Annotated in this window: 61 protein-coding genes (1 of these 61 only partly in view); 23 read left to right on the forward strand and 38 right to left on the reverse strand. The window is 64.2% G+C overall.

Annotated elements, in window-relative coordinates; translation table 11 throughout:
* The first annotated feature begins 40 nt into the window (after positions 1-40).
* Together flgL and ACTJK4_RS12910 are read left to right on the forward strand one after the other, a co-directional pair.
* Positions 41-1,000: a flagellar hook-associated protein FlgL gene (gene flgL / locus ACTJK4_RS12905; protein WP_343620893.1), complete on the forward strand. Its 960-nt coding sequence runs from the start codon at positions 41-43 to the stop codon at positions 998-1,000.
* A 67-nt stretch (positions 1,001-1,067) separates the two neighbouring features.
* Complete coding sequence (locus ACTJK4_RS12910) at positions 1,068-1,811, forward strand: YoaK family protein (protein ID WP_232039033.1); 744 nt, start codon at positions 1,068-1,070, stop codon at positions 1,809-1,811.
* A 39-nt stretch (positions 1,812-1,850) separates the two neighbouring features.
* Here ACTJK4_RS12910 and ACTJK4_RS12915 read toward each other — a convergent pair whose 3' ends face one another.
* The 9 genes from ACTJK4_RS12915 to fliL form a co-directional block, all read right to left on the reverse strand.
* A complete protein-coding gene (locus ACTJK4_RS12915; RefSeq protein ID WP_440818081.1) occupies positions 1,851-3,092 on the reverse strand; it encodes an NAD(P)/FAD-dependent oxidoreductase in 1,242 nt (413 codons plus the stop codon).
* The gene (locus ACTJK4_RS12920) at positions 3,092-3,820 is read right to left on the reverse strand and encodes a 3-ketoacyl-ACP reductase FabG2 (protein ID WP_440818082.1); all 729 of its coding nucleotides are present in this window, start codon (positions 3,818-3,820) and stop codon (positions 3,092-3,094) included. Before ACTJK4_RS12920 ends, ACTJK4_RS12915 begins: the two co-directional genes overlap by 1 nt.
* Before the next feature lie 83 nt (positions 3,821-3,903).
* Positions 3,904-4,698, reverse strand: a complete 795-nt coding sequence (gene fliR / locus ACTJK4_RS12925; protein WP_232039036.1) for a flagellar biosynthetic protein FliR — start codon at positions 4,696-4,698, stop codon at positions 3,904-3,906.
* Positions 4,699-4,728: 30 nt separating this feature from the next.
* A complete protein-coding gene (gene fliQ, locus ACTJK4_RS12930; protein WP_004631435.1) occupies positions 4,729-4,998 on the reverse strand; it encodes a flagellar biosynthesis protein FliQ in 270 nt (89 codons plus the stop codon).
* Positions 4,999-5,017: 19 nt separating this feature from the next.
* Positions 5,018-5,767, reverse strand: coding sequence for a flagellar type III secretion system pore protein FliP (gene fliP, locus ACTJK4_RS12935; protein WP_232039037.1), 750 nt, complete (start codon positions 5,765-5,767; stop codon positions 5,018-5,020).
* Positions 5,764-6,165: a flagellar biosynthetic protein FliO gene (gene fliO, locus ACTJK4_RS12940; protein ID WP_232039038.1), complete on the reverse strand. Its 402-nt coding sequence runs from the start codon at positions 6,163-6,165 to the stop codon at positions 5,764-5,766. Before fliO ends, fliP begins: the two co-directional genes overlap by 4 nt.
* 68 nt (positions 6,166-6,233) lie before the next feature.
* Positions 6,234-6,689, reverse strand: coding sequence for a flagellar motor switch protein FliN (fliN, locus tag ACTJK4_RS12945; RefSeq protein WP_004631438.1), 456 nt, complete (start codon positions 6,687-6,689; stop codon positions 6,234-6,236).
* Complete coding sequence (fliM, locus tag ACTJK4_RS12950) at positions 6,679-7,689, reverse strand: flagellar motor switch protein FliM (RefSeq protein WP_232039039.1); 1,011 nt, start codon at positions 7,687-7,689, stop codon at positions 6,679-6,681. Before fliM ends, fliN begins: the two co-directional genes overlap by 11 nt.
* A 1-nt stretch (position 7,690) precedes the next feature.
* A complete protein-coding gene (fliL, locus tag ACTJK4_RS12955) occupies positions 7,691-8,188 on the reverse strand; it encodes a flagellar basal body-associated protein FliL (RefSeq protein WP_024542098.1) in 498 nt (165 codons plus the stop codon).
* Between the two features lie 516 nt (positions 8,189-8,704).
* On the opposite strand from fliL, the gene ACTJK4_RS12960 reads away from it, so the two are divergent.
* Complete coding sequence (locus ACTJK4_RS12960; protein ID WP_232040234.1) at positions 8,705-10,441, forward strand: sensor domain-containing protein; 1,737 nt, start codon at positions 8,705-8,707, stop codon at positions 10,439-10,441.
* 123 nt (positions 10,442-10,564) lie between these two features.
* Here ACTJK4_RS12960 and ACTJK4_RS12965 read toward each other — a convergent pair whose 3' ends face one another.
* Positions 10,565-11,200 (reverse strand): LuxR C-terminal-related transcriptional regulator, encoded by a 636-nt coding sequence (locus ACTJK4_RS12965; RefSeq protein ID WP_024977602.1) that lies wholly within the window; start codon positions 11,198-11,200, stop codon positions 10,565-10,567.
* Between the two features lie 410 nt (positions 11,201-11,610).
* Between ACTJK4_RS12965 and ACTJK4_RS12970 the strand changes: the two genes are divergently transcribed.
* The 4 genes from ACTJK4_RS12970 (at position 11,611) to ACTJK4_RS12985 (ending at position 15,591) form a co-directional block, all read left to right on the forward strand.
* On the forward strand, positions 11,611-12,432 hold the full coding sequence (locus ACTJK4_RS12970) for a flagellin N-terminal helical domain-containing protein (RefSeq protein WP_027679880.1): 822 nt from the start codon (positions 11,611-11,613) through the stop codon (positions 12,430-12,432).
* A gap of 197 nt (positions 12,433-12,629) precedes the next feature.
* Entirely contained in the window at positions 12,630-14,678 is a 2,049-nt protein-coding gene (fliD, locus tag ACTJK4_RS12975; protein WP_440818083.1) for a flagellar filament capping protein FliD, read from the forward strand.
* Between the two features lie 60 nt (positions 14,679-14,738).
* Complete coding sequence (gene fliS, locus ACTJK4_RS12980) at positions 14,739-15,176, forward strand: flagellar export chaperone FliS (protein WP_232039042.1); 438 nt, start codon at positions 14,739-14,741, stop codon at positions 15,174-15,176.
* 58 nt (positions 15,177-15,234) lie between these two features.
* On the forward strand, positions 15,235-15,591 hold the full coding sequence (locus ACTJK4_RS12985; protein ID WP_027679883.1) for a flagellar protein FliT: 357 nt from the start codon (positions 15,235-15,237) through the stop codon (positions 15,589-15,591).
* Here ACTJK4_RS12985 and ACTJK4_RS12990 read toward each other — a convergent pair.
* The 15 genes from ACTJK4_RS12990 to fliE (ACTJK4_RS13060) all read right to left on the reverse strand — a co-directional run bounded on the left by ACTJK4_RS12990 (position 15,585) and on the right by fliE (ACTJK4_RS13060) (position 27,701).
* Positions 15,585-16,667, reverse strand: coding sequence for a glycosyltransferase (locus tag ACTJK4_RS12990; protein WP_440818084.1), 1,083 nt, complete (start codon positions 16,665-16,667; stop codon positions 15,585-15,587). The genes ACTJK4_RS12985 and ACTJK4_RS12990 overlap by 7 nt on opposite strands.
* The gene (locus ACTJK4_RS12995; protein ID WP_433868278.1) at positions 16,664-17,107 is read right to left on the reverse strand and encodes a MarR family winged helix-turn-helix transcriptional regulator; all 444 of its coding nucleotides are present in this window, start codon (positions 17,105-17,107) and stop codon (positions 16,664-16,666) included. The genes ACTJK4_RS12990 and ACTJK4_RS12995 overlap by 4 nt, the downstream gene beginning before the upstream one ends.
* Positions 17,108-17,181: 74 nt before the next feature.
* Complete coding sequence (locus ACTJK4_RS13000) at positions 17,182-17,604, reverse strand: organic hydroperoxide resistance protein (protein WP_232039045.1); 423 nt, start codon at positions 17,602-17,604, stop codon at positions 17,182-17,184.
* 158 nt (positions 17,605-17,762) lie between these two features.
* Positions 17,763-18,089: a flagellar hook-basal body complex protein FliE gene (gene fliE / locus ACTJK4_RS13005; protein WP_232039046.1), complete on the reverse strand. Its 327-nt coding sequence runs from the start codon at positions 18,087-18,089 to the stop codon at positions 17,763-17,765.
* 18 nt (positions 18,090-18,107) lie between these two features.
* Positions 18,108-19,382, reverse strand: coding sequence for a glycosyltransferase family 2 protein (locus ACTJK4_RS13010; RefSeq protein WP_440818085.1), 1,275 nt, complete (start codon positions 19,380-19,382; stop codon positions 18,108-18,110).
* Positions 19,375-20,091: a WbqC family protein gene (locus tag ACTJK4_RS13015; protein ID WP_440818086.1), complete on the reverse strand. Its 717-nt coding sequence runs from the start codon at positions 20,089-20,091 to the stop codon at positions 19,375-19,377. The genes ACTJK4_RS13010 and ACTJK4_RS13015 overlap by 8 nt, the downstream gene beginning before the upstream one ends.
* A complete protein-coding gene (locus tag ACTJK4_RS13020) occupies positions 20,088-20,603 on the reverse strand; it encodes a GNAT family N-acetyltransferase (RefSeq protein WP_433868276.1) in 516 nt (171 codons plus the stop codon). The genes ACTJK4_RS13015 and ACTJK4_RS13020 overlap by 4 nt, the downstream gene beginning before the upstream one ends.
* Positions 20,600-21,775, reverse strand: a complete 1,176-nt coding sequence (locus ACTJK4_RS13025; protein WP_440818087.1) for a class I SAM-dependent methyltransferase — start codon at positions 21,773-21,775, stop codon at positions 20,600-20,602. The genes ACTJK4_RS13020 and ACTJK4_RS13025 overlap by 4 nt, the downstream gene beginning before the upstream one ends.
* A 2-nt stretch (positions 21,776-21,777) precedes the next feature.
* Positions 21,778-22,620, reverse strand: coding sequence for a phytanoyl-CoA dioxygenase family protein (locus ACTJK4_RS13030; RefSeq protein ID WP_440077874.1), 843 nt, complete (start codon positions 22,618-22,620; stop codon positions 21,778-21,780).
* Complete coding sequence (locus tag ACTJK4_RS13035; RefSeq protein ID WP_440077875.1) at positions 22,605-23,756, reverse strand: DegT/DnrJ/EryC1/StrS family aminotransferase; 1,152 nt, start codon at positions 23,754-23,756, stop codon at positions 22,605-22,607. Before ACTJK4_RS13035 ends, ACTJK4_RS13030 begins: the two co-directional genes overlap by 16 nt.
* A complete protein-coding gene (gene rfbC / locus ACTJK4_RS13040; RefSeq protein WP_440077877.1) occupies positions 23,753-24,346 on the reverse strand; it encodes a dTDP-4-dehydrorhamnose 3,5-epimerase in 594 nt (197 codons plus the stop codon). The genes ACTJK4_RS13035 and rfbC overlap by 4 nt, the downstream gene beginning before the upstream one ends.
* Positions 24,343-25,449, reverse strand: coding sequence for a CDP-glucose 4,6-dehydratase (gene rfbG / locus ACTJK4_RS13045; RefSeq protein ID WP_440818088.1), 1,107 nt, complete (start codon positions 25,447-25,449; stop codon positions 24,343-24,345). The genes rfbC and rfbG overlap by 4 nt, the downstream gene beginning before the upstream one ends.
* Positions 25,434-26,207, reverse strand: coding sequence for a glucose-1-phosphate cytidylyltransferase (gene rfbF / locus ACTJK4_RS13050; RefSeq protein ID WP_440818089.1), 774 nt, complete (start codon positions 26,205-26,207; stop codon positions 25,434-25,436). Before rfbF ends, rfbG begins: the two co-directional genes overlap by 16 nt.
* A gap of 10 nt (positions 26,208-26,217) precedes the next feature.
* The gene (locus tag ACTJK4_RS13055; protein WP_316871875.1) at positions 26,218-27,327 is read right to left on the reverse strand and encodes a glycosyltransferase; all 1,110 of its coding nucleotides are present in this window, start codon (positions 27,325-27,327) and stop codon (positions 26,218-26,220) included.
* A 35-nt stretch (positions 27,328-27,362) separates the two neighbouring features.
* Positions 27,363-27,701, reverse strand: a complete 339-nt coding sequence (gene fliE, locus ACTJK4_RS13060) for a flagellar hook-basal body complex protein FliE (protein WP_260803294.1) — start codon at positions 27,699-27,701, stop codon at positions 27,363-27,365.
* Between the two features lie 281 nt (positions 27,702-27,982).
* On the opposite strand from fliE (ACTJK4_RS13060), the gene fliF reads away from it, so the two are divergent.
* The 6 genes from fliF to ACTJK4_RS13090 all read left to right on the forward strand — a co-directional run bounded on the left by fliF (position 27,983) and on the right by ACTJK4_RS13090 (position 35,192).
* The gene (fliF, locus tag ACTJK4_RS13065) at positions 27,983-29,818 is read left to right on the forward strand and encodes a flagellar basal-body MS-ring/collar protein FliF (protein ID WP_260803293.1); all 1,836 of its coding nucleotides are present in this window, start codon (positions 27,983-27,985) and stop codon (positions 29,816-29,818) included.
* A complete protein-coding gene (gene fliG / locus ACTJK4_RS13070; protein ID WP_027679900.1) occupies positions 29,815-30,807 on the forward strand; it encodes a flagellar motor switch protein FliG in 993 nt (330 codons plus the stop codon). Before fliF ends, fliG begins: the two co-directional genes overlap by 4 nt.
* A 35-nt stretch (positions 30,808-30,842) precedes the next feature.
* Positions 30,843-31,580 carry a flagellar assembly protein FliH gene (fliH, locus tag ACTJK4_RS13075; RefSeq protein ID WP_260803292.1) on the forward strand — a complete coding sequence of 246 codons (738 nt, stop codon included), beginning with the start codon at positions 30,843-30,845 and terminating at the stop codon, positions 31,578-31,580.
* A complete protein-coding gene (gene fliI / locus ACTJK4_RS13080; protein ID WP_440818090.1) occupies positions 31,570-33,006 on the forward strand; it encodes a flagellar protein export ATPase FliI in 1,437 nt (478 codons plus the stop codon). Before fliH ends, fliI begins: the two co-directional genes overlap by 11 nt.
* 108 nt (positions 33,007-33,114) lie before the next feature.
* On the forward strand, positions 33,115-33,579 hold the full coding sequence (gene fliJ, locus ACTJK4_RS13085; RefSeq protein ID WP_065855816.1) for a flagellar export protein FliJ: 465 nt from the start codon (positions 33,115-33,117) through the stop codon (positions 33,577-33,579).
* 38 nt (positions 33,580-33,617) lie between these two features.
* Positions 33,618-35,192 (forward strand): flagellar hook-length control protein FliK, encoded by a 1,575-nt coding sequence (locus ACTJK4_RS13090; RefSeq protein WP_440818159.1) that lies wholly within the window; start codon positions 33,618-33,620, stop codon positions 35,190-35,192.
* 352 nt (positions 35,193-35,544) lie between these two features.
* On the opposite strand, the gene ACTJK4_RS13095 is transcribed toward ACTJK4_RS13090, so the two are convergent.
* The gene (locus ACTJK4_RS13095) at positions 35,545-36,522 is read right to left on the reverse strand and encodes a DedA family protein/thiosulfate sulfurtransferase GlpE (RefSeq protein WP_440818160.1); all 978 of its coding nucleotides are present in this window, start codon (positions 36,520-36,522) and stop codon (positions 35,545-35,547) included.
* Between the two features lie 172 nt (positions 36,523-36,694).
* Between ACTJK4_RS13095 and ACTJK4_RS13100 the strand changes: the two genes are divergently transcribed.
* On the forward strand, positions 36,695-37,231 hold the full coding sequence (locus ACTJK4_RS13100) for an N-acetyltransferase family protein (RefSeq protein WP_440818161.1): 537 nt from the start codon (positions 36,695-36,697) through the stop codon (positions 37,229-37,231).
* 129 nt (positions 37,232-37,360) lie between these two features.
* On the opposite strand, the gene ACTJK4_RS13105 is transcribed toward ACTJK4_RS13100, so the two are convergent.
* A complete protein-coding gene (locus ACTJK4_RS13105; RefSeq protein WP_232039061.1) occupies positions 37,361-37,528 on the reverse strand; it encodes a DUF6726 family protein in 168 nt (55 codons plus the stop codon).
* A 420-nt stretch (positions 37,529-37,948) separates the two neighbouring features.
* Between ACTJK4_RS13105 and ACTJK4_RS13110 the strand changes: the two genes are divergently transcribed.
* The 5 genes from ACTJK4_RS13110 to ACTJK4_RS13130 all read left to right on the forward strand — a co-directional run bounded on the left by ACTJK4_RS13110 (position 37,949) and on the right by ACTJK4_RS13130 (position 42,629).
* A complete protein-coding gene (locus ACTJK4_RS13110) occupies positions 37,949-38,419 on the forward strand; it encodes a hypothetical protein (RefSeq protein WP_440818091.1) in 471 nt (156 codons plus the stop codon).
* A gap of 127 nt (positions 38,420-38,546) precedes the next feature.
* Positions 38,547-38,849 carry a hypothetical protein gene (locus ACTJK4_RS13115; protein ID WP_316871906.1) on the forward strand — a complete coding sequence of 101 codons (303 nt, stop codon included), beginning with the start codon at positions 38,547-38,549 and terminating at the stop codon, positions 38,847-38,849.
* 87 nt (positions 38,850-38,936) lie between these two features.
* Positions 38,937-39,608, forward strand: coding sequence for a DUF1345 domain-containing protein (locus tag ACTJK4_RS13120; RefSeq protein ID WP_440077893.1), 672 nt, complete (start codon positions 38,937-38,939; stop codon positions 39,606-39,608).
* Positions 39,605-40,642, forward strand: coding sequence for an AI-2E family transporter (locus ACTJK4_RS13125; RefSeq protein ID WP_440818092.1), 1,038 nt, complete (start codon positions 39,605-39,607; stop codon positions 40,640-40,642). The genes ACTJK4_RS13120 and ACTJK4_RS13125 overlap by 4 nt, the downstream gene beginning before the upstream one ends.
* Positions 40,643-41,387: 745 nt before the next feature.
* Positions 41,388-42,629 carry an MFS transporter gene (locus ACTJK4_RS13130; protein WP_232039066.1) on the forward strand — a complete coding sequence of 414 codons (1,242 nt, stop codon included), beginning with the start codon at positions 41,388-41,390 and terminating at the stop codon, positions 42,627-42,629.
* A gap of 82 nt (positions 42,630-42,711) precedes the next feature.
* Here ACTJK4_RS13130 and ACTJK4_RS13135 read toward each other — a convergent pair whose 3' ends face one another.
* The gene (locus ACTJK4_RS13135; RefSeq protein WP_414562708.1) at positions 42,712-43,767 is read right to left on the reverse strand and encodes a hypothetical protein; all 1,056 of its coding nucleotides are present in this window, start codon (positions 43,765-43,767) and stop codon (positions 42,712-42,714) included.
* A 180-nt stretch (positions 43,768-43,947) separates the two neighbouring features.
* Positions 43,948-44,574, reverse strand: coding sequence for a LysE family translocator (locus ACTJK4_RS13140; RefSeq protein ID WP_440818093.1), 627 nt, complete (start codon positions 44,572-44,574; stop codon positions 43,948-43,950).
* A 101-nt stretch (positions 44,575-44,675) separates the two neighbouring features.
* On the opposite strand from ACTJK4_RS13140, the gene ACTJK4_RS13145 reads away from it, so the two are divergent.
* The gene (locus tag ACTJK4_RS13145; protein ID WP_440818094.1) at positions 44,676-45,542 is read left to right on the forward strand and encodes a LysR family transcriptional regulator; all 867 of its coding nucleotides are present in this window, start codon (positions 44,676-44,678) and stop codon (positions 45,540-45,542) included.
* Between the two features lie 12 nt (positions 45,543-45,554).
* Here ACTJK4_RS13145 and ACTJK4_RS13150 read toward each other — a convergent pair whose 3' ends face one another.
* The 5 genes from ACTJK4_RS13150 to copC form a co-directional block, all read right to left on the reverse strand.
* Positions 45,555-45,827 carry a hypothetical protein gene (locus tag ACTJK4_RS13150; RefSeq protein ID WP_009239962.1) on the reverse strand — a complete coding sequence of 91 codons (273 nt, stop codon included), beginning with the start codon at positions 45,825-45,827 and terminating at the stop codon, positions 45,555-45,557.
* Between the two features lie 128 nt (positions 45,828-45,955).
* A complete protein-coding gene (locus ACTJK4_RS13155) occupies positions 45,956-46,720 on the reverse strand; it encodes an SDR family oxidoreductase (protein ID WP_232039071.1) in 765 nt (254 codons plus the stop codon).
* A gap of 47 nt (positions 46,721-46,767) precedes the next feature.
* Positions 46,768-47,442 (reverse strand): histidine phosphatase family protein, encoded by a 675-nt coding sequence (locus ACTJK4_RS13160; protein ID WP_316871780.1) that lies wholly within the window; start codon positions 47,440-47,442, stop codon positions 46,768-46,770.
* Between the two features lie 206 nt (positions 47,443-47,648).
* The gene (gene copD, locus ACTJK4_RS13165) at positions 47,649-48,578 is read right to left on the reverse strand and encodes a copper homeostasis membrane protein CopD (RefSeq protein ID WP_440818095.1); all 930 of its coding nucleotides are present in this window, start codon (positions 48,576-48,578) and stop codon (positions 47,649-47,651) included.
* 4 nt (positions 48,579-48,582) lie between these two features.
* A complete protein-coding gene (gene copC, locus ACTJK4_RS13170; RefSeq protein ID WP_440818096.1) occupies positions 48,583-48,960 on the reverse strand; it encodes a copper homeostasis periplasmic binding protein CopC in 378 nt (125 codons plus the stop codon).
* Positions 48,961-49,149: 189 nt separating this feature from the next.
* Between copC and ACTJK4_RS13175 the strand changes: the two genes are divergently transcribed.
* Entirely contained in the window at positions 49,150-50,271 is a 1,122-nt protein-coding gene (locus ACTJK4_RS13175; RefSeq protein ID WP_440818097.1) for a beta-ketoacyl-ACP synthase III, read from the forward strand.
* Positions 50,272-50,299: 28 nt separating this feature from the next.
* Here the strand turns inward: ACTJK4_RS13175 and ACTJK4_RS13180 are convergent, their stop codons facing one another.
* From ACTJK4_RS13180 to ACTJK4_RS13190, 3 genes are all read right to left on the reverse strand, one after another.
* Complete coding sequence (locus ACTJK4_RS13180; RefSeq protein ID WP_440818098.1) at positions 50,300-51,412, reverse strand: alpha/beta hydrolase family protein; 1,113 nt, start codon at positions 51,410-51,412, stop codon at positions 50,300-50,302.
* Positions 51,413-51,414: 2 nt separating this feature from the next.
* Positions 51,415-52,254: an AraC family transcriptional regulator gene (locus tag ACTJK4_RS13185; protein WP_440818099.1), complete on the reverse strand. Its 840-nt coding sequence runs from the start codon at positions 52,252-52,254 to the stop codon at positions 51,415-51,417.
* Between the two features lie 78 nt (positions 52,255-52,332).
* Entirely contained in the window at positions 52,333-53,187 is an 855-nt protein-coding gene (locus tag ACTJK4_RS13190; RefSeq protein ID WP_102065359.1) for a LysR family transcriptional regulator, read from the reverse strand.
* Positions 53,188-53,289: 102 nt separating this feature from the next.
* On the opposite strand from ACTJK4_RS13190, the gene ACTJK4_RS13195 reads away from it, so the two are divergent.
* Together ACTJK4_RS13195 and ACTJK4_RS13200 are read left to right on the forward strand one after the other, a co-directional pair.
* A complete protein-coding gene (locus ACTJK4_RS13195; protein WP_102066096.1) occupies positions 53,290-53,673 on the forward strand; it encodes a tautomerase family protein in 384 nt (127 codons plus the stop codon).
* Positions 53,670-53,795 carry a hypothetical protein gene (locus ACTJK4_RS13200; protein WP_440818100.1) on the forward strand — a complete coding sequence of 42 codons (126 nt, stop codon included), beginning with the start codon at positions 53,670-53,672 and terminating at the stop codon, positions 53,793-53,795. The genes ACTJK4_RS13195 and ACTJK4_RS13200 overlap by 4 nt, the downstream gene beginning before the upstream one ends.
* Here the strand turns inward: ACTJK4_RS13200 and ACTJK4_RS13205 are convergent.
* Positions 53,785-53,845 carry the end of an SRPBCC family protein gene (locus ACTJK4_RS13205; RefSeq protein WP_440818101.1) on the reverse strand. 899 nt of this gene lie beyond the right edge of the window, so 61 of the gene's 960 nt are visible here — the last part of the coding sequence; its start codon lies off the right edge, out of view; the stop codon is at positions 53,785-53,787. The genes ACTJK4_RS13200 and ACTJK4_RS13205 overlap by 11 nt on opposite strands.

The following is a 53,845-nucleotide window of genomic DNA, read 5'->3' on the forward strand; positions in this document are numbered from 1 at the left end:
CCTGCCGATAACGTCCTAAAGCCCTTCGTCCGGACCGATCATGCGAGTCAGTAGCGCCCAATTCTTTGCAGCGTCTTCCGCTTCGATGCAGAACACGCAATCGAACCTGCTCACGCTGCAGCAGCAGATTGCGAGCGGCATCGCGCTCAACAGCGCGGGCGACAACCCCAGCGCGTTCGGCCAGATGGCGCAACTGCAACAAACGCAGGACGCCAACGATCAGTACCAAGCCAATCGCGACACCACCGACGCACGCCTGACCAGCGTGTCTTCGGCGCTCACCAACCTGGTGACCACGCTGCAGCAAGGCAAGCAGACATTGGTGGGGGCCAACACCTCGCTGATGACGGATTCGCAGCGCATTGGCGTGCTGGCGCAGGTCAAGCAGCAGTATCAGCAGCTACTGTCGACGGCCAACCAGCGCGATGCGTCAGGCGTGGCCCTGTTTGGCGGTGCCAACGGCACGACCGATCCTTTCACCAGCACCAGCGGTTCCGTGCAGTACGTCGGCAGCGGTCAGCCGCCGGTAGTGCAGGTTTCGCAGAACATCTCGATGCCGAATTCGGTGTCGGGCGACTCGGTGTTCGTGCGCATCCCCAACTCGGATACGTCCAACCCGAACACCAACCAGAGCATTTTCAAGACGTACGAGAACCTGATCACGGCGCTGTCGACCCCGATCAACGCTGCCACCCAGGCCACCGACGTCGCGAACCTGCAAAAGGCCGTGCAGACGGCGCAGGGCAATCTGGACAACGCTTATCAGGTCGCCCTGCAAGCGCAGGTGACGGTGGGCACGCAGCAAGCGCAGATCACAACGCTCAACAGCAGCGGCTCGAACTACGGCGAGCAGTTGAAGGAGCAGATCTCGAAGCTGCAGTCGGTGGATTACACCACCGCCATCTCGCAGTTCTCTCAGCAGCAGGTGTCGCTGCAGGCCGCGCAGAAGACGTTCACGGCCATGCAGGGCATGTCGCTGTTCCAGTACATCAATCCTTGATGCGGCGCGGGCAGACGGTGGGGTGGCGCGGCGTATCATGTCGGCTCACCTACCGTCAGGACTGGTCATGCCCATCCAGTATCTTCGCCGCCTGACCAGCCCAGAACGCTCAGAGGACGCCAACCGGCGCCTCGGTCAGTCGCTGGCCTTCGTGGCGGGCGCCGCCAACGCAGGCGGATTTCTCGCCGTCAAGCAATACACCTCGCACATGTCTGGCATCGTCTCGACGATGGCCGACGCGCTCGTGCTGGGCGATATCGTCCTCGTGCTCGCCGGATTCGCTTCGCTGCTGGCATTCCTTTGTGGTGCCGCCTGCACGGCGGTGCTCGTCAACTGGGGCCGCCGGCGCAGCACGCAGAGCGAATTCGCGTTGCCGCTCATGCTCGAAGCCGCGCTGCTGTTGCTGTTCGGCTTGATGGGCACATCGCTGGGGCAATACCGGGTCGTGTTCGTGCCGGCCACCGTGGCACTGCTGTGCTTCCTGATGGGGCTGCAGAACGCCATCATCACCAAGATTTCGAAAGCCGAGATCCGTACCACGCACGTGACCGGCCTGGCCACCGACATCGGCATCGAAGTCGGCAAGGCGCTCTACTGGAACCACGGGCACCGCAACCTGCCGGCCGTCGTGGCCAATCGGCCCAAGCTGCGACTGCTGGCGTCGTTGCTGGGGATGTTCTTCGTGGGCGGCGTGGCGGGCGCGTTGGGCTTCAAGTATCTGGGTTATGCCGCCACGATTCCGCTGGCATCCATCCTGATGCTGCTGGCCGTTGTGCCGGTGGTGGATGATTTGTTGGCGCGCAGGCGGTAAGCGGGCCAGGGCTGCATCGGCCCGCGCGCGGCGCCTCCGTCAGGTCATTTCCCGCCGGCATACCTCGTGCAGCGTATTCAGACGCCGCTCTGGATTGACCACAAACGGATTCGTTTCGTCCCAGGCGTAGCCCGCCAGGATGGCGCTGATCATGCGGCGGATGCCCGGCGAATGGCGCGGGTGGAAAATGATGTCCTGTAACTCGCCCGAGTACCACCGATCAACGAAAGCGCGGAACGTATCGACGCCTTTGCGCAGCGGCTTGTCGTAATCAGCAAGCCAATCGACGGTTTCGCCGTTCAGTTGGCGTACGAGGACGCGCGCCGCCAGGTCCGCCGAGCGCAATGCAATCGTTACGCCTGACGAGAACACCGGGTCCAGGAACTCGCCAGCATTGCCCAGCAACGCATAGCCCGGCCCGTAGAGACGCTCCACGTTGGCGGCGTAGCCCCCAATCTGGCGCACGGGCATGAGAAACGGCGCATCGCCGATCAGCGCTGCGATATTGGGTTCGGCCCGGATCAGTTTGCGCAACGTCGCTTCGCGTTCTGCCTCCGGTACGTCGAGAAAACTCGCTTCGGCTACGCAGCCGACTGAAGAGCGACCGTTGGCCAGCGGGATCATCCAATACCAGACATCGCGCCGCTCCGGGTGGACAGCGATGCAGATCTTGTCGCGATCGGTACTGCCGGCCGGTAAGGCGTCGCGCACGTGCGTGAAGAGCGCTGCACGCGTTGGCATGCGGGTCGGCGCTTCAAGATTCAGCAGGCGTGGTAGCACGCGGCCAAAGCCGCTTGCGTCCAGTACCAAGCGGGCATGAACGGCGTAAGCGACCCCGGCTTCGTCTTCCACTTCCAGCACAGGTGCATCGCCAGGATGCATGGAGCGTACGGTGTGGCCAAAGCGAACCTCCGCGCCCTGCTCGGCCGCACACCGGATCAGCGTCTGGTCAAACACCGCGCGTTCGACCTGATACGTCGTGCCCCAGCCCGCTGAATGCTTGTCTCGGAAATCGAAGGAGGCGTGCTTGTCCTGATGTACGAAATACGCCCCGTTCTTGTACTGGAATCCTGCTTCCACAACGGCCTGCAGCATGCCTGCCGCTTCAAGGTAGGCCATGCTTTGAGGCAGCAAGCTTTCTCCAATGGAGAAGCGCGGGAATTGCTGGCGTTCGAGCACCAGCACGTTGTGGCCCGCCTTTCGCAGCAAGGCCGCAGCAACAGCACCGGAGGGGCCGGCGCCGATGATGGCGACGTCGACGTGTGTTGCTTCAGCGGTCATCAGATCATGCCTCCGTTTACGCCGATCACTTGTCGCGTCACATACGACGCTGCATCCGACATCAGGAAGGCGACCACGGAAGCCACCTCTGCGGGTTGGCCGACACGTTGCATCGGCACGGCTTGCAGGGCTTGGTCGATGTGTTCCATGTGGGCCAGCATGTCGGTTTCAATCAGGCCTGGTGCCACACAGTTGACGGTGATCTTGCGCGACGCCAGTTCGACGGCCAGCGCCTTGGTTGCGCCGATCAGCCCGGCCTTGGCAGCGCTGTAGTTCACCTGCCCGCGATTGCCCATCACCCCAGAGACAGATGCGATGGTGACGATGCGCCCTCCCTTGCGTGAACGCACCATCGGCATGGTGAGCGGATGGACGACGTTGTAGAAGCCATCCAGGCCGGTCTCGAGAACGATGTCCCAGTCTTCGTCGGTCAGGGCAGGGAAGGCGGCGTCGCGGGTGACGCCGGCACACAGGACGATGCCGTAGTAGGCGCCGTGGGCTTCCACGTCGGCGTCAAGCTCGGTGCGGCATGCGGCGCGGTCGCGCACGTCGAATTGCAACACGCGAGCGCTGCCGTTTTTGGCTTGGATGTCGGCAACGATGGCTTCGGCCTCGGCACGGCCGCTGCGGCAATGCACGGACACGTCAAACCCGTCGGAGGCCAATTGGTAGGCGATGGCGCGGCCAATGCCGCGGCTGGCACCCGTCACAAGAACGCGGCGGCTCATGTGGTGAGACTCCCTTGAAGATCGGTCGGCGGAATACCGCGATCATCGCACGCGCGGCAGGTATTGCTGCTGGCGCGCGGTGCCTATCGAGGCAGCGTACTGAACTCGCTGAACGCCCGCCCACCCAAGTCCAGCGCATCCATCACAGACCGCTCCACCACCGGCGCCAGCGACGTCATCATCACCATGACGAGCATCAGCCCCACCACCAGCGTGGCGGCGATGCCGACCGCAAACGGGTTGAGCGCCTGTGCCGTGCGCGAGAGCACGGCAAAGCCAAGGTTGACGATCATCATGATCGCGATGATGGGCAGGGCGATGCGCAGGGCCAGCGCAAAGACGATCGTGCCGCCGCCGGCCAGCGTTTGCCAGCCCGGGTTGCCCAGCGGCGCCGCCGAGACGGGCAGGGCGGTAAAGCTGTCGAACAGGGCGTGCAGCAGTACGAGATGGCCGTCGCCGGCAATGAACGCCGTGACGGCCGTGAGGCTGAGGAAGCGGCCAAGCAGCATGCTGCTCTCGGTTTGCGTCGGGTCGAGCAGGGACGCAAAGCCCAGGCCCATCTGCACCGACATCACCTCGCCGGCACCGCTGATGGCCGAGAATACGAGCTGCACGCAAAAGCCCAGCGCCAGCCCGATCAACACCTGCACCAGCGTGATCCACAGCCCTTCGTACGAGCCCACCGACACGCCTGCGGGCACCGGCAGCATGGGCGCCAGCGCCACCGTGATGACCACGCCGAATGCCACCTTGATCGACGTCGGGATCTCGGTATTGGCAAACGGGGGCGCAATGGCGATGAACGCGAGCACGCGCACCAGCGGCCACCAGTACATGGCGATCCAGCCGTTGAGCTGCGTGGCGGTGAATTGGATCATCGGTGTCGGTGCCCTGCGCGCTACGTCGCGTTAGTTGACGTAGTTGGGGATATTGGTCAGCACGCCGCGCGTGTAGTCGACGATCACGGCGACGATCCACGGGCCAGCGAGCACCATCGTGGCAGCCACGGCCAGCAGCTTGGGGATGAACGACAGCGTCTGCTCGTTGAGCTGCGTGGCGGCCTGGAACACGGCCACCAGCAGACCGACGACGAGCGACACCAGCAACATCGGCGCGCCCACCATCATGGCGACCTGCATGGCCTGACGGGCCATGTCCAGAACGTATTCGGGTGTCATGTCGGTTTCCTATCGGCGCTTATTGCACAAAGCTCTGCGCCAGCGAGCCCAGCAGCAGGTGCCAGCCATCCACCAGCACGAACAGCATGATCTTGAACGGAAGCGAGAAGATCGACGGCGTGACCATCATCATCCCCATCGACATCAGCACGGCCGCCACCACGATGTCGATTACCAGGAACGGAATGAAGATGGCAAACCCGATCTGGAACGCGCTTTTCAGCTCGCTCGTGACGAAGGCCGGGATGAGCGCACGCATGGGCGTTTGCTCGGGCGAGGCAATGGCCGGCATGTTGCCCATCTTGACGAACAGGGCGAGGTCCGGCTCGCGCGTCTGCTTGAGCATGAACTGGCGCAGCGGCGTGGCGGCGGTGTCCATGGCCTGCTCGACGGTGATCTTGTTGTCACGCAGCGGCACGTAGGCGTCGGTGTAGACCTTGTCGAGCACCGGCGACATGACGAAGAACGTGAGGAACAGCGCCAGCCCGATCAGCACCTGGTTGGGCGGCGTGGTTTGTGTGCCTAGCGCATGGCGCAGCAGCGACAGCACGATGATGATGCGCGTGAAGCTGCTCATCATCAGGATGATGGCCGGCAGAAACCCGAGCGACGTCAGGAAGACCAGCGTCTGGACGGGCAGCGAATAGCTTTGGCCGCCGGCGGTGCCCGTGAGCAGCGGCAGACCGGGTTGCGACTGGGCGAACACGGCGGGCGCGGCGCCCAGCAGCGCCAGGGCAATCAGGCAGCGGAAGAAGGTGCGCGCGTTCATTCCGACTTTCCCGTCAGGTGACGCTTGAGCTGGATGGACAGCGCGTCGGCAAAGCGGGGCGGCTTGCCGGAGCCGGAAGTGCCGTCGCCGGACGGGTCGTCCGGCGTGGAAGCGACTTCGGCAGGGCGCGGCAGCGTGTGGAGCGTCTGCACGTGCTGCTGCGTGACGCCCAGCACGAGCCATGTGCCTTCCACATCGACGACGACGACCTTCTCGCGGGCGCCCAGCATTTGCTGTGCGACCACGGTGATCACCTGACTGCGGCGCCGGCCTAAACCGCCGGGGCCCATGCCCGCGCGCTGCTGCAGACGGCGCAGCAGCCAGCCGGCCGCCACGATCATCGCCAACACTACAAACAGCCCGCCTAGGGTGCGGGCCCAATCAACTGCATGGTTCATTTCAACACCTTGCCCGGGGGGAGCACTGGTTGCTGTCAGGGTGCCGATGGACGGCGCGCGTGTATGGCTTATCGGTTCAACTTACGGATCCGCTCCGACGGCGTAATGATGTCGGTGAGGCGGATACCGAACTTCTCGTTGACCACCACCACTTCACCTTGGGCGATCAAGTAGCCGTTGACAAGTACATCCATCGGTTCACCGGCCAGTGCGTCGAGTTCCACCACTGAACCTTGCGCAAGCTGCAGCAGGTTCTTGATGGGCACCTTGGTGCGGCCCAGCTCCACCGTCAACTGCACGGGGATGTCCAGGATCATGTCGATGTCATTGCGCTGGGCACCGCCCAGGCCGTCGGCCGTCAGGGGCTTGAACACCGGGCTGGATTCGGCGGCGGCGGGCGCAGCGGCCGGCGGGTTTGCCGCAGCACGCTGCGCGGCTTCCAGGGCCATGGCCTCTTCCATCGTCATCTCGACATCGATGTCGTCGGCGTTGGCTTCGGGGTTCATGGTCGGTTCAGTTGTCATCGTCAGACTCCGTGGCAGCGTCGCTGCCGCTCATATTCAGCATGCGGTTGACCCGCAGCGCGTATTGGCCGTTGAACGTGCCGTAGTTGCATTCCATGACGGGCACGCCGTCTACCTTGGCGGTCACGCTGTCATCCAGCTCCAGCGGAATGACGTCGCCCACCTTCATGTTCAGGATGTCGGACACCTGCACTTTGGCCGTGGCGAGGTCGGCAATCAGCTCCACCTCGGCGGTCTGCACCTGTTGCGACAGCAGCCGCAGCCAGCGCTTGTCCACTTCCAGCGCTTCGCCTTGGATGGCCGATGTGAGCCGGTCGCGGATCGGCTCGATCATCGTGTAGGGCATGCAGATGTGCACGTCGCCGCCGTTGTTGCCCAGCTCGATGCTGAAGCTGGTGGTGACCACCACTTCATTGGGCGTGGCCACGTTGGCGAACTCGGTGTGCATTTCCATGCGCAGGAATTCGAAATCGATCGGGTAGACCGGCTGCCACGCCTTGGCGTAGTGCTCGAACACGAGCTGCAGCATGCGCTGGATGATGCGCTGCTCCACATCGGTAAAGTCCCGGCCTTCCACGCGCATGTGGAAGCGGCCGTCGCCACCGAACAGGTTGTCGACCACCAGGAAGATCAGGTTGGGGTCGAACACGAACAGCGCCGTGCCGCGCAGCGGCTTGACGTGCACAAGGTTGAGCGAGGTCGGCACCACCAGGTTGCGGATGAACTCGCTGTACTTCTGCACCTTCACCGGCCCGACGGAGATCTCCGCGTTGCGCCGCATGAAGTTGAACAGCCCGATGCGCCAGTTGCGCGCGAACCGCTCGTTGATGATTTCCAGCGTGGGCATGCGCCCACGGACGATGCGCTCCTGCGAGCCCAGGTTGTACGAGCGTATGCCCGAGGGATCGGCGGCTTCGACGGGGTCGTCGTCCGCGTCATCGGACACGCCCTTCAGGAGCGCGTCGATTTCCTCCTGGGAAAGAAACTCTTCCTTGAGCATGTCACTGAATCACAAAGTTGGTGAACAAGACGTCTGCCACGGGCGATTCCTTGCCGACAGCCTTGAAGACGTGTTCGCACAGTTCAACGATTTCCTTGGCCAGCTTGACCTTGCCGTCCGCCGGATACAGCTCGGTAGGGGTCTTGCTGGCCAGGAGCATCAGGACCTTGCTGCGCAGCTCGGGCGTATAGGTCTTGATCTCTTCTTCGGCATGCTTGTCAAAGCTCTTGAACGTGATGCCGATCTGCAGGTAACGGTCGTTGCCTTCTTCGGGCTGCAGGTTGACGGTCAGGGTTTCCATGGCCACGAACACCGGCTCTTTGGGCTTGGGCGGTGCGGCGGGGCCGGATGCGGCGTGATTGCCGCCTCCGAGGAAGAACCAGGCGGCACCGCCGCCCATGCCGACGAGCAGGAGCACGATCAGGATGATCAGCAGCAGCTTGGTGGAGCCGCCCTTTGCTGGGGCGGGGGCGGTAGTGGCGGCAGCGGCTTCGGCCATGGGGATCACTCGGGGACTAAGGGGGGGTGGGCTTTCCCGGCTCGCGTCGCGCAACACACCGTAAAAAACAACGCAAAGCACAGAGTCGGGTTCTCGGATGGCATTCTTCCCCACCTCTGTCCAGCTCATTCCAGCAAGAAACGCGGTCAATCCTGCTTATCTCGGGCGTTTGCGACGTGTGGTGCAAAGCCGCACGATTTTATAAGTGACTCTTAGTGCTCTTTATGTGTGGGGGTAACGTTGTCCCGGGCGCCTGACCGGTACCCCTGTTCGCCTCTTGCACCGCAAAAGTGACGTTGGTCCGAAAGATTTGCCCGCGCTTGCCGTTGTAAGGAAAGAACAGGCCGGCATGGTCCGGCCCTGCATACCTGCATTGTTTTGCCGGAAGCCGCCTTGAATTCCTTGCCCTTTTCCACCCGTATTGACCTGGCGCTTGTCGATGCCGATGGCTTGCCGGCCGACTGTCCTGCGCGCGGCGAGCCGCCGGGCTTCTGCCCGAAGCTGGATCTGCTGTCGATGGTCAACGCGCTGACAGAGGGCATCCTCGTGTGTGGGTCGGACCGCCGCGTCACCTACGCCAATCCGAGCGCCGCGCGGCTGCTGGGTTTGCCGGTGGAGGCCCTGGTGGGGCGTTTGCTGCCCACGGTCGTCAACGCCGCGGTGGACGAGTTCGACGCGTCCATCCACGAGGCCGACTGGCCCGATCAAGAAGTGATCGCCGAAGGGCAGCCGCAGCTGAACCAGATTTTCGGGATGCACTGCGTGGATGGCCGCACGGTGTGGGTTTCGAGCAACTGGACGCCGCTGTATGCCGATGGCGGTCATTCGATGACGGCCTCTCCGCGGGCTTCGGAGGTCGGTGCAACGCCATATTCGGTGCTGGTGTCGCTTGTCGACATCACGCAGATCCGCGAAGCGCAGCAGCGCATCCGGCATCTGGCCACGCACGACACGCTGACGGGGTTGCTGAACCGCTCCGCGCTGGAAGATCGCCTGGAGCACGCTTTGGCGATTGCCCGCCGTAACCGCTCGCGCGTCTCGGTCATGTTCCTCGACCTCGATCGTTTCAAGAACGTCAACGACACGCTGGGCCACCAGTTTGGCGACATGCTGTTGCGCGAAGTGGCGGCCCGCCTGCAGGCATGCGCGCGCGAAGCCGACACCGTGGCGCGCCTGGGCGGCGACGAATTTGTCGTCATGCTCGAAGCGCTTGATGGCCTGGGCACGCGGCGCGTGGCCGAGCGCATTCTCTCGGCCATCAGCGCGCCGTTCCATATCGAGGGGCAGGAGCTGTACCTGGGTGTGTCGATCGGGATTGCCGTGGCGCCGCACGACGGCGACGACCCAAACACGCTGCTGCGCAAGGCCGATGCCGCCATGTACCTGGCAAAGGAGCGCGGCCGCAACAACTTCCAAACCTTTACGAGCGACCTGGACGATCGCGTCTCGCGCCGCTTCCGCATTGAATCGGGCCTGCGGCGTGCGAGCGACCGCAACGAGTTCTACGCCGACTACCAGCCGCGCGTGGATGTGCGCAGCGGCCGCATCGTCGGCGTGGAAGCGCTCATCCGCTGGAACTCGGCCGATTTCGGCCGCATGATGCCCGGCCAGTTCATCCAGGACGCCGAAGAAACCGGCCTGATCGTCGAGATCGACCGCTGGATTCTGCGCGCCGCCTGCGACCAGCTTGCGCGCTGGCGCCGCATCGGGCTGCCAGACCTGCGCATGTCGATCAACCTTTCGGGCCAGGCGTTCAGCTCGGGGCAGTTGAGTGCGATGGTGCGTGGTGCGCTATCGACCAGCGGCTTGCCGGGTAACGCGGTGGAACTGGAGATGACCGAAGGCATCCTGATTCGCGACGATCCGTCATTGCATGCGCTGCTGACCGAGCTGCGCGCGATGGGCGTATCGCTGGCGCTGGACGATTTCGGTACCGGATATTCATCGCTGTCGTACCTGCACCGCTTCCCGATCGATACGTTGAAGATCGACCGTTCGTTCGTGCAAGACCTGCCGCACGTGGCCGAACGCGCGGCCATCACGCGGGCCATCATCATGATGGCGCAGGCCATGGGCATGAAGACCGTGGCCGAAGGCGTGGAGACCACCGGCCAGCTTGAATTCCTGCGGGAAGTCGGCTGCGACGAGTTCCAGGGCTATCTGCTCACGCGGCCACTGGAGCCGACGGCGGTGCAGGATCTCGTGCGCGAGAACGCGCGCCGCTACGGCGAGCGCGTCCCCCGGTTTCTATAAATATCGAGTGCCCCGGAAAGCGTAGCGAGCGCCCCGAGGTTGGCGTGAGAAGCGCAGCCGTACACGTGTACGGCGAGCATCGCAAGGCCAAGATCGGGGTGCGCAGTAGCTTTACGGGGCACCCTAGAGTTGGAGGCCGTTGCTGACTACGTACATGGTCAGCTCGGCGTTGTTGCGCAGCTTCATTTTCGAGAGCACGCGCCCCCGGTACACGCTGACCGTCTTGACGCTGATCTGCAGTGCCTCGGCAATCTCGCCCAGCGTGCGGCCGGAGCCCAGCATGCGCAGCGTCTGGAATTCGCGGTCGGATAGGATGTCGTGGCGGGGCTTGTCCCAGTCGACGTTCAGGTTGTCGGCCAGGACTTCCACAAGATCCGAAGGCAGGTATTTCTTGCCCTTGGAGATGGCGTTGACGGCGGCCAGCAACTGCGGCTGGCTCGCGTCCATTGGCAGATAGCCGGCGGCGCCCGCCTTCAGCGCCCGGACGGCAAGCAGCGCTTCAGGGTGGCGGCCCAGTGCCAGCACGGCCAGGCGCGCATGCTGCTGGCGCACGGTCTTGATGGTCTGGAATTCGTCTCCGGTGGCCGATTCCACCGAAAAGAGCATGACGTCCCACTCGCGCTGGGCGAGCAGGTCGTTATTGGCATCGCGCAGGTCCGGCACGGCCTCGATCTGCCGGGCCAGGCGCGAATCCTTGAGGATCTGGCGCAGGCCGACACGGGCAATATCGTGCGGTTCGACGATCAGGACATTGAGCATGGTGGGTGTTGCGGGTCAAACGCGGGCTCGCATCGAGCTCTTCTTTCCGCCGGCAGGCTGTTGGGCCGACCCGGCGGGCTTGCAACTCCCCATCTGTGCACTGTGTGGCGCTCTATATAGAGAAGGATGCTGGCGCCTATGGACTGGTCGATCGAGTATAGCCGAGGGCCTGCAGGCCAAGAAGCAGGCTCACCGCCTCTTTTGGAGGGGTGCCTAAAGTCAGGCGCCCGCAAGCCCAAACCGCCGCCGACGCACAAATTTGTCAAGGCGACCCTAAACTTTCCTCAGAGGCCACCGATAACCTGAGTACAACGCAGACCTGATCCCCTTCAAGTTGCAGGTCACGTTGCCCGGCCTAGCCGGAATTAGCAAACACGGGCAACAAACCATCGGGAAACTTAGGAGCCGTCATGTCCCTCAGCCTCAATACCAACATCTCGTCCCTGCAAACGCAGCAAGCTCTGTCGCAATCGCAGTCCGCTCTGCAAACGTCGCTGCAACGTCTGTCGACCGGCCTGCGCGTGAACAGCGCGAAGGACGATGCCGCTGCTTACGCTGTGGCTTCCAGCCTGACGACCACGCTGAACTCGCAAACCCAAGGTATCCAGAACGCCAACAACGCACAGTCGTACCTGCAAACGGCCGACTCGTACCTGGGCCAGGTTGAAAACAACCTGCAACGTATGCGCCAACTGGCTGTGGAAGCCAACAATGGCGGTCTGTCGACCACCGACCAGGCCAACCTGGACAAGGAATACCAACAGCTGGCCACGGCCAACAAGAACATCGAGACCAACGCCAACTACAACGGCGCCAAGCTGTTCGACGGCTCGGTCACCTCGACCACGTTCCAATACGGCCAAAACTCGTCGACCGACGTCGCTACCGTGACCAACGCCAACCTGGCCAGCTTCGGTACGCTGTCGAGCACGAGCGTGACCTCGACCGCCAACGCAACGGCAGCCCAGGCCAAGATCGACGCCGACCTGGCCAGCCTGAAGGCAGCTCGCGCTGACCTGGGTGCACAGCAAAGCGGTCTGAGCTCGACGATCAACACGCTGACCTCGTCGAACACCGCCCTGTCGGCTGCAAAGTCGGCCATGGTCGATACCGACTACGCTTCGGAAACGTCGAACATGACCCGTCAGAACATCCTGCAGCAAGCGGGTACGGCGATGCTGGCGCAAGCCAACTCGGCACCGAACAGCATCCTGAGCCTGCTGAAGGGTTAATCAGTAAGTTGGATGCAGCCTCGCCGCCTCGCGGTTGGGCCAAGGGCCGGCGCTCCTCGGGGCGCCGGCCTTTTTTCTTTTGTCGGATACCCCACTTTTTCGTGGGTGGCGCCTGCATAACCTGCCCTAAAGAAGCTGCGGCCAGTGCCGTTGTGTAGAGAGACTTCCGCCGGCGCAGATGCTTATCGGACCCGATCATGGCGACTACCACTACCACCTCCTCAACCAGCAGCTACGTTCCGCCGATCTCCATTCCCGGTATCGGGACGAGCATCGATGTCAATTCGCTGGTGTCCAGCCTCATGAAGGTGGAAAGCCAGCCGCTGACGCAACTGCAGACGCAGCAAAGCTCGTACCAGACGCAGCTGTCGGCCGTTGGTTCGCTCAAGAGTGCGCTGTCGACCTTCCAGACGGCGCTGTCGAGTCTGACCAGTGCGTCGAACTACAGCGCCATGAAGGCCAGCGGCTACGACAGCTCAATGCTGAGTGCGTCGGTGACGGGCTCGGCGCCTGCGGGTTCCTACGCGGTCAACGTCACGCAGCTTGCGCAATCGCAGGTGCTCGCGGCGCAGGGGCAGACCTCCACCACGACGGCCATCGGCAGCGGCGCATCGACCACGATTTCGTTCTCGTTCGGCTCGGTGTCGGGCGGCTCGTTTTCCGGTGGCAAGTACACCGGTTCGACGTTCACGCAGAACGGAAATCTGGCGGGTGGCTCGATCACGATCGATTCTTCCAACAACACGCTGGCGGGCATCCGTGACGCGATCAACTCGGCCAACCTGGGTGTGTCGGCCAGCATCGTGAACGACGGCAGCGGCAGCCCGTACCGTCTGGTGCTGACGTCGACTGCGGGCGGCTCCAGCTCGGAGATGAAGATTTCGGTGTCGGGCGACTCGACGCTGCAATCGCTGCTCTCGCAAGACCCGGCCGGCACGCAGAACATGACCGAGGTGACCACGGGCCAGAACGCCCTGGCCACCATCAACGGCATTGCCGTGCAGAGCCCGACCAACACGTTGTCGAACGTGGTGGACGGCACATCGTTCACGCTCTCAAAGACGGGCAGCACCAACGTGACGGTGGGCAACGACCCGACCGCCACCACCACCGCCGTCACCAACTTCGTGAACGGCTACAACGCGCTGCGCACGCAACTGAATTCGCTCACCAAGATCGACACCGCCAACAGCGCCAACAACGGCCCGCTGGCGGGCGATGTGAGCACCAAGACGCTCATCAACCAGATTACCGACGTGCTGGGCCAGGCGGTCGGCAACGGCAATTACCAGTCGCTGGGCAGCGTGGGTGTGACGATGAATTCCGACGGCACGCTGTCGGTTGACAACACCAAGCTGTCGGCAGCGGTTGCAAAGTCGCCCAGCCAGGTGGCGGGCTTGTTTGCCGGTACCGGCACGGCCACCGATTCGCTCGTCAGCGTGCCGACGTTTTCGGATTCCACGCAGGCCGGCACCTACGCCGTCAACGTGACGCAGTTGGCCACGCAGGGCACGCTCACGGGTTCTGCCGCCGCCAACACGACCATCACGGCGGGTGTGAATGACACGCTCGCGTTCAACATCAGCGGCATGTCCGTCAACGTGACGTTGGCGGCCGGCAGCTACACCGCAGCGACCCTGGCTGCGCAGATCCAGAGCCAGATCAACGCATCGACCACGCTGCAGAGCGCCAAGGTCACTGCGTCGGTGTCGGCTGACGCCAGCGGCGTGCTGAGCGTGACCGATAGCCAGTTCGGCTCGGTGTCGGCGGTGTCGGTATCAGGCGCGGGGGCTTCATCGCTCTTCGGCGCGAGCCCGACGGCCACCAACGGTCTGGATGTGCAGGGCACCATCAACGGCGTTGCTGCCACCAGTTCGGGGCAGAACCTGTATGGGGTCAGCGGTTCGGCAACCGACGGCTTGACGGTGCAGGTGGCCGGCGGCCCGCTGGGCGCCCGTGGCACGGTCACGGTGCAGCGCGGTTACGCCGCCCAGCTCAATACGGTGATGACGGGCCTGCTGTCGTCCAGCGGCATGGTGCAGAACGAGACGGACGCGATCAACAGTTCGCTCACTTCGCTTGCCAGCCAGATCACCGCCATGCAGACGCGGCTGGATAACAAGCAGGCGCTGTACTACACGCAGTTCAACGCGTTGTCGGCAGCGGTGGCGAGCATGACGAACACCAGTAATTACCTGACGACGCAGCTCGCGGCCATTGCCAAGCAGACTTCGAGCAGCAACTAAGCCGGGTTCAGGTTTAGAGCACAACCCAAAACAAAACAGACTACAGCGAGGACCTTTTCCATGTACGCTGCACGCCGTGCCATCGGTGCCTATGCGCAAGTCGGCATCGAGACGTCCGTGGTAGACGCCAATCCGCACCGCCTCATCGCCATGCTGTTCGAAGGCGCGCGCGCCGCCATCAACCTGGCCGGCGCCGCCATCCAGCGCGGCGACGTGCTGGCCAAGGTGCGAGCGTTTGACAAGGCAATCTCGATCATCGGCCAGGGCCTGCAGGCCAGCCTCGATCACCAGCGCGGCGGCGACATCGCTGTGCAACTGAACACGCTGTACGACTACATGCTGCGCCGCCTGCTGGTGGCCAACGGCAACAACGATCTGACAATCCTCGCAGAGGTGGACGCCTTGCTGGTCCCGCTGCAGGATGCGTGGCTCGCCATCGGCCAGACCGGCCAACCGGCTGCCGCCGCGGCGAACAGCCATCTGAGCGTTGTGAGCTGATTGCCGGTCGTTTGTAGGAACGCGACCTTTGACTGAATTCGGCCCAACTGGAGCCAATATGCACCGCAACATCCCGATCAAGGACAGCGAAAGTCTGTTCACCTGCTACGAAGCCATCGCACGCCTGACCGCCGAAATGGTCAGCGCGGCCGAAGTGGGTAACTGGGAAGTCGTCAGTACGCTGGAACGCGAGAGCGCCGCCTATGTGGATGCGCTGCGCCGTTCCGAGCCGCATCCGCAGCTCTCGCGTGCAGACGTGGAGCGCAAGCGCACGCTGCTCGTGCGCATTCTGGAAGATGACGCCCGCGTGCGAGCCATGGTGTATCCGCGCCTGGACCGCCTGCAGAAGCGCATCGACACGGCGCGCCGCGCCACCACCGCAAGCAACGCTTACGGCAGCATGGCGCGTTATTGAGACGAAGCGTTCTGCAGCTGTTTTGACAGCGTCAGATAGTGCTCGGACTTGCGTGCGAGCGCGTGACTCTGCATCTGGTACACGATCGCCAGTTGCTGGGCAGCGAGGAAGCTGCCCCGGCCGACGACGCTGCCGTCCATCTCCGGTTGATCGCCGATCTCAAGGCAACGGTTGAAGACCTGCTCTGCCAACGGTAGCCACCGGGCGCCTGCTTCATCAGGCTGCTTGGCCGCCGCATCCAGCAACACCAATCCCAGCGCGAAGCACAGATCAGGAAAGTCCGGCCACGTCTGGATGGCGACATCGCCTTGCGCGAGCGCCTCTTCAACGCGGTCGGCCTTGCCGAGGCTGTACACATAGCGCAGCGCGAGGTTGCGGCGGTAGGGCGCATCAGGCGGCGCCAGGCTGAAGGCGCGTGCGTAGTAATTCACGGCCTTTGCGTAGTCTTCGTGATGCAGTTCGGTTTCCTTGCCGAGCTGATACAGCACGTATGGGTCGTCCGGCCGATGCGCGAGTTCATCGAGCAGCAGTTGCGTATTGCGCTCGCCTTTCTTCTGCATCTTGGCCGCGGTATAGCCGTCGTGGCGCACCACAATCGGCACCCGCGTCGCGGGAAAGGATGACACCGGCTGTTCATGGATGCGCCCCGTGTAGTGCACGCCACGCGGCAGCAGGCGCGGAATCCACGCAATCAGTTGGCTGGTTGATTCGGTTGCATCGGTATCGTTCTTCACACACACCACGCCCACGGACGGCTCTCGGCCGCTGAGTGTGCGCAGGTGCTGGCCGCCACTCTCCAGCCATTCGTCTGCATCGAGGACGAGATTCCAGTCGGCATTGGCAGCCTGCAGCGCGGTGTTGCGCGCGGCCGAGAAATCGTTCGTCCAGGCCATGTGGCTGACGAGCGCGCCGCACGACTGGGCAATGGCTACGGTGTCGTCGGTCGAGCCCGTATCCAGCACCACCATGCGATCGACAAACGGCTTGGCGCTGAGCAGGCAGCGCGCAATGCTGGCGGCCTCATTGCGGGCGATGACAACCAGCGCCAGATCGGCGGAAGCGGACGGTGCGCTCATTCGCGGTCGTCCGCCGTAGCCAGCGCGTCGAGCAGCTTGCGCAGCACGTTGCGCGTGGCGCCAATCTCGTCCAATTCCAGCGGAATCTTGCAGACAAGGGCTTCGGGCACTTTGGCCGCCCGCTCGCGCAGCCCGCGGCCGGCATCGGTCAGCTCGATGACGACGCGGCGCTGATCCTCGGGATCGCGCGTGCGGGTGACGAGGCCTTGTTCTTCCAGGCGCTTGAGCAACGGGGTCAGCGTACCCGTATCGAGGTACAGCGTGCGGCCGAGGTCACCTACGGCGCACGGCGCCTGCTGCCAGCACGCCAGCATCACGAGGTATTGCGGATAGGTCAGGCCCAGCTCATCCAGCAGCGGCCGATAGAGGCGCGTCAGCAGATGGCCGGCGGCATACAAAGGAAAGCAGAGCTGCTGATCGAGCGCCAGCACGTCGTTCACGGAAAACTCCCGGGGGGACGGTCTGGCGCCCGAGCGGCGAGTGCCGCATCGGCCCTGAAAAGGCTAAGCGAGGCTCAGCGCGTGACCGTGTTCAATTGGACGTCAATATTGCCACGGACGGCATGCGAATAGGGGCATACACCATGTGCGGCAGCCACAAGCGCCTCCGCCGTCGCCTGGTCAACGCCGCTCAGGGTGGCCGCCAGCGACACCGTCAACGCAAACCCGCCGTCTTCGCGCGGGCCGATGCCGACCGTGGCCGTGACCGATGTCGACGCCAGCTTGATCTGCTTGGCACGTGCAACATGCAGCACTGCATTTTCAAAGCAGGCGGCGTAACCGGCGGCAAACAGTTGCTCAGGGTTGGTGGCGGCACCGCCGGCGCCGCCGAGTTCGCGCGGCAGCGACAGGGGGAGGTCGAGCGTGCCGTCGGCGCTGCGAACATGGCCGGCACGGCCGCCTTCAGCGGTGACTTGCGTCTGGTAAAGCGTCTTCATGGTCGGGTCCTCTTGCTGGGAAACCCGGTCGGCGACATGTCGGCCGGGAGATCGATGTCAGAAATCGATGATGCAATTATATTGTGTGCAATATAAATCGCAAGGGCGACCGCAAACCCTTTTCCCGAACGTGGAAAAAGGGGGAGGGGAGAGTGATCTCAGATCGACATGCTCATGATGCTTTGATAGGCCGAGACCAGCTTGTTGCGCACCTGTACGGCCGTCTGCATGTCGATGTTGGCCTTCTGCAGCGAGAGCATCACGTCGTGCAGGTCGACGTCGTTGTTGCCCATTTCAAAGCTGCGGGAAATGGATTCGGCCTTCTGCTGTGAAGCGTCGACGCGGTCCAGCGACGACTTCAGCACGGAGCCGAAGTCGACGCTGGGTTTGCCGGTTTCGCCGCTGGCGCTGCTGCCGCCGACAGTGGACGGCGCCAGCACGCTGTTCATCAGCGAGACCACGGAATGGGCGTTGGAGAGATCCATGTGGGTGTGACCAGTGACTCAGGGGAATTTGGCGAGCGTTTCGAGTTCCGACACGAAGCGGACTTCGCGGCCGACCGGCACCGCAATGTGCATCGGGATCGGCGTGACGACGATGGTGTGATGCGGAATGGCGTCATCGTCGTCGAGCACCAGGAACTCCGTGTCGGCAAAGCCGTGCGCGTGGTGGAAGACCTGAAGCGGCGCGCGGCGCAGCGTGGCGTACTTCGGCGGCTGGGGCTTGAACGGGTCGAGCTTGGTCACGTATTCGAACGCGGCGTTGACACGGTACAGGTCATACGGTGCGGGAAGATCGGACACTTCACCCAGCGCGCGGACGCGGTTCGCGATGTAGTAGTTGTCGATCCAGTTGCCGCCTTCATGCGTGCGCAGGCGCAGCGCAACCTTCATGCGCGCCAGCACGAACTGGTTGATGGCGTTCAGCCATTCGGGGCGCTCGGCGGCCGGCAGCGTGTGCGAGAACTTGCCGAACAGATATTCGAGGCCACCGCGATAGCGGTCCCACGCGTGTTTCACTTCTTCGTTGCCGGCCTGGGCGCGGGTCTCGTCGGCAAAGTAGCGCGAGACCGAACGATAGAACGGCGTCTTGCTGAAGTACACCGCGCTGGAGCCGAGCATTTCGGCCGCGTGCACGAAGGCGTAGAACGCGGGTTCCGGCGCGCTGAAGTAGATGCGGTCCATCACCTCGCGGCGCGCCAGGTAGATCTCCGGAAAGAGGTGGTGCGACAACACCAGTGCCAGCAGCTTGGCGTAGTCGTGCTGCTCGATCAGGTAGTTGTCGTCCTGGCGATAGAACGCGGTGACGTCCTGCCGCGTCGGCAAGTCGTGAATGAACCACGGCGCAAAGATGACATCCACGCCCGGGTTGCGCTCGAAGATGTCGATGTTGTTGTTGATTTCGGCCAGGATCGGGAGGTCGTCATCGGCGTGGTAGAGCACGTACTTGCCCTGCGCGCTGCGATAGAGCTGGTTCAGGTTTTCTGCCGAGCCCAAGTTGGACGGGCGGCGGAAATACCGGATGTTCAGCTTGTCCTGATAGCGGCCCACAACCTCTTCCGTCGCGTCGGTCGAGCAGTTGTCGCCGATCAGCAGTTCGTAGCTGAATTTCAGTTCGCCGATCTGCGAGACGAGTTCTGCAAGCAGATTCTCGAGATAGCGGGCGCGGTTGTAGGTCGGGATGCAGACGCTCAGCGCAACCTGCTGGATGACCGCGTCGTGCTTTACGGGCGCGATGTCCTGCAGCGCTTCGGTTTGGATTGCTTCGATTTCACTCATGGATGAACTCGCGCCAGTGGAGGGTCTGAGGGCACATGTACTGCTTGCCGGCCGGGCCATGATTGGCAATCAGGTCCAGGCTGCTGACAAACGGGGTGAACGCGCCATGCAACTGCGGATACGGCCGCATGGCGTAATTCATGTATTCGACGGCAACGCCTTGCTGCTCGAACTCGGCGTGGGCCAGGTAGTTTTTGGCGCCGTGTCCGGTGATGTAGGTGTCGCCTTGCAGCTTCTTCACGATGGCGAGCACACGGTCGGTATTGCGGCCGGGAATGTCCAGTTCAGGCGAATCGACAAACTTGCGGTCCAGCTCGATACCCAGGTAGCGGCACACCGCGCGCATGGATGCCAGTGCCAGTTCGCCCATGTTGGCGTAGTCGGCTTCGTACACGGAGCGCACCAGCGTCAGCATGTCGCTTGCATGCGGCGCGGCCTCGTAGGCCTGCTCCAGCATGCGCAGATGCTGTGCTCGCCAGTCAACGTTGGTGGCGGGTTTGACTTCGTCGATGCGTGCGCCGAGGTGGAACTTCTCCAGCGGCACCGTCATCCAGCGCGTGCCGGCCGGCTCCTTGATCTGTACGCGGTTGGTGAAGCTGCCCTTGGAGAACTGCACGTCGGCGTAATTGACGAGCACGTCGGCCAGCAGGATCTGCTCAAGCAGACCGACCCACGGGAACAGCATCGGCTGTGTGATCACGACCTTCATGACGACAACATCCGTTCCATCAGGACAACGTCATGCCAACGGTTGTCTTGCAGGTAGTGGCCGGCCAACGTGCCGATGGTGCGGAAGTCGAGCTTCTCGTACAGCGCGATGGCGCGTGTGTTTTCAGCCAGCACTTCCAGCGTGATCTTGCGCAGGCACAGCGTTTCGCTGGCGTAGGCAAACGCGGCTTCGCACGCGGCACGCCCATGGCCCTTGCCTTGCGCAGACGACGCCAGGCAGATGCCCAGCGAAGCGTGTCGGTTGACCGCATCGATGTGGTTCAACTGCAGGTACCCCAGCACGCTGTCATCTGCCTGACTGGCAATGACAAAGAGCACCAGGTCGCTCTGTTTCGATTTTGCGATCAGCCAGTCGCGCACGCTCGCAGCCGAGTTCGGCCGCGGGCGCGTCATGAGTTGCAGCTGCGTCGGCACATCGTTGCGCAGCGTTAGCAGTTGAGGGATGTCGCTCTCGCGCCATTCCCGAAGGACGAGTGAACCGCGCGCGATCATGGCTGGAAACGGAAATAGCGGAAGCGATTCGGATACGCGGCTTCCACGGTGTGCCGCACTTCATCGGCAATGACCGGGTTCACGGCCAGGTACACCACTTCAACTTCGTCCGGAATGCTGTCGAGCGCCACCACCGGCTTGCCCGCCAGGGACGACCCTTGCAGGTACGGGTTCTGATCAACAAACGCGCGCAGGGCATGCGGCTGTTGCAGGTTGCTGGCGGTGTAGGCGCCATAGAACCCGGCGCCGTAAATGACGGCGGGCGCACTGCCGTGCTGCGTTTCAAAGTCCGTCAGATGGCTGGAGGCTTGCTGCCAGAAGTTGGCCAGCTTGTTGGCTGCGCTCTGCGTGTCGGCCAATTCCTGTGCGTCCAGCGCCGCCGCGACTTTGCTCTCGCCAGGCCGGCGCGCGGCGGTCACGACGAACGCGCCACGGTGGCTGTGCGCATCGGCCTCGAGCAGATCAAACCCGTGGTTGGCAAGCAGCGTCTGCAGCGACGTGTGCGTGAAATGGTTGACGTGATCCGCCACCAGAAAGTCCACCGAGTTGGTGAACGTGTTTGGCACGATGGCGTACAGGCGGCCGCCGTCGCGCAGCAGGCTGTGAATGTTGCGCAGCGCGGTCGTCAGGTCGGGGATGTGTTCGAGCGAGAAGAACGAGCTGACGACATCGAACGAACGCTGCCATGCCGGCGGGATCGTGTACGTGGCCCATTGTTCGGGGCTCAGGAATTTTTCCCAGAAACCGACGTAGCGGTCGCTGATATCGAACAGGTGGACGTTTACGTCGGGGCGCTGCTGTTTCAGCAGGCGCATGGTGGCGCTTTTTGCGCAGCCGAAGTCGACCACCCGAGCGCCTTCCGGCAGGGCCAGCTTGCGTTGGAACGTGGCGACCTGGTGGTCGGCACGGAAGATCTTCTGGCCGTTCTCAACCGCGTAGATCTGGTCTTCTTCCTCGCTGCCCACGAGGATGTCGTACTCGGTGTCGTAGAAGCTGCCGTTGTCACACAGCTCGGCGGTCTGGATATGGCCGCACGCGGCACAGCAGAAGACTTCCAGCGTGCCGTCCATGGCACGGCGCAGCGAAGACAGCGAGCTTTGCGGCGCGGCGCGATAAATCGGTTCTGGCAGCGGTTGCTGGCAGACGTTGCAGGGCAGTGCACCTTGGATCATGGTCAGGCTTCCACGGAGAGTTCGGGGTGGACGGTACGGAAGTCGACGCCGTTGGCGTACGAGCCCTTCCAGCCGTGCGAGCGCCCGGTCGGCTCGCAGAAATTGAAGTAGCGGAACTGCATCGACCACCGTGAGCGCTGGCTCGTGTTGTGGCCCGATGCGTGCAGCACCAGGAAGTCGACCATCACCAGATCGCCCGGCTTGGTCAGAGGCTGCACGTGCGGATAGCGCGCGAGGTAGCTCGCCTCGTCCTTGATCAGCAATGCATAGGCGCCTTGCTTGCCGGCGTTGTCCGGGTCGGCGCTGAAGACGGGCAGCGGGCCTTCCACGTGCGAGCCGGGGCAGAACTCCACCGGCCCAATCTCGGGCGTGATCTCCACTAGCGGGCTCCAGAACACCACGCCGTCGAGGCTGCGCAACTGGGCCGGATATTCCTGATGCCAGTTGGCACGAAATTTCTCTTCGCGCGGGTTGTCGATGCGGATGCCGGAGCCGGCGTGCGCAATGCCCGGCAGCGCGCCGGGGCGCACGCTGCGAACGAGGTGCTCATGGCGCTCGTCGCCCAGCAGGCGGACAAAGGCGGGGATCTGCTTGACGGCGTCGTACACCTCGGCGCCGTATTTGCGATTGGCTTTGATGACCGCCTGATAACCGTCGTCGAATCGTTCCGGCGCAAACGGCGCGCGGTCAATGTCGAGACGGTATTTGTCGATCACCAGACCGATGATGTCGTAGATCGCCCGTTGAATTGGCTCCACCTGCGACGGCGCATAAAAGTCGCGCAGGATCAGGAGGCCGTCGCGCTGGAATGTCTCGATTTGATCGGGGCTCAGGATGCCAAGCATGTCAGCGTCTCCTGATGTTCGCGCACGAGATCGAGCACGACGTTGCACACCGTCTCGATGTTCTCGCTCGACATGTCGTGATACGACGGCAGGTTGATGGCGCGCTCGGCAATCGCGTAGCTGTTGGGCGCGTTGTGGCGCGCGGTGGCGGCGGACGTGCCGAACAGCTCGGTTTCGCTCAGCGGATAGAAGAACACGCGTGCATCAATGCCGCGGCGCGAGAACGCAGTCAGCAGCCCGTCGCGCGTAATGCCCAGCGCTTCGTCAAACACAACGGTGGGCATCCAGTAGCTGTTGAGCGTGCCGGGCGCCTCGGGGTTCAGCGCAAGGCCGGCAACGCCGCCAAGGTGCGCCTGATACTCGGCAAAGATCTCGCGCTTGCGGGCAACCAGTGCGTCGATGCGCTCGAGCTGCGCGCAGCCGATGGCGGCCTGCACGTTGGAAATACGGTACTTGAAGCCGATGAAGTCAGACCAGAACTGCTTGCCGCCGGGCACGCGACCATGGTTGTTCAGTGTCATCACGCGGTCGTACAGCGCGCGGTCGTTGGTGACGAACATGCCGCCTTCGCCCGTCGTCATGGTCTTGGTGCCATGGAACGAGAACGTGCCGAAGATGCCTTGCGACCCCGTTGCGTGGCCGTGCCAACGAGAGCCAATGGCCTCGGCTGCGTCTTCGATGACAGGAATGCCGTGGCGCTTGCCGATGTCGAGCAGGCGGTCCATCTCGCACAGGTTGCCGTAGAGGTGCGTGGCGATGATGGCCTTCGTGCGCGGTGTGATGGCCGCTTCCACGAGCGCCGGGTCCAGGCACCACGTGTCCGGCAGGATGTCGACGAACACCGGCGTCGCGCCCACGTAAGTGATGGGCGATGCCGTGGCGATCCAGTTCGTGTCGGCCAGGATCACCTCGTCGCCGGCGCCGATGCCGAGCGCGGCCAGGCCCATGTGCATGGCACCAGTGCAGCTTGAGGTGGCAATGGCGTACTGCGTGCCGACAAATGCCGCAAACTGCTTTTCGAAGCGGTTGATGTAGGCGTAGCACTGGTCGCCCCAGCCGTTGCGTGCGGCGTCGGTGGCGTATTCGACTTCCAGCTCGGTGATCGACGGCTTGGAGTACAGAATCTTCTGGGTCATGGCTGTTCCTGCAGTTCAGGATTCAGGGCCCGCAACGTGATGCCCGCAAACGCGTCGGTCAGCGGCGGATGGTTGCGGTCCCGGTCGGAGCATTCGGTAATGTCGAGCGGCCAAGCGATGTCTAAGCGGCTGTCGGTCGGGTTGAGGCCGTCTTCGGCGGCTTGCGCGTACGGCGTCGAGGTCAGATACAGCAGCTCGCAATCGTCTTCCAGCGCCTGGAAGCCGTGGGCAAAGCCGCGCGGCACCAGCAGGCTGTTATGGCGTTCGGCGGATAACTCCACCGCATGCCATTGCAGGAACGTTGGTGAGCCAGCACGCAGGTCAACGGCCACGTCGAACACACGACCGCGCACGCAACTCACCAGCTTGATCTCGGCATGCGGCGGGTATTGAAAGTGCAGGCCGCGCACGGTGCCGCGCTTGGCGGAATAGGAGTGGTTGATCTGGGCGATGGGGCTGTCAAAGCCGGCAGCGGCAAGTTCGTCCGCACAGAAGAAGCGCGTGAAGTAACCGCGATGGTCACCGATGACCTTGCGGCTGATTTCAACCACGCCGTCCAGCGGTGTCGGTTGGATGCTGAAGCGGCTCATGCGGCGCTCCTGGGTGTGGCAGCAGATGCGGCAGCGGTGAAGCGGTCGATCTGTTGGTCGCACAGCGCGCGCGCATCCGCGGTTTTTTCATGCAGATGCCGGTACCACGCGGCGGTTTGTTCCAGCGCGGTCTCGAACGGCCACGCCGTCTGCCAGCCTAGTTGCTGGCGTGCCCGGCTGGCGTCCAGATGCAACATGCCGGCCTCGTGCTTGCCGGTGGCGGCATTGGCGTCCAGTTGCCAGATCAGTGCGGGCCAATGTTGCTGCAAGCCTTGCAAGACCTGTTCGACCGTGCGCGTGGCGGCGCTGTCCGGGCCGAAGTTCCAGGCGGTTGCGCACGCGGCGTCGCCGGCCAACAGCCGTTGCGCGAGCACCAGGTACCCATGCAGGCAGTCCAGAACGTGCTGCCACGGCCGCGTGGCGTGCGGTGAGCGGATCACCAGCGGCGTACCGGCACGCATCGCGCGCTCGGCATCGGGGATGAGGCGGTCTTCCGACCAGTCGCCGCCGCCGATCACATTGCCTGCGCGGCCGGTGGCCAGCAGCGGGCCGTTGGCGAAAAAGGCGCGCCGGTAGCTTGCGGCCACCAGTTCGGCGCAGGCCTTGGATGCGCTGTACGGGTCATGGCCGCCGAGTGCATCTGTCTCGCGGTAGCCCCAGGCCCACTCGCGGTTGTCGTAGCACTTGTCGGTGGTGGCGACCACGATGGCGGACAGGTTCGTGCAGCCGCGCGCGGCCTCCAGCACGTTCACGGTGCCCATTACGTTGGTGGCGTAGGTGCCGACTGGGTCGTTGTACGACGCACGCACCAGCGGTTGCGCGGCCAGGTGAAACACCACATCGGGTCGCGCCGCAGTCATGGCGGCACGCAAGGCATCCGCGTCACGGATATCGCCGAGCGTATGGCCGGCCAAGGCGGATTCCACCTCGGCCAGCGTAAAAAGATTCGGGTGCGTTTCGGGCGCCAGGCTGTAGCCGGTCACATCGGCGCCAAGCTGGCGCAGCCACAGTGCCAGCCAGCTGCCCTTGAAGCCGGTGTGCCCGGTCAGGAAGACGCGCTTGCCGGCCCACGCACGCGGGTCGAGCGTCACCACTTTTTCCACGGTGCACTCCCCGCTTGCCAAAGGGCTTCCAGACTGTTCTTGTCGCGCAGCGTGTCCATCGGCTGCCAGAAGCCGTGGTGCTCGAACGTGTTCAGTTCGCCCATCTCGGCCAGGCGCGTCATGGGCGCGCCTTCCCACGGCGTGTCTTCGCTCGCGATGTATTCGATGACCGACGGATTGAGCACGAAGAAGCCGCCGTTGATCCAGCTGCCGCCGTCGCCGGGCGGCTTTTCGGTAAAGCCGGTCACGCGGGCGCCGTCGCGCTGGAGCATGCCGTAGCGGCCCGGCGGCTGCACGGCCGTCACGGTCGCCATCTTGCCGTGCTCGCGGTGGAAGGCGATCTTGCTGGTGATGTCGATGTCGGACACGCCGTCGCCGTAGGTGAAGCAGAACGGTTCGTTCGGGTCCAGATAGGCGGCCACGCGCTTCAGGCGCCCGCCGGTCTGCGATTGCTCGCCCGTGTCGACCAGCGTGACGCGCCAGGGCTCGGCATGGCGCTCGTGCACGGTCACTTCGTTCTTCGACATATCGAACGTCACGTCCGACATGTGCAGGAAGTAATTGGCGAAGTACTCCTTGATGACGTAGCCCTTGTAGCCGAGGCAGATGATGAAGTCGTTGATGCCGTGGGCGGCATAGATCTTCATGATGTGCCACAGGATCGGGCGGCCCCCAATTTCGATCATCGGCTTGGGCCGCAGGTGCGATTCCTCGCTGATGCGTGTGCCGAGGCCCCCGGCCAGGATCACTGTCTTCATGATTGCGTGCTCATGCGGCGGCGACTGCGCTGCGTTCCTGCATCTGCCGCGCGAGGTCGGAATATTGGTTCGACTTGATGGCCAGTGTGTCGGCCAGGGCGCGGTAGGTCAGCGCCAGGTACTTTGCGGCGGCAAAGCTGCCGCGCCCGAACACGGCGGCGTCCAGCTTGGGCTGCTCGCCAATCTCCAGGCACTTCAGGAAGGCGTTCTCCGCCATCGGCAGCCATTGCTTTTCGGCCTCGGCCGGGTGCTTGGCGGCGGCTTCAAACATCAGGTGGCCGAGCAGGTAGAAGTAGTCGGGCGAGCCCGACCATTCGTCCATCCAGTCGCCGGCCAGGGTGATGGCCTCGTCCAGTTGACCGGTCTGGCTCAGGCACGCCAGCAGGCAGATACACAGGTCATGCCGATAGGGCGACTGCTTGGGCGCCGTCGCCACGGCGCGGCGGTAATACTCGGCGGCCTGGGCTGCATCGCCCTGGTTGATCTGGAAATCCTTGCCGAGCTGGTAAAGCACGTACGGATCGTCCGGACGCGCGGCCAGCTCTAGCTGCAGCAGGGTGTGGTTGCGCCCGCGCTTCTTGTCGAGCTTGACGTCCAGATAGCCGTCGTGGCCGATCACCAGCGGCAGGCGAACCCGTTGCAGGTCGGCATCGGGTTGCTCGTGGATGCGGCCCTTGTAGCGCACGCCGCGCGGCAGCAGGCGCGCAATCCAGCTGTTGGATTGCTCCACCTTGCCCGAGACTTCAAACCCGCTGCGGATGCACACCACGCCCAGCAACGGGCCGAAGGTGCAGGCGTCGCGCAGCTCGTCCGTGCCGGCCTCGATCCATTCGTCGGCGTCCAGCACGAGGTTCCAGTCCGCATTGGCGGCGGCCAGCGCGGCGTTGCGGGCGGCGGAAAAGTCATCCACCCACGTGAAATGGTGCACCTGCGCGCCGCACGCCTTGGCAATCGCCACGGTGTCGTCGGTCGAGCCGGTGTCCAGCACGATCATGCGGTCGACGTGCGGCTTGGCGCTCATCAGGCAGCGCTCGATGCAGGCGGCCTCGTCGCGGGCGATGACGACCAGCGCAAGACTGCCCCTGGCGGGCTTGGCGCGGTGTTTGGCGTGTTTGGACATGCGGCGCGAAGAAAAAGAAGCGTAGAAAAGTGACGTCAGATAGACATACTCATGATGCTCTGGTACGCCGAGACAAACTTGTTGCGCACCTGCACCGCGGTCTGCATGTCGATGTTGGCCTTCTGCAGCGAGAGCATCACGTCGTGCAGGTCGACGTCGTTGTTGCCCATTTCGAAGCTGCGCGAGACGGATTCGGCCTTCTGCTGCGATGCATCCACCCGGTCCAGCGACGACTTGAGCACCGCGCCGAAGTCGACGCTGACCTTGGCGTCATCGCCCGAACCGACGCCCGCCCCAATGCCACCCACCGTCTTCGACGGCGCCAGCACGCTGTTCATCAGCGAGACCACTGAATTGGCGTTCGTAATATCCATGTGAAGACAACTCCTCTTTGCTTGTATTGCTTGCGGCGCCGCCGTTTAGCTGCCTGGGCCGGCTTTCTGGGGCGTTTCCCGTCCCGGCCGGTTGGTCGCTATGGCGCCACGGTGATGCAAAGGTAGCCGCCGGGCCGCCGTTCCCAAGCGCCCAAAAGAACGGGAAAAGGCCCTCTTCTTGCCGATTTGCTTGCGCGCCCACTGCCGATAATGGCAACCACGGAGCCATGCCCAGACATTGGGTGAGCGCTCAAGCAACGTAGTCAGTCAGGAGATTTGGGATGCCAACGACAGCCGATTCGGTTGCTGTCGCCGACACGCTCGGTACGGTGGATATGCCGGCGGTGGGCCAGGGCGCGATGACGCGCCAGAAAGCGGGAGGTGCAGGTGCGCTGGGCGCCCTGGGCCCGCTCGGCCGTCTGTCGCCGCGCCTGCTGATGATGATCGGCGGTGCCGCACTGGTGGCCGTCATTGCCGCCGCGATGCTGTGGAGCCGCGCTCCGGACTATCGCGTCCTGTACAGCAATGTGTCCGACAGCGACGGCGGGGCGATCATCGCTGCGCTGCAACAAATGAACGTGCCGTACCGCTTTGCCGAAGGCGGCACCGCCATCATGGTGCCCGAGGCGAGCGTGCATGAAGCGCGTCTGAAGCTTGCTTCGCAAGGCCTGCCCAAGGGCGGCCAGGCCGGCTTCGAGCTGATGGAGAACCAGAAATTCGGCACCAGCCAGTTTGCCGAACAAGTCAATTACCAGCGCGCCCTGGAAGGCGAGCTGGCCCGCACCATCCAGGCCATGCAGGAGGTGCAATCCGCCCGCGTGCATCTGGCCATGACCAAGCCGTCGGTGTTCGTGCGCGAACAGGCCAAGCCCAGCGCCTCGGTGCTGCTCAAGCTGTATCCGGGCCGCATGATCGACCGCTCGCAGGTGCAGGCGATTGGCCACCTGGTGTCGAGCAGCGTGCCGAACCTGCCGCTGGCCAATGTGACGGTGGTCGACCAGTCCGGCCGCCTGCTGTCGTCGTCGTTCCAGGACACCGCCTCGGGCCTCGACCCGACGCAGCTGAGCTACGTGCGCGATGTCGAGCAGGGCTATATCAAGCGCATCGAAGCCATCCTCGGCCCCGTGGTGGGCGAAGACAACGTGCGCGCGCAGGTGACGGCCGACGTCGATCTGGACAACACCGAGCAGATGGCCGAGACCTACCGTCCCAACCAGGACCCGGCCAACGCCGCCGTGCGCAGCACGCACACCGCAGAAGCCACGCAGAACAAGGCCGACGCCCAGGGTGGCGTGCCTGGCGCGCTGTCCAACCAACCGCCGACCGCTCCGCGCATGCTGCCGACCGCACCGGCGCCGGCCTCGGCGTCGCAACCGGCTGCAACGGGCCCGAACGGCCAACCGCAACAAGCAGCGGCTGCCAACACGAGCGGCACCGCAACCAGCGGCAATTCGTCGAGCACCCGCGACACGACGACCAACTACGAAGTCGACAAGACCGTGCGCCGCACCCGCGCCGCGGTGGGCACCGTGCGCCGCCTGTCGGTGGCCGTGGTCGTCAACTACCGTGGCGACGGCAAGACCTGGAAGCCGTTGTCGGAAGCCGAGATGGCCAACCTCAACGCGCTGGTCAAGGATGCCGTGGGCTTTGACGCCAAGCGCGGCGACTCCGTGAACGTGGTCAACAGCCAGTTCTCGGGCACGCTGCCGATGGCCAAGGACGACCTGCCGCTGTGGAAGCAGCCGGAGATGATCCAGTACGCCATCCAGGCCGCCAAGTATCTGGCGCTGGCGATCGGCTTCCTCATCCTGGTGTTTGCGGTGATCCGTCCGGCGATCCGCTCGATGGGCAAGAAGGACGACGCGGCCACGCCCACCTTCGTCGGCCGCGAAGGCGAAGATCCGAACGCGCCGATCATCACCGGTGCCGCGGCTTCGGCCGGGCCGGAGCTGGAAGGCCCGGGGGCTGCCGGCACCGATTCCGAAGAGCTGCCGGACGCGCTGCCGCAACTCAAGAACAACGACTTCGAGAAGAAGCTCGAGACCATGCGCCGCGTGGCGCAGAGCAACCCGCGCGCCGTCGCGGCCGTCATCAAACAATGGGTGAGTAACGAATGAGCGCCGAAGGACTCCAACGCAGCGCCATCCTCATGATGTCGCTGGGCGAAAGCGAAGCCGCCGAAGTGCTCAAGCACCTGGGCCCGCGCGAAGTGCAGAAGCTGGGCGCGACCATGGCCGCGCTGAAGAACGTGTCGCGCGAGCGTGTGCTCGACGCCTTTGACGCGTTCTTCGTTGAAGCCGAAGACCTGCCGCTGGACGTGGATTCGAACGAGTACATCCGCACCGTCTTCCGCAAGGCACTGGGCGACGACCGCGCCGCCAACATCATCGACCGCATCCTGTCGGGCGGTGATACCAGCGGCATCGAAGGCCTGAAGTGGATGGATGCATCGTCGGTGGCGGAACTGATCCGTAACGAGCACCCGCAGATCATCGCCACGATCCTGGTCCACCTGGATCGCGATCAGGCTTCGGAAATCCTGACCTATTTCACCGAGCGCCTGCGCAACGACACCATCCTGCGTATCGCCACGCTCGACGGCATTCAGCCCAGCGCCCTGCGCGAGCTGAACGACGTGCTGACCAAGCTGCTGCAAGGCAACGACCATCGCAAGAAGAACGCGATGGGCGGCGTGCTCACGGCTGCGGAAATCCTCAACCTGGTGCCGAGCGCCGTGGAAAGCTCCGTCATCGAAGGCGTGCGCTCGCGCGATCCGGAACTGGCCGATGCCATCGTCGAGAAGATGTTCGTGTTCGACAACTTGATCGATCTGGATGGCCGTGCGCTGCAGACGCTGCTGCGCGAGATCAGCCAGGACGTTCTGGTGGTGGCCCTCAAGGGCGCCAAGCAGGAGTTTCGCGACAAGGTGTTCGCCAACATGTCGCAGCGTGCCGGCACGATGCTCAAGGAAGAGCTGGAAGTGCTGGGGCCCGTCAAGGTGTCGGAAGTCGAAGCGCAGCAGAAGGAAATCCTGGTCGTTGCGCGCCGCCTGGCCGACGAAGGCGAGATCACCATCGGCCGCAAGGCGGAGGACGCCTATGTCTGACCGCGCTGGCCGCTTTGCTTTGATGGGGCGCTGAGATGCCGCGTCCGCCGATCATCCCGCGCGACACGCTGCTCGAATACCAGGCGTGGGAGCCGACCGACTTCCGGCGTCAGGCCGCAGAGGCTGCTGCTGCAGCCGCGCCGCCGCCTCCGCCGCCTGAGCCCGAAGAGCCGCCCATTTCCGAAGAGGAATGGCAGGCCGCGCTGGACGCCGAGCTTGCCACCGCCCGCGACGAAGGCCGCCGCGATGGTTTCGCGCAAGGCTTTCAGGATGGCTTTGAGCAAGGCCGCCGCCAGGGCGAGGAAGATTCCAAGCACATCGCCACGCTCATGCAGTCCGTGCGCGAGGCGATCGACCAATTGAACGGCAGTGTTGCCGAAGAGCTGGTGGATCTGGCGCTGCAACTGGCGCAGCAGTTTCTGCGCGGCGCGCTGCATGCGCAGCCCGAACGCATCCTGCCGATGATTCGCGAAGTACTGGGCGATGCGCCGACCGCACCGGCACCGGCCATGCTGCGCGTGCACGCCGATGATGCCGAATTGATCCGTCAGACGCTGGGCACCGAGCTGGCCGCGGCCGGCTGGACGCTCATCGTCGATGCCGCCATCGAGCGCGGCGGCTGCCGTGTGCAGACCCGCTTTGGCGAAACCGATGCCACGCTGCAAACCCGCTGGGCCGAACTGACCCGCGCGCTGGGCCGCGATACCGCATGGCTCGCCAGCGAACGCTCTGAAGCCGAGCGCGTGGCAGGAGGAGCACTCCATGTCGCCTGAGACCGTGCAGCCCGTTGCCAACAACCCGAACGTGCGCGTCTGGCAAACCCACCTGCAGCAGACAGCGCAGCGTGCGCGTCTGGCGCGCCCGGTGGTGACGTGCGGCAAGCTCACGCGCGTGGCCGGCCTGGTCATGGAAGCCGTTGGCCTGAAGCTGCCGGTGGGCAGCGCGTGCCGCGTGGAACTCCCGCACGGCCGCCACGTGCTGGCCGAAGTGGTGGGCTTTGCCGAAGAGCGTGCCTTCCTGATGCCGCAAACGGATCTGGTGGGCGTGGTGCCCGGCGCGCGCGTGTTCCCGCTGGAGCCGCAACGCCTGCCGGTGTCGAGCGAAGACGGCGCCGACCCGACGATTTCGCACAGCAAGTTCTTGCCGGTGGGCCCGCGCCTGCTGGGCCGCGTGGTGGACGCCAACGGCGAGCCGCTCGACGGCAAGGGGCCGCTGGGCGCGCACGAAGACCTGGCCTGGGGCACGTTGAACCCCGCACCCCTGAACCCGCTCAAGCGCAAGCCGATCGAGCATGTGCTGGACGTGGGCGTGCGTGCCATCAATGGTCTGCTGACTGTTGGCCAAGGCCAGCGTCTGGGCCTGTTTGCCGGCTCCGGCGTGGGCAAGAGCGTGCTGCTGGGCATGATGGCCCGCTACACGCAGGCCGACGTGGTGGTGGTGGGCCTGATCGGCGAGCGCGGCCGCGAAGTGAAGGAATTCATCGACGAGATTCTTGGCGACGAAGGCCTGGCACGCTCGGCCGTGGTGGCTGCGCCTGCCGACACCTCGCCGCTGATGCGCCTGCAGGGTGCCGCTTACGCCCACACCATTGCCGAATACTTCCGCGACCGCGGCTGCAACGTGCTGCTGATCGTCGATTCGCTCACGCGTTATGCGATGGCGCAGCGCGAGATCGCCCTGGCCATCGGCGAGCCGCCGGCCACCAAGGGCTATCCGCCCTCGGCGTTTGCCAAGCTGCCCGCGCTGGTTGAGCGTGCCGGCAACGGCATGGTGGATGCCAACGGCCGCGGCGGCTCCATCACCGCGTTCTACACGGTGCTGGCCGAAGGCGATGACCAGCAGGATCCGATTGCCGATGCGGCGCGCGCCATTCTGGACGGCCACTTCGTGCTCTCGCGCAAGTTGGCGGAGCAGGGCCACTACCCGGCCATCGATATTGAGCAGTCGATCAGCCGTGTGATGTCGGCCATCGTGCCGCGCGAGCAGCTCGACACGGCGCGCCGCTTCAAGCAGCTCTACGCCCGCTATCAGCGCAACCGCGACCTGATTGCCGTGGGCGCCTACGCACGTGGCAGCGACCCGGTGACCGACCAGGCCATCGCGCGCTACCCCGACATGGAAGCATTCCTGCAGCAAGGCATGTTCGAGAACGAAAGCCGCGAGCACACGCTGCAGAAGATGCAGGGAGTGCTGGCGTGATGTGCCCGCTTGACACTGTGAAGTCGCAAGCGTTGCGCAAGCCGAAGGCTAAAGCCGCCGGCTTTGCGTCCGATGGGTTGATGTAACGGGAAGCTGGAGGGTCCACCGATGACCACCATGAACAAGCCGTTCCGCCTCGAAACCGTGCTGGAACTGGCCCAGAAGGACACCGAAAAAGCCACGCAGGAAGTCGGCCGCCTGATGAACACGCGCGAGGCTGCCACGCAAAAGCTGGCGCTGCTGTCCGACTACCGAAACAACTACCACCAGCAGATGCTGAGCAGCGCCGAAGGCGGCATGGACGTGACGCGCCTGCGCAACTACGCGGCTTTTATCGACCGCCTGGGCAATGCCGTGCACCAGCAAAAGGGCACCATCAATGCGCTGGAGCAGCAGCTTGCAATGAGCCGTGCCAACTGGCTGGAAAAGCAGCGCCGCGAGCAGTCGTTCGACATCCTGCGCCAGCGCCACATTGAAGAGCAGCGCCTGGACGAAGAACGCCGAGCCCAGCGCGACAACGACGAACACGCCGCCAAGGTGATCCGCATGCGTGCGGCGCAGGGCGGCAATTGAAGACGAACGCGAACACGCAGTCGCAAGATGGAGTCAACGTGGGCTTGAGTGCCACCCCCAATACCGCCGCCAAGGACCTGGGCGCCATGCTGTCGGCCGGCAATACTGCCGCCGCAGACAAGACGCAGGCTTCTTCGTCGGGCACCGATACCTTCGGCAACTTGTTGTCGGACCGCCTGGCTCAGGACGCCGCGCGCCGTCGCGCCGATGCGCAATCCGCCGCTGACGATGCCAGCCGCCGTGCCGATATCGCCCGCAAGGATGTCGCACGCACCGGCGCCGCGCGCAACGATCAGGATGCGAAACCGGCCGATGCCAATACGCCGGCGCAGGCCATCACCACGCCGGCCAGCAGCACCGCCGATACGGCCAACGCCAAGCCGGCGCAGCCTGCCAACGCCAAGGATCTCGATACCGCTGCGCAGCAGGCCGTGGTCGATCCGGCTGCACAACTGGCTGCGCAGATCGAGGCCGCTCGCCAGGCTGCGCAGCAGGCCGCAGCCGCGCAACAGCCGCTTGCCCAGCCCGCAGCTCAATCAAATACCAACGCCGACACAGACGCGACGACGCAGGCTGCTGGCAAATCGTCCACAAATGACGTCGCCGCACTGGCCGCCGCAACTGCGGCTGCCAACGGGACGCAGGGCGCCGCTGACCCGGCCACGACTGCACAAGCCGGCCAGGCCGGATTGCCTGCCGCGAAGGACACCAAAACCAACACCGCAAACACGCCGACGCCGCCCGCCACCGCGCTGCCCGACAGCGGCACGCTGGCCCGGACCATGGCTAGCACGCGCGCCGTTGCCGACAACACGCCGCCAGCGGTGCGTCAACTCGGCAGCACGTCGTCTGCGCAGGGCGCCAATGCCGACCACGGCCTGCCGCGCCGCACCGATCTGAACGCACACAACATCCCTACGCAAACGGCCGCCGCCGTGACCGATGCCACCAGCCACGCCAGCAATGGCGGTAACACGGGCAATTCGGATAACGCCGGCACGCAAGCCAATGCGCAGGGCAACGGTGCGCAGTTCCAGGGCGTGCTGTCGCGCGCCAATGGCGACGCGGGCATGGCCGCACCGACCTTTGCGGTGGGCGGCGCCAACGCAGGCGCGGCGGCAGGGGCATCGATCACGCCACAGCAAGTGCACACGCTGCCCACCTTTGGTGATGCCGCATGGCCGCAAAGCATGGCCAGCCAGCTTGCCTTCATGCAGGTACATCGCCAATCGTCAGCCGAGCTGCAGTTGAACCCGGCCGAGCTGGGGGGCATGCACGTCAAGCTGGAGGTGGACAACGGCGCCGTCAACGCGAGCTTTGTCTGCCAGCACCAAGCCGTGGCCGAACTCGTGCAGGACGCCATGCCGCGCCTGCGCGACGCCATGCAGCAAGGCGGGATGCAGCTTGCGCAAACGTCTGTCAGCACGGGCGACTTCAGCCAGCAGCAGAGCGCATCGCAAGGCTCGTCGGCGCAAAACCAAGGTCGCGGTTCAGGCAACGGTGGCAGCGGCAGCCGGTATGGCAGCAGCGGCTCGCAAGACCGCGCCGATACGCTGACGGTGGCGCCGCGCCGGGTTTCCAGCCACGAAGGCGTGATCGATACATTCGCCTGACGATTGCGGACGGCGCCTAAAGTTTGAGGTCAGCCGGCCGTTAGTACGCACGAGTGCCATGCAAAAATGGCCAGCCGCAAGGCAACGAAAGAAGGACGGGAAATAACAATGCGAGCACGCCGCGCACAGGGTTGGCGCGGCAGCGTTGCAAATGAATAACAAGGGGGTCAAGTCCGACTGGCGAAGAAGGGATCAAACGGGGATCATTTCGCCACATCCGTCTTCGGGCGGATGCACACGGACCGATGCGGGGTGTCCGAGCCGGGGGGCTGGCGCACCGCATGTTTGCCGTACTTACGGGAGAGCGCACCGCGAGGTGCGCTTTTTGTTTTTGTGCGCCAGCGGGAAAGCCTCAGGCGCCCGCTTCCGCCGTTGCCAATGTGGCGGGCGTGACCGACACCACGTGCTCCACACCATAGCCGCGCGCCACCCATGCATCGATCCCGCCATGCAGCGGACGCACGCGCTTGAAGCCGCGCCCCATCAGCGTGCGCGCCAGCATCACGGCAGACGCCTCGTTGGGGCAGGCGCAGTAGATGATGATCTCGCGGTCGGGGCCATCGATCTCGATCGCGCGGTGGCTGGCGGACATGTCGTACAGCATCGCCCCCGGAATGCGCTGCGGCTGCAGCATGCGCGAGCTGTCGGCGCGCACGTCGATGATGACGGGTGCAGCGCCCGATTCGATCAGTGCGTGCAGCTCATCGGGCGAGATGCGTGCCATCTCCAGCATCTTGCGAAAGCGCCAGCGCTGCAGCCAACGCGCAGCCACATACACCGCCGCCAGCAACGCGATCAGCAGTACGGCGCGCGTGCCGAGCTGGTCGAGCTGGCGCAGCGCCTGGTCGATGCTGTCATGCGCCACGCGGCCCAGCCTCAGCCAGAGCGTTGCCCAAACTGCCGAGCCCACCAGGTTGTACAGCGCAAACGTGCTGAACGGCGTGCGCATCGTTCCCAGTAGCGCAGAGGACACGGTCGACAAACCCGGAACGAATTTCGCAATGAGCAGCATCGGCGCGCCCCAGCGCTCGAACTGTGTGCGCGTGCGCCGCACGCACGAATCGGGCGACAGGGACACACGGCACAGCAGTGCCATGACGTGCCGGCCATAGCGCTTGCCTGCGAAGTACCACAGGCCGTCGCCCAGCAGCGCGCCGGACACGGCGGCGGGCGCCAGCTCCATCAGGTAGAGCGGTCCATGGAATGTGAGCGCACCTGCCACCAGCAGCGTTGGCACGGCCGGCAGCGGCGCACCGGCTTGCGTCAGCAGCACATTGAGGAATACGGCAAACGCGCCGTATTCGGCGATCAGGGGAAACAGGTCGTGCATGGCAAGAAGGGCGCGGCGGGCGGGGGCGAAAGCGTCTGCCAAGTTACCGCATTCCGGCGCCGCCCGATAGCCATGTCACCAGAATGCGCTCGGCGATGTGCGGTTTGGGTGAAATTGGCGTGACAATGAGCACTTCATACCGCTTCTGAATCCTGCCGCCATGTCTTCTGCAATGCCCATCGACGCTGCCGCTTCCGAGCACGAATCTGGTGCCATCGCTATTCGCGCAGCTACCGTGGCGGATTTGCCGACCATCGTCGGCATCTACGCACAGCATGTGCGTACTGGCACCGCCAGCTTTGAGATCGACGCTCCCGATCTGGCCGAGATGACGCGCCGCTTTCACGCATTGCAGGATGCCGGCATGCCCTACGTTGTGGCCGAAGCGGGTGGTGTGCTGCTGGGCTACGCGTATGCCGGCCCGCATCGTGCGCGGCCTGCGTATCGCCATACGGTGGAAGATTCCATCTACCTTGACACCGCCGCGCAGGGCCGGGGCGTGGGGACGTTGCTGCTGGAGGCGCTGATACGCGAATGCCAGACGCGGGGTTTCAAGCAGATGGTTGCAGTGGTGGGCGGCGGCCGTGAGAACCCGGGGTCAGCCAAGTTGCACGCGCGCTGCGGGTTTCGCGAGGTGGGCGTGCTGGAGGCGGTGGGCTACAAGTTTGGACGCTGGCTGGATTGTCTGCTGATGCAGCGGGCCCTGTGAGGTGAGAGCGACAGTTGAACCAATCAAAGAGGTTCAGCGGATAGCCAGAGCAGTCGGGGAGGCCAGCGTTGCCTCCCCCGAAACGCATCACGGTTCTGATGTCAATTCAGCGGCTATTGGTCATTGCGCTCAATCGATGATGTCGGCGCAGGCGTCGGTGGGCGCGGCCGCCACATGCCCCACCAACGGCACCATCTTCAGGCCCGCCGATGCCACGCGGCATGGCGCGGCCACCACGCCGCAGCCCGAAAGGAGTGCAGCACCAAGCAGGGACACTGCGAGCAGAAGGCGTTTCATCGTCGGTGGGTTTGAAAGAGAATGCCGCGCAGTGTGACACAGAGTCATTCGCCAACCTGTGCGCGTTTGTATCGGGAAATGACAATCTGTGCGGGTCTCGAAATCATGATGCAATGCGTCAGAGCGCAACAATAAAACCCGTTCGAGAGTCGCACAACGCTGGCTTTTGACGAAAAAGTCACATTCTGTATTTGCGCAAATTAGCCCGCCAGCCTTTGATGCAGGCCGCAAAACCACTGTTGATGCGGGTTTTCCCGTAATTTCACATATCGCAACAATAAATTGTCTGTCGCGACATTTATTGTCTGAACAGGCTCGCCTACGATGACTCCATCGAATGCGGCGCCGCAGCGAAAAAGAAGATCCAGGAAATGCCCGGATCGCCTGCCCGACGCGCTGCGCCCATCTGGAGAAGACATCATGAAAGCCCAACGTACCCTGATTGCTGCCCTGATCGCCCTGGCAAGTGTGCCGGCCCTGGCAGCAGCCAAGTTTGACGTGTACACGCAAGGTGCCACGCAAGTCAGCCAACGTTTCGACGTGTATTCGGATGGCGCCAAGGCTAGCGACAAGTTCGATCCGTACACGCAAGGCGCCAAGGCCGGTAGCAAGTTTGATCCGTACACCGAAGGCGCACTGGCTCGTGCCGGCAAGTTCGATACGTACACCGAGGGTGCCAAGGCTGGCAGCAAGTTCGACCCGTACACCGAAGGTGCACTGGCTCGTGCCGGCAAGTTTGATACGTACACCGAAGGCGCACTGGCTCGTGCCGGCAAGTTCGACCCGTACACCGAAGGTGCACTGGCCCGTGCCGGCAAGTTCGATACGTACACCGAAGGTGCCAAGGCCGGTAGCAAGTTCGACCCGTACACCGAAGGCGCCGTGGCCTGAGCCTGGTTCGTCCCGCAAAAGCGCCCGCACACAGCGGGCGTTTTTGTTTGCGTCACCGGGAAGCGAGATGATTGCGAACCGAGTTGCCATTGCGGCGTCTTACTCTCATCGCAACCAGGAAGCCATGATGATTCGTTTCCGTCGTCCGACCCGCTCCCTCCTGTGCCCTACGCTGGCCGCGGCTGCCATGCTGGCTGGCTGTGCGACCGTCACGCCGGGCCCATTCCAGATCACCGTGCGTGATGCCGATGACACGGTGCTGGAGCAATTCCAGTTCCAGGCCGGCTCGCAGGGGTCGCTTGAGACCGCCATGATCGGCATGTGCCGCGTGTATCCGGAAGCCACCGTCATCGCAGAGCAGCTCTCAACGCACGAGCGCCTGCAGGAGCGCTGCAAGCGCTCGTTTGCTTCAATGCTCTCTCTGTCCTGATGCTGCGCTGAAGCGGCTACCATGTCGCCTCATCGGCTGGCGGTGCCGGCCTTGTGTGAACACCCCCATCACGCACCTGAGGCGCACGTGAACCCGCAAGACAAGTCCTCCGAGATCTCCCAGGTTTCCCGCTTTGCAGCGACACGGCCGCGGCTGCTGTCGGCGTTTGCGCTGGGCGCTGTAGCGGTCGCTGTTGTGCCAGCGCATGGGTGGCTTGCGCGTCTGCTGCTCGGCTGGGACATCGCCGTGTGGGCGTACCTCATCCTGATCACGTTGATGATGCTGGGCGCAGATCCACGCCGCATCCGCGCCGTCGCCCGCCGCGAAGACGAGCGTGCCTCGGCCGTGCTGGCAGTGGTCTGCTTGGGCGTGGTGGCCAGCATGGTGGCCATTGCGTTTGAACTCGCGACGGCCAAGTCGGCGGGGCATGCGCAGTCGTCGCACTACCTGTTCACCGGTATCACGGTGCTGGGCGCGTGGCTCATGGTGCCGATGATGTTCACGGTGCATTACGCGCATCTGTATTACCGTGCGCCACACGAGCCGCCATTGCGGTTTCCCGACGACCAGATCGAGCCCGATTACTGGGATTTCCTCTACTTCTCCTTTACGATCGCGGTCGCCAGCCAGACGGCCGATATCAGCATTCGTTCGCGTGCGATGCGGCGGGCGGTGCTGGGGCAATCGCTGCTGTCGTTCTTTTTCAATACGAGCATCCTCGCGCTCTCCATCAACATTGCTGCCGGCCTGTTTTCATGACGATGCTGCCTCCCGAGCTTCCCTCCAGCGCACCCGCTCGCTCCATCAACGCTGTCAGCTACGTGCTGGTTGCGGCGATGATTGCTGCCGTGCTGTGGCTGCACCTCTTGCCGGCCGCCATTGCCGGCTTTCTTGTCTATGCATTGGCGTGCAAGCTGGAGGCGCGCTTGCGCGAGCGCAGCAGGCTGTCCCAGCGCGCGAAGTCGATTGCCGTGATCTGCGTGTCCGTCATTGCCGCCCTTATTCTGGCTGGCCTCGGCACCGGGATCGGCCGCCTGGTCGAGCACGGGCATGGGTTGGAAGGGATGCTCACGCACATTGCCGACGTGCTCGACAACGTTCGGGAATCGTTGCCGGCGGCGGTGGTCAATTACGTTCCGCAATCGGTGACCGAGCTGCGTGTGCAGCTTGTGCAGATGATCAAGGAGCATGGCCATCAGGTGTCGACTCTCGGTATCGACGGGTTGCGTGCAAGCGCATTGATGCTGGTCGGGCTGATCCTGGGGGCGATGGTGGCGTGGTCGGATACGCTTGACCCCGAGCACCACAAGCCGCTGGCCGCAGCACTGGTGAACCGGCTGAGCCGGTTGACCGATGCGTTCGAAGCCGTGGTGTTTGCCCAGGTGAAAATCTCCGCGCTCAATACGGCGCTCGCCGCCATCTACCTGTTGGGTGCGCTGCCGCTGTTCGGCCAGCACGTGCCGTATTCCAAATCGCTGATCCTGCTGACCTTCGTGGCGGGGCTGATTCCGGTGGCGGGCAACCTCATCTCCAACACGGCCATCGTGGTGATGAGTGTGACCGCGTCGTTGGAGCTGGCGGTGGCATCGCTCATCTTTCTGGTGGTGGTGCACAAGCTGGAATACTTCGTGAACGCGCGCATCATCGGAAGCCGCATCGATGCGCGCGCGTGGGAGCTGATCCTCGCGCTGATCGTGATGGAGGCGTTGTTTGGTTTGGGTGGCGTGATTGCCGCGCCGGTGGTGTACGCCTATATGAAGCGCGAGCTGACGGACGCCGAGCTGATCGGCTGAGGCATCTGTCTCTTGGGTTGAGGTGCGGGGTGACCCGCCAGCGCCCCCGCGCTGACGGCATCGGCAGAAAAGAGCGCGCCCTACGGGACGAGGGGCGCGCAATAACTCGCTGACCGAGAGACGTCAGCGAGCCGAGGGTCGGTACACGGGAACGAAGCGGGCGGCGGGCGCGTGGCGTTGCCGGTGACATCCACGGCTTCGGACGTGACGAAGCAGCAGACGACCCGGTCGTCGAGCAGGGCCTGATAGAAAAGGTCTCCCATCGCGCGGCATAGCGTTCCCGTTAGCAGGATCATCATGGCTCCCCTCCCATGTTGGCCGATGTGCGGCATCTCGATGCTGGTCATCGGTTCGGTTTGCGGATCGTTGTGCGTGTGAAATTGCTTACGCAGCGGGTTCCGTCAGGCTGTCGGCACTGGCGCCTTGCGCTTGCTTCTGGCGTCGTTCTGCAGTCCATGCTGGCGAGTATAGAAAGCGTCTCCTGAGCGGCCATGCTCCGAACGGAGTAGCCCCGGGCGAGAAAACGGCTAACACGTTAGCTACCTGCCAGGGCAAGCTGGGCAAGGGTTTGCGGGAAGAGGGGCGGTGTTTTGGTGGAAATGGCGCCGCGCGGGCTGACGCTTCTGCCCCGACAGTAATTTGTCCGGTTTGCGTTAATCGTTGTCGAATTTGCGGTAACACGCCTGCACCGTTTGGGCGCAAGATTGAGCGCTTCCTTGCCTCATCCTCGTGACCTCAAACCATCATGCAAACCACCGCAAACGGCACGGCCGCTGCATCGGCAGCCCCCGCCGCGCAGGCCGACAAGACCGGCTTTGGCGTGATCGGCGCCATCAGCTTCGCGCACTTCCTCAACGACATGATGCAGTCGTTGATCCTGGCGATCTATCCGCTGCTCAAGGGCAACTTCCATCTCGATTTTTCGCAGATCGGGCTGATCACGCTCACGTACCAGATCACTGCGTCGCTGCTGCAGCCGATGGTCGGGCTGTATACCGACAAGCATCCGAAGCCGTATTCGCTGTCGGTGGGCATGGGCTTTACGCTGGTGGGGCTGGTGCTGCTGTCGGTGGCGCCCAACTTTGGCACGGTGCTGCTGGCGGCGGCGCTGGTGGGCACGGGCTCATCGATCTTCCATCCGGAATCGTCGCGCGTGGCGCGTATGGCCTCGGGTGGCCGTCATGGGCTGGCGCAATCGCTGTTCCAGGTGGGCGGCAATGTGGGCAGCGCGATGGGGCCGCTGCTCGCGGCAATCATCATCATGCCGTATGGGCAGCACAGCCTGGCATGGTTTTCGATTGCTGCGCTGATCGCTATCTTCGTGCTTTACCACGTAGGCGGCTGGTACAAGCGTGAACGTGCCGCGGGCCATGGTCGCAAGGCGGGTGGCAGGGCGCATGCCGCGGTCAAGCTGTCCGGCAAGCAGGTGGCGTTTGCGATGACGCTGCTGGTTGTGCTGCTGTTCTCCAAGTACTTCTACCTGGCGAGCCTGAACAGCTATTACACGTTTTTCCTGATCACCAAGTTCCACTTGTCGGCGCAGACGTCGCAGCTGTTCCTGTTCCTCTTCCTGTTCTCGGTGGCGGTGGGCACGATCGTGGGCGGGCCGATTGGTGATCGGGTGGGCCGCAAGGTCGTGATCTGGGTGTCGATCCTTGGCGTGGCGCCCTTTACGCTGCTGCTGCCGTACGCCAACCTGTTCTGGACCGCCGTGCTGACGGTGATCATCGGGCTGGTGCTGGCCTCGGCGTTCTCGGCCATCCTCGTGTATGCGCAGGAGCTGATTCCCGGCAAGGTCGGGATGGTGTCGGGCCTGTTCTTCGGGTTTGCGTTCGGCCTGGGTGGCATTGGCGCCGCGGTGCTCGGCAAGCTGGCCGATGCGACCGACATCTACAACGTCTACCACCTCTGTTCGTTCCTGCCGCTTATCGGCTTGTTGACGGTGTTCCTGCCGGATATCGAGCGCAAGCGCCAGCAGGCGGCGTAACGCGACCCACACCGCATACAGATGCAGCGCGGCGGACGTCCCCTCCCGGAAGGTCCGCCGCTTTGCTTTCTGCCTTTGGGCGTTACTTCTCGACGGCGTGGGTCGGGCCCGGCCACACGCCCGTCATCTCGATCTCGCGCCGGCCGGTCAGCCACTGGCCGAGCGGGTTGGGCCAGCGGAACGAATAGTTGTCGCTGTTCACGACGCCCTGGAATTTCACGTCGACCTGGATATCGGTGGCGTTGAGCGGGATGTTCGCGACCGTCTTGGAGATACCGCCGCTGAGCGAGAACTCATCGCTGCGCGGGCCCTGCGGCGTGTTGTAGCGCAGCTTGATATGCGTGACGTAGGTGCAGCCCGGCTTGTTGTTGAAGTAGATCTCGAAGCCGCCCAGGCGCGTGATCCAGTTCGGGATCAGCAGGTTGCCGTCGAACGACGCAAACGTGTAGGCGACCGGAATGGGCGCCGGCGCCTGCTTGCCCGGCTCGAACGGCCACAGGTGCTGGTCGACGCTCTTGGTCTGGTTGACCGACACGAACGATCCCTTGCCCGTCGCGCTGCCGAGCATGTCATGCACGGCACCCGCCGAGCCCGTGATCGAGAACGACGAGTTGTTGTCTTGCGACCCCACGTTCAGCCCGCTGTTGGCCAGGATCACGCTGGTCACCACACCGAAGCCCTGCGCAATGTTGCCGCCGGAGCCCATGCTCACGGACTGCGCCTGCTCGGCCAGCCACTTGATCGTGTCGGGCCGCGTGAGCTGCGTGAGGTCGTTGATGTACGACTCCGAGGCAATGCCGAACTCCGAGGCAATCGACCCGACGGACGAGAACTCCCATTTCACTTCCACGCCCGCGTTGATCTTTGTGCCGCTCTCAGGATCGGTGGCCGAGCCATCGAGTTTGACGTTGGTCTCGGTGCGGTGGACGTTGTTGGTCGACAGCTTCCATTGATTCGGCACGGTGCGCGTGTTGATGGCCACGCCCGGGGTTTCCGGCTTGACGGGCGTGAAGTCGCCGGTGTCGGGCGACACAAAACCCACGGCGCCGGGTTTGATGGTGGGCGCGAGCGTCCAGTTGCCCCAGTAAGCTGCGCGGCCGTTGCGGATGAGGTCGGTGAAGGCGCGATTCCATTGCATGGTTGCACTCCAGGTGTGAGGTTGTGCTGCGAGTCAGGTTTGCGCGGTGGCCTTCATCGCCGCGTGGCGACGGGCAGGGCGCGAGGGCACTGTCTCAAACGGGCTGGCGCCTGTTAATGCAGCAGAAGACCTGGGACGGACGGCATGGGTGCAGGCATGGGCGGGCCGCCGTGCAGGACATCACGCAAGCCGCGCGAGCCCCAGTGCCAATCCCAACCCGATCAGGATCACGCCAATCACACGGTCCACGATGCGCTGCCGTGCCAGCAGCGAACGTCGCAACGCACCTGACGCAAACACCATTGCCACCAATGCAAACCACGCCGCATGCGCTGCTGACATGAACACGCCGTAGCCGAACTGCGCGACCAGCGGTGTGCCCGCGTGAACGACCTGCGTGTACGTGCTGACCACGAACAGCGTTGTTTTTGGGTTGAGCGCATTGGTAAGAAAGCCCATGCGCAGTGCGGCGAGGGTCGATAGCGTCGGCGTGCCGACGCCGTGGGCGCTTGCCTCACCGCTGGGCAACGCCTTGGCCGACAGCGTCCTCCAGCCAATCCACACCAAGTACGCCGCGCCTACCAGCTTGATGCCCTGCAGAAGCGTTGGCGCATGCGCAATCAGCAGCCCGACGCCAAACATTGTGTAGAACACGTGCACCTGCACGCCCAGCGCAATGCCCAGTGCGCATAGCACGCCTGCGCGCCGTCCATGCAGCAGGCTGTTGCGCGTGACCATGGCAAAGTCCGCGCCCGGACTGATGACGGCCAGGATGGTGATGACGGCAACAGCAAGGAGTTCGGTCATGTCGGGCGCAATTGCAAAGTGAGGATGCGCCGATTCTGGAGGCCTCCGCCATCGCTGAAAATCGAATTATGATGCCGTTTTTCGGTGAGAAAAACTGACAGATGGCGCTACCTCCGCTGAATACCCTGCGTGTATTTGAAGCCGCCGCCAGACATGGCAGCTTCGTGCGCGCGGCGCAGGAATTGCACGTGACACATGGGGCTGTCAGCCGCCAGATACGGCAGTTGGAAGCATCTTTGGGGGTGGAGCTGTTCGAGCGGCGCAACCGGGCAGTCTTCTTGACGCCGTCGGGCGAACAGTTGCGGCTCGCTGCTACCGATGCGTTCTCTATTCTCACCGATAGCATCGACCGGATTGCGCGCCGGGCAACGTCATCGGCGCTGGTGGTGTCATGCGAACCGACGCTGGCGATGCGGTGGTTGATCCCGCGGCTGTCGCGCTTCCAGGCCCGGCATCCGGCCATCCAGGTGCATCTGTTTGCCGCGGGCGGCCCAATCGATTTCGCACGCACCGGAGTGGACGTGGCAGTGCGCCGCGATGACTTTGCATGGCCCGCACACGTGCATGCGGCGGCCATTTGCGATGAGTGGATCGGTCCGGTGCACGCTCGCCAAGCGGATCCCGCCGCGTGCCGACGGCTGCTGCACACCGCCACGCGCCCCGATGCTTGGCAGGCGTGGTGGCGGGCCAGCAGCACGGCGCGGCCGCGTGGCCGGTTACCCGAGGGGCGCTACGAACATTTCTATCTGAGCCTGCAGGCGGCCCTGGCGGGGCAGGGCACCGCCATCGCATCAAAGCTGATGGCCATTGATGACCTGAAAGATGGGCGGCTGATTGCGCCCGAAGGGTTCCGGCGTGATGGCTCGCGCTATTACCTGCTGGCCGATGCGCCTATTGCGCCCGATAGCGCGGCCGGCGCGTGGCTGGCCTGGTTGCGCGAAGAAACGGCTGCCACGCTTGCTGATTAACGCACGCCAGCCTTACGCCGCCGCGTGCCCGCCGCCCAGGATGCCGCGAATGGTAGCCAGATAGGCCTCGCCAACGGCCCGGTTGAGCGGTCGCGCACGCGGTGTCGCCCGCTTGCGCGGCGGCGGCGTCAGGCCCAGGGTACGGCAGACTTCCGACGCATAGGGCCGCCCGCGCACATCCATGCGCAACACGACTTCGTTCAGCGCCTGTTCACCCAGGCGCTCGCGCAGCCAGAGCACCGTCTGGCGGTCGTACTCGTTTTCGATGCGGATCAGATCGTCCATGGTGAATGCTGTATAAATTTACAGTTACTGTAAATATATACAGGTATTCACAGATTTCAAGGACGATGTTGCGGCCGCGCCGCACTAGCGTGACAGGCGGCTCAGCCGATGCGGTAAGCGCCCCATTGTCAGACCGTCATGCCGCCATCGACGACGATGCACTCGCCGTTGGTGTAGCTCGCTGCATCTGACACGAGGTAAAGCACCGTGCCGGCCATCTCGCGCGGCTCGGCGTGGCGGCGCATCGGGATCTCGCTGATCCAGCGGTCGTAGGTGGCCTTGTCTTCGAACAGGGCGCCCGCGAACTTGGTCTTGGTCAGCCCCGGCAGCAGCGCGTTCACGCGAATGCCGAAGGGCCCGCATTCCTTGGCGAACGCGCGCGTCATGTGGGCCACGGCGGCCTTGGTGATGGAGTAGATGCCCTGCTTGTCGCCCGGATGCAGCGCATTGACCGACGCCGTATTGACGATCGCGCCGCCGCCCTGCGCCTTCATCATCTTGCCGGCTTCGACCGACATGAAGAAGTAGCCGCGGATGTTCACCTCCACGGTCTTCTCGTAGGCCGCCAGATCCGTGTCGAGGATGTGGCCGAAGTGCGGGTTTGCCGCCGCGTTGTTGATGAGAATGTCTAGCCGGCCGTGCGTGCGGCGGATGGTGTCGAACGCCGCCGCAATGTCTTCCATGCGCCCGACGTGGCAGGCGAGGGCTTCAGCTTTGCCGCCGGCTTCGCGGATGCGTTCGGCCACGACCTCGCAGTCGCCCAGCTTGCGGCTCGACACGATCACGTGCGCGCCTTGTTCTGCCAGCAGCTTGGCAATCTCTTCGCCAATGCCGCGGCTGGCGCCGGTGACCAGGGCGATCTTTCCGGTCAGGTCGAACAGGTTCGTGCTCATGGTGTGCTCCTCCAATGGTTTTGTGTTTTGGTCGGCCGCCAGGGCGATCAACCGTATGTCTGGAAAGCGCGTCGCGCCGGATCGTCCAGATGCGGGATGCCGTTGAAGGTGGCGAGCTGAAACGATTCGGCGTTGAAGAAATACTGCGAGACGCTGCTGTTGCGGATCTGCAGGTTCAGCGCGATGGCGCTGGTGGGCGGTGCGGCCAGCACCTGCTGTGCGGTCACGGCGATGGGGCCGCCGGAGCTGATCGCCAGCACACGCTGCCCGCCGCCGGCCTGGATCGCGGCGCGTGCATCGGCCACGCGCTGCTGGAAGGCGGCCCACGTCTCGGGCAGCGGTCCGCGGATCTTGTCGTCCGACCACAGGTGCAGCACCTGCTTGAGCGCCCGGTAGTGATCGCGCATCGAGCCCGAAGCCAGTTGCGTCAGCTCTGGAAAATCTTCGCCGAGCGCGGCAAACAGCCCCTGGAAGTCGTATTCGTTCAGCCCGGCATGCTGCTCAACCGCCATGCCCGAAGTGCCCATGCCGCGCAGGATGCCGTCGACGGTCTGCTCATGTCGGCGCAGGGTGCCGCAGATGACGCGATCAAAAACGATGTCATGTCGCGCGAAATATTCACCAAGCCAGAGGCTCTGCTGCTCGCCGCGTTCGGAGAGCCGGTCGTAATCTGCCGCGCCAAACGAGGCTTGTCCGTGCCGTACGAGATAAAGCTCCGCCATCGTCTGCTCGCCAAATCAAAGAGGATCAGATTAGCGGCGCACGCATTATTTGTGAAATTTATTCTTTGAATGACCGGTAATGCATGCGATGAATAGTCCGGGCCGCATGCCCCAGGTCATTCCTTCGCTGCTGATGCCAAGCCCGAGCCCCAAGCTGTTGTCTGGGGGGCGCCAACGTTCGTTTTGCTTTGCTGCCTGTGCGGGCGCTACGAAGGCAACGGCGAAAGCATGCCAAGCCACGCCACAAGCGCCAGAATCAGCACGGCAAGACAGGCTTCCGCCAGCAGGCTGGTGCGCAGCGTCTTGATAGCGCCCGTGCAGTCGCCCGTGCGGATGGCGGCTGCAAGCCGGGGGCTCAATCGATAGCGATTGCCTGCAGCCAGCGCGAGCATCAACGCAAACAGCGTGAGCTTGCCAAGCAGCAACCATCCATACGGCATGGTGAAGAGTGGATCGAACATTGGGCCGGCGACAAACACGTAGTTGACGACGCCCGTGGCGACCAACATCCCAACGATGCACGTACCTATGATCGCGAAGCCGCTTGCGGCACGGCCGAGTGTTTGCACCGAATCTGGCGTGCTGGCCTTCGCAGCCGACGACAGCAACACGAAAGCGACCAGCGCACCCACCCACGTGCCAGCCGCCAGCAGATGTGCGATGTCGGCAGCGAGATGGAACATGCCGCGCACGCCGTCGTCCATGGCGCCGTGCCCGGCCCACGCAAGCGTGGCGAGTGCGATGGCGCCCGAAGCAGCAAACCCCACTCGTTGGCGGCGGGTATTTCCGCGCCATGCGATTCCCACGACCAGACCGGCGGCAAGCACCACTACGCGCACCAGCCATGCCGCGCCGACTGCCGTGCCGGTCAGGATCATGTCGAAGACATGGCGGGTCAGCTCGCTGTAGCGCGTGGCGCCGGTCATCGCTTCGGCCATGGCCACCACATCCCAGATCGACAGCACGATGCCGGCCAATACCGATGCTTCGGTCACCCTGCCGTACAACCGCGAGATGGCCGACGGCCGATCGGTTGGGTGCAGCGCGTAAAGGCTGAAGAGCGATACGCCAAAGAGCACCATCAAATCCAGATACAGCGCAAAGCGCAGGGTGACGGCCAGCCAGTCCTCCGGCATCGCGTTACTTCACCTGGAACGTGAGGTTGCCGGCCACGCGGTGGGTGTCTGCGGCCACGACATGCCAGTCGACGCGGTAGGCCCCGGGCGCGAGGGGCTGCGTGGGGGATACGGTCAGCGTGCGCCCGTCGGTGCTCGTGGCGACCTTGGAGGCGACATTTGTGGGGCCGGATGCTGCCGTCATGACCAGTGTTGCGTCGCAGAACTGCGCGACCAGTTTTTCCGAGAAATGGAGCGCAATCTGGGCCGGCGCAGGTCCCGTCGATTTGTCGGCGGGATTGGCCGAGAGCAGCTTCGGATGGGCCAGCGCCAGCGTGGTGACGAGGGCGGCACCCACGGCCACGCACGCTTGGGCAAGTCGGGAAGTTCTGGGCATAGACATGCGGGTTTCCTGCGAAGTTGTGAGATGGCGGTTAGCGTAACGCATTGTTTTCCGCTGGGGGTTGCCCGCCGGCCCATGTGCGCGTGGGAGCGCAAGGTCAAAGTAGATGTAAACGACCACATCCTGCGCCCCGCATTGCCAGGCCGATGTGCTATCGTCGCCGCCACGAAAAATTCACACATTCCGGGTATGCACGACGTCGTCATCAGCGGCACGGGCCTGTGGGTCGCGCCCGAGGTCATCACCAACGAGGAGCTGGTCGCCTCCTACAACGCATACGCACAGCTCTACAACGCGCAGCACGCCGCAGCGATTGCTGCGGGCGAGTTGACGGCGCTGGCGGAGTCGTCGGCGGAGTTCATCGAGAAGGCGTCGGGTATTCGCCAGCGCTACGTGGTCGACAAGGCCGGCGTGCTGGACCCCACGCGCATGCGCCCGCATCTGACGCCGCGGCCTGACGATGCGCTCTCGCTGCAAGCCGAGATTGGCGTGGCCGCCGCGCGCGATGCATTGGCCGCCGCCGGCCGCGATGCCGCAGACGTCGACATGCTGCTGTGCGCGACGTCCAACTTCCAACGCCCGTATCCGGCATTGGGCGTGGAGATTCAGAACGGCATTGGCGCGGGCGGTTATGCGTTCGACATGAACGTCGCGTGCTCGTCGGCTACCTTCGGGCTGGAACAGGCCATCAATGCGGTGCGCAGCGGCACGGCGCGCGCCGCGCTGGTGGTGAGCCCGGAAATCACCTCCGGCCACCTCGATTGGAAAGACCGCGATTGCCACTTCATCTTCGGTGACGTGTGCACGGCCGTGCTGGTCGAGCGCGCCGAAGACACGCGCTCCACAGACGCCTGGCGCGTGCTCGGCACCAAATGCGCGACGAGCTTTTCCAACAACATCCGCAACAACGCCGGCTACCTCTCGCGCAGCGAAGATCGCAACCCGGACGACCGCGATCAGCTTTTCCGCCAGGAAGGCCGCAAGGTCTTCAAGGAAGTCTGCCCGATGGCCGCCGAGCACATTGCCGGCCATCTGCAGCAACTGGGCCACGCCCCGGCCGACGTGCGCCGCTTCTGGCTGCATCAGGCCAACCTGGCAATGAATCAGCTGATCGGCAAGCGCCTGCTTGGGCACGACGCATCGGCCGACGAGGCGCCGGTCATTCTCGACGAGTTCGCCAACACGGCATCGGCAGGTTCCATCATTGCGTTCCACCGCCATCGTGCCGATCTGAAGTCGGGTGACCTGGGCATGATCTGCTCGTTTGGCGCGGGCTATTCGATCGGCAGCGTGGCGGTGCAGAAGCAGTAATCGATCTGCACCAAATCGCGGGCGGCGTTCAGGTCTGACCGGGCAGCGTCGCGGCGAAAAAATCCAGCGCCCGGCGCACGGCCTGGGCATGCACCGCATCGCGATCGACACCGGGGTTGTCCTTGCACAGCACCGGCACATGGGGTGCGGCACCTGGCAGGCACGTATCCACGAACGTGTAGTGCGACGCGCCCGGCACCAGCAGCAGATCGGCCTTGGGCAGCATCTTGGCGGCGCGTCGCGCGTTGGTGTCGACGGGCACGGTGACATCCGCGTCTCCGGCCATCAGCGAGACGGGGATGCCGATGTTGCCGAGCGACGTGGCGTCCATCGCCATGCCCAGGGCGGGCGCCATCGCAAAAACGGCCTTGATGCGTGCGTCGCGGTAGGACGCTCCGGAGCGGGCGAGGGACGCTTCCGTCTGCGGTGACCTTGTTGTGTCGGCAGCGGGGCTGATCTGCGCGCGGGCCATCTCCGGCGGGTGGCAGATGGCGTCTGCCTGTGGCGAGCCGCAGAACGCCATGAAGGCCGCGACATCCGTGCGTGCGCCGGCCAGCTCCAGAACGGTATAGCCACCCAACGAAAAGCCCACGGCGCCGATGCGCGTGCGATCGACATGCGCGCCCAATACGGGATCGGCAAGCACGCCATCCAACACTTCGCTCATATCGGTGGCGCGCTCCCACCAGAGCATGAAGCCCTCGCGCGTGAGCGGTTCAAGCGCCGTGTTGCCCGGGTGGTTCACGCCCGCGACGATGTAGCCGTGCGCGGCCAGGGCAGCGGCCATCCAATCGAGGCTTCCGGCTGTGCCGCCGGTGCCGTGTGAAAGCAGCAGCAGCGGATATTGAGCCTGCGTTGAAGCGACGGGCGCCTCCCCCGCAGATGGCTGCATGCGGAACGGCGACGCGCCGGGCACATCGACGTTGTGCGAAACCTCCGGTACGGAAATGTCCACCGGATACCAGACGTTGGTGATCAGCGCCTGCGTGCGCGCCCCACGCCAATGGCGCTCGGCCTGCGGATGGAATGCGCGGGTGGCTTTACCGACGTGGTACGGCGCAGCAGGCTCATTGGCGGAACCGCCATAGGGCGCGCCCACGGCAAAGGCCGCCAGCGCGGCGGCAAGGCAACGACGCAACATCTTCACTCCTTGCGGATGGGAATCATCAGGTCGGTCACGCAGGCGCGCGGCGGGTGGTGCCGCCCGGGGCTGCGATACAGCTCAAGCGCCGGCCGGTCGTCCGGTTCGAAGCCATAGCTGGGGAGGCAGCCGCCATAGAGCGCCTGCATGGTGGGTGCGATCAGCGCATAGGGGCCGATCAGCCGATGGCAAGCGTAGAGACCGCCTTCGATGCGCATCGGTTGCAGGCGACCCGTGATCGCGCGCGGCGCATCTAGGATCACCCCCGCGAAGTATTCGAACGAGCCGGGCGTTTCCGGATCGCCATAGCAGATGCCAATGCGGTCGGGCGCGTCCGCCGATTCCAACTCGATGCCGAGCAGCTGCCGCAGCGTGACGAATGTCTGACGGATGGTGGCGACGGGGCCGTTGTGGCGCAGGCAGAGCGCGTGCAGCGGCGGCTGTTCGATCAGCTCGATGGGGGGCAGGTCTGCGGTCTCGGCGCTGCGCACATTCAGCGCCTGCTGCCGGGTCTGGAACGCGCGCGGGCTCACGCCGGTGAACTCGCGGAAAGCGCGTGCGAATGCCTGCGGGCTGCCGTAGCCGACGTTGAGCGCGACATCGGTGACGGAGTCTTCCACGCCGCTCAAACGGTGCGCAGCCTGCGCCAGCCGCAGGCGCTGGACGGTCTCGAACACGCCTTCGCCGGTGAGCGCGCGGTAGATGCGATGAAAGTGAAATGGCGACAGGTGCGCCACCGCCGCCAGGCTCTGCAAGGTATGCGGCGCGGCGGGGTCGGCCAGGATCGCCTCGATGACGCGGGCGATGCGGCGGTAGTAGTCGTGTTCGGTGCGGGGCTTCATGCGGCAAAGCATAGTCGCCCCGCCGCCGTCGCGCGGTGCAGCGATTGCGCAAAATGCGCGTGCGGCAGAGGCGTCCTGCTACCGTCCGCCCGTGGCCCGCAGGGTGGAGGCGAAGGTCCGCAACGCCTTCTTTGCGGCTGGATCGGCGAGCCGCGAATGCAGCACCACGCTGCGCGACGGCAGCGGCGGCAGGCCAAGCGCATCGCCCACATCGATGGTGCCGGTGGGTGCGACGCGTCGGCTGAGTGCCGCCACTGCAAGGCCGGCCGCCACCGCCGCGCCGATGGTGGCGACGCCACCGCCGATAAACACCTCTTGCCAGGCGATGCCCGCGGCGTCCAATGCCGTTGTTGCCATCTGCCGGATGCGGCACGTTTCGGTCTGGTTGGCCAGGCGGACCGGTTCGCCCGCGCGGTGCTCGAAATCGGGTGCGGCCATCCAGCCGAAAGGCTCTTCCATGAGGATCTCGCCGTCGGTGCGGCGGTTGTCGTGGCGCAGCACGATGGCGGCATCCAGCACGCCGCCTTCGAACATCTCCAGGACTTCCCAGGAACTGGCGATGCGGATTTCCAGTGTGAGCGTCGGTTCGGCCCGGCCCATCTGTCGCAACAGGCGCGGCAGTTCCGCGCCGACGATGTGGTGGCTCATCCCGACCGACAAGCGCCGCCGTTCCACGCCAAACGAGCCCAGCGCGCCTTCGTGCGCAGCGACCAGGTCACGCGCTGCCGCGAGAAACGCCGCGCCATCCTGCGACAGCCGCACCAGGCGCGGCGTGCGCTCCAGAAGCCGGCGGCCCAGTGCATCTTCCAGCCGCTTGATCTTTAGGCTCACCGCGGATTGCGTCGAATCCATGGCTTCTGCCGCGCGCGTGAAGCTCTTCAGATCGGCCGTCAGCACGAAGGCCTGGACAGCCTCCAGGTCGAGCATTCTCATGTTCAATCATTTTGAAATCGAATGATTGAAATATCTTAGGATGTCTTTTTGCAATGAGCAATGTGGGGCATGCTGTGGTCACTGCAAACCAAGGAGTGGACCATGCCCCTCGTTCAAGTGTCGCTGCGGCGCGGCAAGCCTGCCGCTTATCACCAGGCCATTTTCGACGGCGTCTATCGCGCCATGCGCGAAACATTCAACGTGCCGGAAGACGACCGCTTCATGACGCTGACCGAGCACGACGCGAGCACCTTCAGCGTCAGTCCGACCTACTTCGGCATCGCGCGCAGCGACGACGTGGTGATCATCCAGATCACCGCCAACAACACGCGCAACCGTGAGCAGAAGCAGGCGCTCTATCGCCGCATCGTCGAGCTGCTGGGCGACAAGCCCGGCGTACGGCCCGAAGACGTATTCATCAACCTCGTGGAGGTGCTGCCCGAGAACTGGTCGTTCGGCCACGGCATCGCGCAGTATGCAAAATGACACCGCGCCAGGCGCTGATGGCGCACCTGGGCGGCTTGCTCTGGGGAATGCTGCTCATCGTCGGCGCGGCGGTCGCATTGGCGGCCGTCGCGCGCGACGTATTGCAGATGCTCAGTCCTTGAGCGAATTGCCCAGCATGTCGAGCAGGAACTGCGTGCCGCGCTCGCGCGAT

Source organism: Ralstonia sp. 22111, from assembly GCF_052045895.1.
GTDB lineage: Bacteria > Pseudomonadota > Gammaproteobacteria > Burkholderiales > Burkholderiaceae > Ralstonia > Ralstonia wenshanensis.

What these genes read in the sequence shown, in the direction of transcription:
- flgL (WP_343620893.1), top strand. Translation starts at nt 41, where the DNA reads ATGCGAGTCAGTAGCGCCCAATTCTTTGCAGCGTCTTCCGCTTCGATG.
- ACTJK4_RS12910 (WP_232039033.1), top strand. Translation starts at nt 1,068, where the DNA reads ATGCCCATCCAGTATCTTCGCCGCCTGACCAGCCCAGAACGCTCAGAG.
- ACTJK4_RS12915 (WP_440818081.1), bottom strand. Translation starts at nt 3,092, where the DNA reads ATGACCGCTGAAGCAACACACGTCGACGTCGCCATCATCGGCGCCGGC.
- ACTJK4_RS12920 (WP_440818082.1), bottom strand. Translation starts at nt 3,820, where the DNA reads ATGAGCCGCCGCGTTCTTGTGACGGGTGCCAGCCGCGGCATTGGCCGC.
- fliR (WP_232039036.1), bottom strand. Translation starts at nt 4,698, where the DNA reads ATGATCCAATTCACCGCCACGCAGCTCAACGGCTGGATCGCCATGTAC.
- fliQ (WP_004631435.1), bottom strand. Translation starts at nt 4,998, where the DNA reads ATGACACCCGAATACGTTCTGGACATGGCCCGTCAGGCCATGCAGGTC.
- fliP (WP_232039037.1), bottom strand. Translation starts at nt 5,767, where the DNA reads ATGAACGCGCGCACCTTCTTCCGCTGCCTGATTGCCCTGGCGCTGCTG.
- fliO (WP_232039038.1), bottom strand. Translation starts at nt 6,165, where the DNA reads ATGAACCATGCAGTTGATTGGGCCCGCACCCTAGGCGGGCTGTTTGTA.
- fliN (WP_004631438.1), bottom strand. Translation starts at nt 6,689, where the DNA reads ATGACAACTGAACCGACCATGAACCCCGAAGCCAACGCCGACGACATC.
- fliM (WP_232039039.1), bottom strand. Translation starts at nt 7,689, where the DNA reads ATGCTCAAGGAAGAGTTTCTTTCCCAGGAGGAAATCGACGCGCTCCTG.
- fliL (WP_024542098.1), bottom strand. Translation starts at nt 8,188, where the DNA reads ATGGCCGAAGCCGCTGCCGCCACTACCGCCCCCGCCCCAGCAAAGGGC.
- ACTJK4_RS12960 (WP_232040234.1), top strand. Translation starts at nt 8,705, where the DNA reads ATGGTCAACGCGCTGACAGAGGGCATCCTCGTGTGTGGGTCGGACCGC.
- ACTJK4_RS12965 (WP_024977602.1), bottom strand. Translation starts at nt 11,200, where the DNA reads ATGCTCAATGTCCTGATCGTCGAACCGCACGATATTGCCCGTGTCGGC.
- ACTJK4_RS12970 (WP_027679880.1), top strand. Translation starts at nt 11,611, where the DNA reads ATGTCCCTCAGCCTCAATACCAACATCTCGTCCCTGCAAACGCAGCAA.
- fliD (WP_440818083.1), top strand. Translation starts at nt 12,630, where the DNA reads ATGGCGACTACCACTACCACCTCCTCAACCAGCAGCTACGTTCCGCCG.
- fliS (WP_232039042.1), top strand. Translation starts at nt 14,739, where the DNA reads ATGTACGCTGCACGCCGTGCCATCGGTGCCTATGCGCAAGTCGGCATC.
- ACTJK4_RS12985 (WP_027679883.1), top strand. Translation starts at nt 15,235, where the DNA reads ATGCACCGCAACATCCCGATCAAGGACAGCGAAAGTCTGTTCACCTGC.
- ACTJK4_RS12990 (WP_440818084.1), bottom strand. Translation starts at nt 16,667, where the DNA reads ATGAGCGCACCGTCCGCTTCCGCCGATCTGGCGCTGGTTGTCATCGCC.
- ACTJK4_RS13000 (WP_232039045.1), bottom strand. Translation starts at nt 17,604, where the DNA reads ATGAAGACGCTTTACCAGACGCAAGTCACCGCTGAAGGCGGCCGTGCC.
- fliE (WP_232039046.1), bottom strand. Translation starts at nt 18,089, where the DNA reads ATGGATCTCTCCAACGCCCATTCCGTGGTCTCGCTGATGAACAGCGTG.
- ACTJK4_RS13010 (WP_440818085.1), bottom strand. Translation starts at nt 19,382, where the DNA reads ATGAGTGAAATCGAAGCAATCCAAACCGAAGCGCTGCAGGACATCGCG.
- ACTJK4_RS13015 (WP_440818086.1), bottom strand. Translation starts at nt 20,091, where the DNA reads ATGAAGGTCGTGATCACACAGCCGATGCTGTTCCCGTGGGTCGGTCTG.
- ACTJK4_RS13020 (WP_433868276.1), bottom strand. Translation starts at nt 20,603, where the DNA reads ATGATCGCGCGCGGTTCACTCGTCCTTCGGGAATGGCGCGAGAGCGAC.
- ACTJK4_RS13025 (WP_440818087.1), bottom strand. Translation starts at nt 21,775, where the DNA reads ATGATCCAAGGTGCACTGCCCTGCAACGTCTGCCAGCAACCGCTGCCA.
- ACTJK4_RS13030 (WP_440077874.1), bottom strand. Translation starts at nt 22,620, where the DNA reads ATGCTTGGCATCCTGAGCCCCGATCAAATCGAGACATTCCAGCGCGAC.
- ACTJK4_RS13035 (WP_440077875.1), bottom strand. Translation starts at nt 23,756, where the DNA reads ATGACCCAGAAGATTCTGTACTCCAAGCCGTCGATCACCGAGCTGGAA.
- rfbC (WP_440077877.1), bottom strand. Translation starts at nt 24,346, where the DNA reads ATGAGCCGCTTCAGCATCCAACCGACACCGCTGGACGGCGTGGTTGAA.
- rfbF (WP_440818089.1), bottom strand. Translation starts at nt 26,207, where the DNA reads ATGAAGACAGTGATCCTGGCCGGGGGCCTCGGCACACGCATCAGCGAG.
- ACTJK4_RS13055 (WP_316871875.1), bottom strand. Translation starts at nt 27,327, where the DNA reads ATGTCCAAACACGCCAAACACCGCGCCAAGCCCGCCAGGGGCAGTCTT.
- fliE (WP_260803294.1), bottom strand. Translation starts at nt 27,701, where the DNA reads ATGGATATTACGAACGCCAATTCAGTGGTCTCGCTGATGAACAGCGTG.
- fliF (WP_260803293.1), top strand. Translation starts at nt 27,983, where the DNA reads ATGCCAACGACAGCCGATTCGGTTGCTGTCGCCGACACGCTCGGTACG.
- fliG (WP_027679900.1), top strand. Translation starts at nt 29,815, where the DNA reads ATGAGCGCCGAAGGACTCCAACGCAGCGCCATCCTCATGATGTCGCTG.
- fliH (WP_260803292.1), top strand. Translation starts at nt 30,843, where the DNA reads ATGCCGCGTCCGCCGATCATCCCGCGCGACACGCTGCTCGAATACCAG.
- fliI (WP_440818090.1), top strand. Translation starts at nt 31,570, where the DNA reads ATGTCGCCTGAGACCGTGCAGCCCGTTGCCAACAACCCGAACGTGCGC.
- fliJ (WP_065855816.1), top strand. Translation starts at nt 33,115, where the DNA reads ATGACCACCATGAACAAGCCGTTCCGCCTCGAAACCGTGCTGGAACTG.
- ACTJK4_RS13095 (WP_440818160.1), bottom strand. Translation starts at nt 36,522, where the DNA reads ATGCACGACCTGTTTCCCCTGATCGCCGAATACGGCGCGTTTGCCGTA.
- ACTJK4_RS13100 (WP_440818161.1), top strand. Translation starts at nt 36,695, where the DNA reads ATGCCCATCGACGCTGCCGCTTCCGAGCACGAATCTGGTGCCATCGCT.
- ACTJK4_RS13105 (WP_232039061.1), bottom strand. Translation starts at nt 37,528, where the DNA reads ATGAAACGCCTTCTGCTCGCAGTGTCCCTGCTTGGTGCTGCACTCCTT.
- ACTJK4_RS13110 (WP_440818091.1), top strand. Translation starts at nt 37,949, where the DNA reads ATGAAAGCCCAACGTACCCTGATTGCTGCCCTGATCGCCCTGGCAAGT.
- ACTJK4_RS13115 (WP_316871906.1), top strand. Translation starts at nt 38,547, where the DNA reads ATGATTCGTTTCCGTCGTCCGACCCGCTCCCTCCTGTGCCCTACGCTG.
- ACTJK4_RS13125 (WP_440818092.1), top strand. Translation starts at nt 39,605, where the DNA reads ATGACGATGCTGCCTCCCGAGCTTCCCTCCAGCGCACCCGCTCGCTCC.
- ACTJK4_RS13130 (WP_232039066.1), top strand. Translation starts at nt 41,388, where the DNA reads ATGCAAACCACCGCAAACGGCACGGCCGCTGCATCGGCAGCCCCCGCC.
- ACTJK4_RS13135 (WP_414562708.1), bottom strand. Translation starts at nt 43,767, where the DNA reads ATGCAATGGAATCGCGCCTTCACCGACCTCATCCGCAACGGCCGCGCA.
- ACTJK4_RS13140 (WP_440818093.1), bottom strand. Translation starts at nt 44,574, where the DNA reads ATGACCGAACTCCTTGCTGTTGCCGTCATCACCATCCTGGCCGTCATC.
- ACTJK4_RS13145 (WP_440818094.1), top strand. Translation starts at nt 44,676, where the DNA reads ATGGCGCTACCTCCGCTGAATACCCTGCGTGTATTTGAAGCCGCCGCC.
- ACTJK4_RS13150 (WP_009239962.1), bottom strand. Translation starts at nt 45,827, where the DNA reads ATGGACGATCTGATCCGCATCGAAAACGAGTACGACCGCCAGACGGTG.
- ACTJK4_RS13155 (WP_232039071.1), bottom strand. Translation starts at nt 46,720, where the DNA reads ATGAGCACGAACCTGTTCGACCTGACCGGAAAGATCGCCCTGGTCACC.
- ACTJK4_RS13160 (WP_316871780.1), bottom strand. Translation starts at nt 47,442, where the DNA reads ATGGCGGAGCTTTATCTCGTACGGCACGGACAAGCCTCGTTTGGCGCG.
- copD (WP_440818095.1), bottom strand. Translation starts at nt 48,578, where the DNA reads ATGCCGGAGGACTGGCTGGCCGTCACCCTGCGCTTTGCGCTGTATCTG.
- copC (WP_440818096.1), bottom strand. Translation starts at nt 48,960, where the DNA reads ATGTCTATGCCCAGAACTTCCCGACTTGCCCAAGCGTGCGTGGCCGTG.
- ACTJK4_RS13175 (WP_440818097.1), top strand. Translation starts at nt 49,150, where the DNA reads ATGCACGACGTCGTCATCAGCGGCACGGGCCTGTGGGTCGCGCCCGAG.
- ACTJK4_RS13180 (WP_440818098.1), bottom strand. Translation starts at nt 51,412, where the DNA reads ATGTTGCGTCGTTGCCTTGCCGCCGCGCTGGCGGCCTTTGCCGTGGGC.
- ACTJK4_RS13185 (WP_440818099.1), bottom strand. Translation starts at nt 52,254, where the DNA reads ATGAAGCCCCGCACCGAACACGACTACTACCGCCGCATCGCCCGCGTC.
- ACTJK4_RS13190 (WP_102065359.1), bottom strand. Translation starts at nt 53,187, where the DNA reads ATGAGAATGCTCGACCTGGAGGCTGTCCAGGCCTTCGTGCTGACGGCC.
- ACTJK4_RS13195 (WP_102066096.1), top strand. Translation starts at nt 53,290, where the DNA reads ATGCCCCTCGTTCAAGTGTCGCTGCGGCGCGGCAAGCCTGCCGCTTAT.
- ACTJK4_RS13200 (WP_440818100.1), top strand. Translation starts at nt 53,670, where the DNA reads ATGACACCGCGCCAGGCGCTGATGGCGCACCTGGGCGGCTTGCTCTGG.